Below are 57,671 nucleotides of genomic sequence, written 5' to 3' on the forward strand. Positions count from 1 at the left end.
ATGAAGTACACCGCCGACTTGCCCCAGCCGGTGCGCTGCACGACCAGCGCCCTGCGCCGCCGTACGACGAGCGCTTCGATCGCGGTCCACTGATCCTCCCGCAGCGCGGCGCCCGCCCCGGCCAGCTCGCGCAGCAGCTGTTCGGCGTGCTCGCGCAGGTCGGGGGCCGTGAGGTCGATCGGAGACGCGTCGGTGGCCGTGGTCATGCGGTCCATCGTGCCCGACGCCACCGACAGGCGGCGTCGGGGCGCCGGTGCGGCGATCGGTCAGCCGCGCGCGGCGCCTTCCGGCCACACATACTCGCCGTGGCGGGTGCGCATCCTCGACGTGAGGCCGCGACGACGGCCGTGATCAGGCGGATCGCGCGGTAGCGGCCGCCAACTCGGCCAGCCGGGCACGGACCAGATCCGGACGTTCCTCGAGAATGAAGTGGCCGCAGCCCCGCACCGGTTCCAGGCGGTAGTCGTCGGCACGCGCGGTCTCCTCGGCGGCGAGCGAAGGATGGACCGCCGCGTCCTCGACTCCGAACAGGGTGCGGATCGGAATCTTCGCTCGACGTCGTTCGCCGTGTCCGGCCGAGCGCGGAACTTCGCGCAGCAGGAAAGTGCGGTAGGTGTCGGTCGCCGTGCGGGCACAGACGGGGTCGCGGAAACGGTCCGCGTAGACGCGAATCGCCTCGGGTCCGAACTTCTCGCGATCGCGTACGGCGCCGGCGAAGACGAGGTCCAGGAAGCGGGTGCGCTGGTGCAGGTAGGTGCCGAACGCCGCGACGGCGGGTTGATAGAGCAGGAACCGCCACGCGTGCGGGAGGAAAGTGCGCGGTGTCTGCCACGGGTGGGCGATGTTGAGCGCCAGCAGCGCGTCGAATCGCTCCGGCTCGCGCAGCACGAGCAGGTGGGCGATGTAACCGCCCCAGTCGTGGCCGACCAGCAGCACGCGCTTCAGGCCGAGCGCGTCCAGCAATGCGAGCAGGTCGGAGGCGACTTCGTCCTTGGCCCACCGGTGCGGCGCGGGACCGGACCAGCCGTAGCCGGGTAGGTCGGGCGCGATGATCCGCAGTCCGTCCGGCGGGTCGGCGAGCAGGTGACGATAGGCGTAATGATGCTCGGGCCAGCCGTGCAAGGCCAACACGGGGCGGCCATCCGTCGGCCCCGCCTCGGTGACGTGGAAACGCACCCCGCGAGCGGTGACATAGGAACGCCGCACGCCGGGGATCTCCGGCGGGCCGGCCGCCGCGTCCGCAGGAGCGGGTGAGAAGAACGAGGGCCGCCAGGGCATATCCGATGGTATCCAGTACGCCGCCGAGACATCCAGAGCGAAACAGCTCCCGGCGATGGACAATGAAGCCCTGAATCCCCGGTAGGGGGACCGGGGAGGAGGCAGCGGTGTCGAGCCACATTCAGCCGCCCGCGGGGTGGGCTCCGCCGGGCGCCGAGTTCCGGACCAGCAACAATGTCTCGCGCACTGTGACGGGCACGCTCGTCGGCCTGTCGGTGACGCCGATCGGGATCGGCCTGGCCGCTCATGGCGGGCTCGGCACCCGGCAGTGGGTGATCCTCGGGGACGAGGGCGACCGCTGGAGCTCGAACGCCCAAATGATCGGTGGTGCGTTGCTGTTGTTCCTGGTGGCGCTGCTGGCTTCGTACTCACCCGTCGGCACTGTGATAGCGGGCCTGGTGTGGGGTCTGCTGCCGGGCGCGGTGCAGTTGTTCTTCCCTCACGACCTCTGGCGTCTGATCGAGCAGACGCCGGGGCTGTCGGAGGAATGGCGCCTGGCCCTCTACAACTGGGTGCTGAACGGATGGGGGCTGGTACTCGGCCTGTTGCTCATCGGAGCCGGGCTCGCCGCCACCTTGCGGCGGCGCTGACCGCGGCCGCACGCCGGGCGAGTCGGTCCGCCCGGCGCGCCGCCGACGTTCAGCCCTTGACGCAGAGCACCTGGTGCAGCGTCGCGACCACGTCGACCAGGTCCCGTTGTGCCTCGATGACCTCATCGATGTCCTTGTACGCGGCCGGGATCTCGTCCACCACGCCCGCGTCCTTGCGCGACTCGACGCCCTCGGTCTGGGCGATGAGGTCGGCCACGGTGAACTGCCTCTTGGCCGCGTTGCGGCTCATCCGCCGTCCCGCGCCGTGCGAGGCGGACTGGAAAGAAGCCGGGTTCCCCTTGCCGCGTACGACATACGAGCGGGTGCCCATCGAGCCGGGGATCAGCGCGAGATCGCCTTCCCCCGCGCGCACGGCCCCCTTGCGGGTGACCAGCATGGGCACGCCGTCGATGATCTCCTCCGCCACATAATTGTGGTGACAGTTTCCGGTAAGGATGTTTCCCTCGAGAGCGAAGGAGTGTGTCTCTTCCACAACAGCGCAGAAGACCTCTGCTACCTCCGTAGTGGGCCTCACCGAGCGAACTGTCCATCCGCGTCGCTCGACAGCGCTCCTATTAGCAGCCCACCGCGAGCGGTGCTTCGCATGGATAAAGAACTCAGGCGTGACGTCACTGCGCGAGATGCCCATTACGAACCCGTCGGACTCGCACCGGCCGAACCCTTCGCGAGTCTTCCTCCGTATCGGGAGGGTCCAGATGCCGAGTACATCGCAGGCAGTCTTGAAGAATTCGAGATGCTCGCGATTCGCGGACCAGATGGCCGGGCGGCCGGTCTTACCGACCTCTCCGTCTGCCGCGAAGTAGCCCGCGAGCCAGCCGTACAGATCGGAACGTGATCCGTCGAGTGGCGGATACTCGCGCTTCCACTCGCGCGGAAGTCCGCCTAACCGCTTGTACGCTTTTACGTTGTAGCCCTGCTTTCGAAGTTGCGCGACCTCGTTCAACTTCACGTAGGTCTTCCGCGATGGGTCGTCCGAGTACAGGTAATAGTAGGTTCGTACGCGCTCGAGGTTGTCGTAGTAGGGCAGTAGTGCCATGTCTTTCGACCCATAGAAGATGGCATTAGCCAGCGCGTCACCAGCGATGCTGCCATCGCCGAACACGAAGCCGCGGGCGATGCCTTCCCGAGACGGTTGGAGGTCATCCGGGCGCTTCGGGAAGACGTAGGCCAGGCGATCTCCGACGCGGAGTCCCGAAGTGATTGCCTCGGTGCGGTTATGTGCGACCTTCGGTCGAAGAAGCCAGCGATGCTCAGCTGTCGCGCGAATGGTGCGCTCTTGTCCGTAGCGCCCAACGACCAGCTCCCAGAGTGGTTGATGACCGAAGGACATGATGGGCGCCTTCACCCACTCGCCGCCCTCCGTGAGCAAGGTATGCATGCCACCCGCGAGCTCCGAGATAGGGCGGCAACCTTGTTCCGTCATCACCGAGGTCTCCCCGGCGAAGCAGCTTATCGGCTGCTCGAAACGCACTCCGCGATCGGCGAATTCGGCGGCGACCGCACGGCAGACCAGGGCGAGCATCACCGCGCGGTTGCGCGCCGCGTACTCCTGCGCCCAGGTGAGGTCGCGCCGGTACGCCCGCATCTCCGGCGTGCCGGAGACGAAGACCGCCAGGTCGCGGTCGGGCAGATCGACGTTGTGCGGCAGCGTGCGCGCGATCGAGATGTACCGCTCGGCGAGTTCCTTGCCGATGTTGCGGCTGCCGGAGTGCAACAGGATCCACACCCGGTCGTCCTGGTCCAGGCAGACCTCGATGAAGTGGTTGCCGCCGCCGAGCGTGCCCATCTGCTTGTGCGCCTTCGACTCTCGTGCCTGAACCCGGCTGTCCAGCGCGCCGAACGAACCCCAGAACCGGTCCCAGCCCGCGCGCAGCGCCGCAGTGCTCGCGCCGAGGCCCGCGACCTGGCCGCCGAGCCGGGTGACGTCGACGGCGTCGTGATGCGCCTGGAAGCCGACCGGCACCGCCGCCTCGATGCGCGACCGCAGCGAACGCAGGTTGTCGGGCAGATCCGCCGCGGTGAGATCGGTGCGCACGCTCTCCATGCCGCACCCGATGTCCACGCCGACCGCGGCGGGGGCCACCGCGTCCTTCATCGCGATCACCGAGCCGACCGTGGCCCCCTTGCCGAGGTGCACGTCCGGCATCACGCGGACGCCGTGGACCCATTTCAGCGCGGCGATGTTGCGCAGCTGCTGGAGCGCGGCCTGCTCGACCTCGTGCTCGTCGGCCCACATCAGCGTCTGCGCCTTGGTGCCGCGCAGCTCGACGGGAAACATGGTGTCGATCCTTCCGTTGGTTATGCCATCAACGGTAGGTACCGAGGACACCCGGCGCACCCGAATATTCGACCGCCCGGAATGGTGGCGGTCAGCCGGCCGCCTGCTCGAACCGTGCGCGATAGACGCGCTCGGCGTTCCCGTGGGCGATGGCGCTGACCAGGGCTTCGGCGTCGGCGGTGGTGATCGCGTCGTCGGCGAGCCACTCGTCGACGAGCTTGCCGAGACCGCGCCGCCAGAGCAGGGCGCCCAGGTAGTGCAGCTCTGGGAGCCCGTAGCCGTCGGAGGAGTAACACAGCGCCCGGAACGGAGCCAGCTCCAGCGTCTCGGCCAGCACGGCCCCGGCCCGCTGTCCCACATAAGGGATGGTCAGGCCCAGATCCAGATGGACGTGCTCGAAGACGTGCGCGAGGTAAGCGGCATGGCGGTGGAAGGGCCAGCAGTGCAGCAGCATCACCGACAGCCCGGTGCCCGCGGTCCGGCGCAGGAAGTCGGTGAGCAGCAGCGGGTCGCCGTGCCGCAGGCGCAGGTCCGGGTCACCGAATCCGGTGTGGAATTGCAGCGGAAGACCTAGTTCGGCGCCGATGCGCGCGCCGAGGCCGACCAGCCAGCCGAGGACGTCCGGATCGGTGAGCCGGTGCTCGGGCGCGAAACTGGTCGGCGGGTGATCCCGCGGCGGGAAGTCCAGACCGCACCGGTAGGCCACGATCGTCTTCAACCCGACGGCGCCGACCGCCCGAGCGCGCAGCTCCTCCTCGATCCGCTCGTACACCCCGGACACCGCGCCGACCTGCGCGACGACTTGCTCGGCCACTTGCTCCAGCCGCACCACCTCGCGCACCTCCCCGCCGGCCAGCTCGATGAAATCCGCTGTTCCACCACCGATTCCGGTGTCCAGAAACCATCGGGTCACCCCGGTGGCGCGCAGCAGCCGGGCGGACACCTCGCGCGCGCCGAGCCGGGCGCGATGACGCAGGTAGACGTCCGGGCCGACGTGGGCGGGCAGATCGAGCGCGGGGGCACACCAGCGGCGCACGGCGAGCCCGATCGCGGAATCGAAACTGCCGTGCGCGCCTTCCCCGAGCAAGCGCTCGAAACCGGGCCGATCCAGGTTCTCGGTGTACACCCCGTGGCAGTGGTGGTCGGTGAGCCGGACACCGTCGGTGAGCATGTCAGAACCGCCAGCGCGTCAGGGCGACCAGCTCTTCGGCGCTCGCGGCGGCGTACCGCTCGGCCTCCGCGCGGCGCACGGTGAGCAGCGCGTCGTGTAATTCGACGCCCATGGCGTCGGCGAGCACCGTGGACGCGGCGAGGTGATCGGCGGCTTCGGACGGGGTGGTCGGCAGGCGGCGCACATTCGATACCATGCGTGCCTCGGCGTCGAAAGCCGCTGGATCACCGGTGATTTCGACCGGAAGGCGCAACTGTTCGGCGACACCGGCGAGCCCGGCGGCGATCACCGACCCGACGATCAGGTACGGATTGCCGGTCGCGTCGAAACATTTGATCTCGGCGTTGGCCGCCCACGCCTCGGTGCCGCGCACCCCGGTGACGAACCGTAGCGCGGCCTCTCTGGTCTCGTGGCCCCAGCACTGCCAGACTCCCGCCCAGCGCGACGGCTCCGACCGCAGGAAGCTCGCCGGATTGCCCGCGCCGACCGCGACCAGCGCGGGCAGTTCGCGCAGCACTCCCGCCAGGAACGCCTCGCCGGTCCGCCGCATGCCGTGCGGGCCGTCGCCGCCCGCGAACAGCGGTCCGTCCTCGTCGGTCACCGACAGGTGCAGGTGCGCTCCGGAACCGGCGCCGCCCGGTTCGATGCACGGGGCGAGCAGCGCCCGCAGGCCATGCCGCGCGCTCACCTGCCGGATCGTGTGCCGGACCAGCACGGCCTCGTCGGCGGCGGTGACCGGCTCGGACGGTTCGACCGACAACTCCAGTTGCGCGAGCGCGTATTCGGGATGGAACTGGGCGACGGTGACGCCTTGGCGCTCGAGCGCGGCGACCAGGTCGGCGGCGTAGTCGGCCACCTGCCCGAGCCGCACCAGTCCGTAGGCGGGGCCGTGGATCGCGGGTGTGAAGTCGTCGGTGTCGTCGGCGCGGCCCACCGCCCATTCGGTCTCGAACGCCATGGACAACCGCAGTCCGGCGGCCTGCGCCGCAGCCGTCTGGCGTGCCGCGAAGTGGCGCTGGCAAGCGGCGAAGCGGGTGCCGTCCTGGGTGTATTTGTCCGTGGGCGCCCACGCCCAGCCGGGTTGGCAGGCCAGTTCGGTGAGCATGCTCAGATCGGGGACGAGTCGCAGGTCGCCGTCGGGCCCGCCGAGATAGCGCCCGATCGCCATCAGGTCGTCGAAGGCGAAGGTCTCGAAGCACGGCGACACTCCGACGCCGTACCGGGACGCTCGGTCCAGCCGCTGGCTGGGGACGGTTTTCACGCGCGTGATGCCCGCGTTGTCCACGAAGCTCAGCGCGACCATGGCCGCGTCCAGCCGCTCGATCGGCGCGGTGTCGCCCTCGGCGGGGATGCGATCCGGCGTGGTGGCCATGCCCATCACGATATCGGCTCGGGCGCAGCGGGAGCCGCCGCGGCGCGAGTCGTCACTCCGCGGCGAGGGCTGCGGTGATCTCCTCGCGGGCCGGGATCGAACTGCTCGCGCCCAACCGGGTCGTAGCCAGCGCCCCGGCTGCGCAAGCCCAGGTCAGCGCCCATTCCGGCCCCCGATGCCAGGCTGCGGCCAGCGCACCGGTGAAGGCGTCGCCCGCGCCGGTGGTGTCGACGACATCGACCCGCGGGCTGGGCTGGGACAGGCGGGCGCCGTCCGGTCCGCGATAGTCCGCGCCCGCCGCCCCGCGGGTGACGACCACGTGCGCGACGGTGTCCAGGTCCGCGCCCAGTTGCTCGGCCTCGCCGGAATTCACCACGGCGACATCGATATTCGTCCAAAGATCGGCGGGCAGCGGACGGGCGGGCGAGGGGTTCACCAGCACGGTGGTGTCGTGCGCGCGGGCGTGGCGGGCCGCGGCGGCGATCGTTTCGACCGGAATCTCCAGCTGGCACAACAAGATATCGGCGGCCGCGATCGCCGCCAGGTCGTCCTCGGTCAGCTCGGTCATCCGCGTGTTGGCGCCTCCGACGACGATGATGCTGTTCTCGCCGTCGTCGTCCACCACGATCGTGGCGATGCCGCTCGGCCCGGCGACCGTGCGCAGCCGGTCGGTGAACACCGCGGCGTTCGTGAGCGCCGCGCGCAGTTCGCCGGCGAAGACGTCGTCGCCGACCGCCCCGAGGAAGCTGACCTCGCCGCCCGCCCGCCGCGCAGCGATCGCCTGATTCGCGCCTTTCCCGCCGGGCACCATGGCGAAGCCGTTGCCGAGGACCGTCTCACCGGGGACCGGTCTGCGTGCGGTCGTAGTGATCAGGTCCATGTTGACGCTGCCGAGCACCACGATCGCGGGAGCGTCCGATTCGACCGTCATATCGCCGGACGGTAGTCGCCCGGCCCGGGTCGCGCACGTGACCGCGCCCGCGTCGCAGCGGATGGGATCGGCGGTGTACCCGGTGCGTAGGCTGTACCCATGACGGTAGGAACGACCACCCAGCCTGATGTTCGCGAGGTGGTGCACGAGGCCGCGCGCAAGGCCAGGGTCGCGTCGCGAGCCCTCGCCCAGCTGACGACGGCGCGGAAGAACGACGCCCTGCACGCCGCCGCCGACGCGCTGCTGGCCGCCGCCGATCGGGTGCTGGCCGCCAATGCCGAGGACATCGCCGCGGCGCGGGCCGCGGGCACCGAGGAGTCACTGCTGGACCGGCTGCGGCTGACCGAGCCCCGCATCGACGGCATCGCCTCCGGGTTGCGTCAGGTGGCGGGACTGCCCGATCCGGTGGGTGTGGTGGTGCGCGGCTCGACGCTGCCGAACGGCTTGGAGATCCGGCAGGTGCGAGTGCCGCTCGGCGTGGTCGGCATGGTGTACGAGGCCAGGCCGAACGTCACCGTCGACGCGTTCGGGCTCGCGCTCAAGTCCGGTAACGCCGCCCTGCTGCGCGGCTCCTCCTCGGCGGCCCGCTCCAACGCCGCGCTCGTCGCGGTGCTGCGCGAATCGCTTGCCGCGCAAGACATCCCGGCCGACGCCGTGCAGTTGCTGCCGAGCGAGGACCGTTCCAGCGTCACGCATCTGATCCAGGCCCGCGGCCTGGTCGACGTGGTCATTCCGCGCGGCGGCGCCGGGTTGATCAACGCCGTCGTGCGTGACGCGCAGGTGCCGACCATCGAGACCGGTACCGGCAACTGCCACGTCTACGTGCACGCCGCCGCCGACCTGGACATGGCCGAGCGGATCCTGATCAACGCCAAGACCCGCCGTCCCAGCGTGTGCAACGCCGCCGAGACCGTGCTGATCGACGCCGGGATCGCGGACACGGCGCTGCCCCGGCTCACCGAAGCGCTGGAGCGTTCCGGCGTCACCATCCACGGCGACCTGCCCGGCCAGGTTCCGGCCACCGAGGCCGACTGGGGCGAGGAATACCTCACCCTTGACATCGCGCTCAAAGTGGTCGACGGCCTGGACGCGGCGGTGGAGCACATCAACACCTGGGGCACCGGCCACACCGAGGCCATCGTCACCGGCGACCTCGCCGCGGCCCGCGAATTCACCAGCCGGGTCGACGCCGCCGCCGTGATGGTGAACGCCTCCACCGCGTTCACCGACGGCGAGCAGTTCGGCTTCGGCGCCGAGATCGGCATCTCCACCCAGAAGTTGCACGCTCGCGGCCCGATGGCGCTGCCGGAGCTGACCTCCACGAAGTGGATCGTCTGGGGCGAAGGACAGATCCGGCCCGTCTGACCCGCGTGCGCGGCGGCTACGGCCGATGCCGAGTCGGCATCGGCGACGCGCTGCCGTAGCGTGGGGGACGGTTCGGAAGGAAGGTGCCGGGTGGTGTCGGAGAGCGCAGTACAGGAGCCGATCTTCACGTCGGTGGACGACGTGATCGAACGGTTGGCCAGCACGGGCTACCTGGCGGACAAGGCCACCGCCACCTCGGTGTTTCTCGCCGATCGGTTGGGCAAGCCGTTGCTGATCGAAGGACCGGCGGGTGTCGGCAAGACCGAGCTGGCGCGCGCGGTCGCGCAGACCTCGGGCGCCGAGCTGGTGCGATTGCAGTGCTACGAGGGCGTCGACGAGGCCCGCGCGCTGTACGAGTGGAACCACGCCAAGCAGATCCTGCGCATCCAGGCCTCCAGCGAGAACGACTGGGAAGAGACGAAGGCCGACGTCTTCACCGAGGAGTTCCTGCTCTCGCGCCCGCTGCTGACCGCGATCCGGCGCACCGATCCCACGGTGCTGCTGATCGACGAGACCGACAAGGCCGACGTCGAGATCGAGGGCCTGCTGCTCGAGGTGCTCAGCGACTTCGCGGTGACGGTACCGGAACTGGGCACGATCACCGCCAGCCGCAAACCGTTCGTGGTGCTCACCTCGAACGCCACCCGCGAGCTGTCCGAGGCGCTCAAGCGTCGCTGCCTGTACCTGCATCTGGATTTCCCGGACGAGGAGCTGGAGCGGCGCATCCTGGCCAGCCGGGTGCCCGAACTGTCGGCGGCCGTCGCCGCGCAGCTGGTGCGGATCGTGCACGTGCTGCGCGGCATGCAGTTGAAGAAGCTGCCCTCGGTCGCGGAATCGATCGACTGGGGTCGCACGCTGCTGGCGCTCGGCCTGCGGGACCTGGACGACACCACCGTCCGAGCGACGCTCGGTGTGGTCCTCAAACACCAGAGCGACCACCAGCGCGCGCTGGCCGAACTGAAGCTGGCCTGAGCCATGGCGACCGGGCCGGTCCCCGCCGATGTCGCGGCACTGAGCGCGCCACACGGTATTCCGGGACATCTGGTCGGCTTCGTGGAGGCGCTACGGGCGCGCGGGATACCGGTCGGACCGTCGGAGACGGTGGACGCGGGCCGCGTGGTGACCGTGCTCGACCTGATGGACCGTGAGGTCCTGCGGGAGGGGCTGGCGTGCGCGTTGTTGCGGCGCACCACCCACCGCGCGACCTTCGACGGGCTGTTCGACCTGTGGTTCCCCGTCGCCGTCGGGCAACGCGCCGCGAGCCAGGACGAGCTGGAGATCCCGCACACGCCCTCGGGAGACGTGGACATCCCGGCGCTGCGCGAACTGCTCGCGGAGTTGCTGGCGCAGGAGTCGGCGACCCAGCAACTGGAGGCGCTGGCCGCGCAGTTGGTCGAGCAACTCGGCCAGTACCAGTCCGCCCGCGGTCCGTCTTTCTCGTCGTACCAGGCGCTGAAAGAGGTGCAGCCACAGACGTTGCTGGCGAAGATCCTCGCGGGCATGGCCCTCGGGCCGAACACGAGCGAGTTCGACTCCGAGATCGCCCGCCGCGCAGCCCGGCAGCGCATCGCGGGCTTCCGCGCGACCGTCGAGGCCGAGACCAGGCGGCGCGTCGCCGAACGGATCGGACGCGAACGCGTGGCGAGCTACGGAGTCGCCCGGCAAGCCGAGGAGGTCGACTTCCTGCGCGCCTCCGAGGCCGAACTCTCCGAACTCAAGCGCAGTACCCAGCGGTTGGCCCGCATCCTGGCTTCGCGTCTGGCCGCGCGTCGCAGGCACGCCCACCGCGGAGCCATCGACCTTCGCCGCACTCTGCGCGCGTCCATGTCCACGGGCGGCGTGCCCATCGACCTGGTCAACCGCAAGCCGCGACCGGGCCGCCCCGAACTGGTTCTGCTGTGCGATGTGTCGGGCTCGGTGGCCGGCTTCAGCAACTTCACGCTGCTGCTGGTGAGCGCGCTGCGCGAACAGTTCTCCCGGGTGCGCATCTTCGCGTTCGTCGACCAGATCGACGAGGTGACCCGGTTCTTCGATCCGCACACCCAGCTGGACCGGTCGATGACCCGGATCTTCGGTGAGGCGAACGTCGTCGGCCTGGACGGGCACTCCGACTACGGCAACGCGCTGGCCGGATTCGCCAGGGACTTCCCGGACGCCGTCACCAGCCGCAGCTCGCTGCTGATCCTCGGCGACGCCCGCACGAACTACCGTGACCCGGAGCTGAACACCCTGCGGTCGCTGGTCGAGGTGGCCAAGCACGCGCACTGGCTCAATCCCGAACCGCGCAACCAGTGGGGTTCCGGCGATTCCGCGGCGGACAAGTACCGCGACGTGATCGAGATGCACGAATGTCGTTCGGCCAAACAACTCACCGCGGTGGTTTCGCGGCTGCTACCGGTGTAGGAGACGGCATGGACGATGCCGCGCTGCTGAGCTACTGCCTGGCCAAGCCGGGCGCCTGGCAGGACGAACCGTGGGAGGGCGACGTCGTCGCCAAGGTCGGCGACAAGATCTTCGCCTTCCTCGGCGCGACATCGGTCGGCCTCAAATGCGGGCGGACCCGTGAGGAGGCCGACGAACTGGTCCGGGTGTACCCGGGGGACGTGGCGGCGTCGGCCTACATCGGGCGGTACGGCTGGAACGTCATCCAGTTCGGCGGCGCGGTCTCGGATAACGAACTCTACGAGCTGGTCGATCTCTCCTACGAGGCCGTCGTGCGCAAACTGCCGAAGAGCAAGCGCCCGACCGCCTGAAAGGGTTCGTTAAGGGGATCTTTGGCTTGCGCCGACAAGATCGGCGGCCATGGGGAACAGAACGCCGGACGATCCGGCGGCGGTGCACAACAACTATTCGTTTCAGGTCGATTTGCGCGGGATAGTCGATCTGCTCTCTCATCACCTCTATTCGAGTCCGCGGGTCTATCTGCGCGAGCTGTTGCAGAACGCCGTCGACGCGGTCACCGCACGTGTTCGGCTCGATCCGCTGGCTCCCACCGGAATTCGGCTCTCCGTGGACGAGTCCGGGCTGCGGATCAGCGATCCCGGTGTCGGCCTGACCGACGCCGACGTGCACCGGTTCCTCGCCACCATCGGCCGCTCGTCCAAACGCGACGACATCGAAGGCGCGCGACGGGAGTTCCTCGGACAGTTCGGAATCGGGTTGCTGGCCTGTTTCACGGTCGCCGAGACGATCCGGGTCGTCACCCGATCGGCCGCCGACCCGACCGCCTCGCCGGTCGAGTGGCTGGCCCGCGCCGACGGCACCTACTCGGTGCGCTCACTCGATCGAGGCGAGTACGCGCAACCGGGCACGACGGTGTGGCTCACCCCGCGCGGCGGAGCCGGGGAGTGGTTCCGGCCGCAGCGGGTGACCGACCTGGCACGCGAATTCGGGTCGCTGCTGCCCTACGAGGTGACGGTGGAGTCGGACGATGCTGTGACGACGGTCACCGAAGGCGTTCCGGTCTGGCGCCGCGCGTATCCGTCGGCGGAGCGGCGCAGGGCCGCCCTGCTCGACTACGGTCACCGGACGCTGGGCTTCGTCCCGCTCGACGCCATCGAGCTCGATGCCGGTGCGGCAGGCGTCAGCGGTGTGGCCTATGTCCTGTCCCAGCCGGGCAACCCGTCCGACAGCAGTGCGCATCGGGTGTACCTGAAGGGCATGCTCCTGGGCGACGCGGTGCGCGGCGTGCTGCCGGATTGGGCGTTCTTCGTGCGCTGCGTGCTCGACACCGACACGCTGCGCCCCACCGCGTCGCGGGAGGGCCTCTACGAGGACGAGCGGCTCGCCGTCGTGCGCGAGGTGCTCGGAGACCGGATCCGGGACTGGCTCACCGAGATCGCCGCCGAACAGCCGCAGCGGCTGGCCGCGTTCCTGTCCGTGCACGCACTCGGCGTGAAGGCGATGGCGAGCCATTCCGTCGAACTGCTGCGCATCATGCTGCCCCATCTGCACTTCGAGACCACCGACGGGCGCGTGCCGCTCACCGAGTTCGCCCGCCACCACCGCACCGTCCGGGTGACGGCGACGGTCGAGGAGTTCCGTCAGGTGGCGGCCACCGCCGCCGCGCAGGGCATCGGCCTCGTCAACGGCGGCTACGCCTACGACCGGGAGTTGATCGTGCGGTTGCCGCGGTTGCTGCCCGGCGTCGAAGTGGTCGACCTGGACGTAGACGCGATCGCCGCGGCGCTCGACCCGGTCGACCCAGGCGACGAACTGGCGCTGGCCCCGGTGCTCGAACTGGCGCGATCCGTGCTCGACCCGCTGTCGTGCGACGTCATCGTGCGCGCCTTCCATCCGGTCACGGTGCCCGCGCTCTATCTCGACGGCCGCGCCGCACGCAACGAACGCGCCAGAGCGCAGACGGCCGGGGACGCCGACGACCTGTGGACCGAGATCCTCGGCGCCCTGGCGGACGCGACACCGCGCGCTCGGCTGGTGCTCAACCACCACAGCCCGATCGTGCGCAGGCTGTCCCGCATCGACGATCCCGGCTTCCGAAAGACGGCGGTGGAATCGCTCTACGGGCAGGCCCTGTTGATGACCCACCGTCCGCTGAGCGCGGCCGACACGGCGCTGCTCAATCGCGCCTTCGGCGAATTCCTCGGCTGGGCCACCCAACGTGCCGCCGACCGCGGTGAAGAGACGGAGTGAGCATGGACGCCGCCGAGATCGGCGCGGCGCTGGTGCAGGTCTACGCGCTACCGCACGGCCGGACGCGCACCGAGCGACTGGAGACCCTGGCCGCGGCCGCGCGAACCGGATCGGATCGCGCGCTGGAAGGCAGGGTGCTGCTGGAGCTCGCGCAGTCGTACACCTACGCGGGCGAACGCGATCTGGTGCCCGTCGCCTACGGCAGGTTGCTGCGGATCTACGACGACCACCCCGCCGAGCTGGGCTCGATGACGCACTCGGTGCACTGGTATCTGAAATGGGTGACCTGGGGCATGGTCGGCAACCCCGCGCTGCCGCTGTCCACGATCGATCGCTGGTTCGACGAACTGGACAGCCGCTACCGGCAGCGCGGCTACAGTCCGCGCCCGGTGCTGGCCCTGCGCTCCGAACTCGCCCGCGAGATCGGTGACACCGCGGCCGCCGCCGCGTGGCTGGAGCAGGCGATGGCCGCACCGCGCGACAGCATGTCCGACTGCGATGCCTGCGAGCGCGGCGAATGGGGCGTGACGAGCGTGTCTCTCGGTGACGACGAGGGCGGACTCGCGCACTGGAAGCCCGTGCTCGACGGCGAACGGACCTGCGCCGAGGAGCCGCACCGCGTTCTGGCGCAGGCACTGCTCCCGCTGGTGCGCACCGGCCGCGTCGCGGCGGCACGCGGCGCGCACCTGACCGGGTATCCGCTGGTCCGGCACACCGAGGACCTGCGTCCGTCGGTGGCGTCGCATATGGAATTCTGCGCGCTGACCGGCAACGAGGCACGCGGGCTGGAAATTCTCACCGAGCACGCGAACTGGCTGGCCGATTCCGGAGCCGACGCGGGCGCGCGCCTGGCCTTCGCCACCGGCGTGTGCGTGCTGCTGCGCAGGCTGGTGGCGCTGCGGCTGGGTGATCTTCCGCTGGCGGAGGGGACGGTGGAATCGGTGCGCGCCCGGTTGGAGGTCGAGATCGGCGCGTTGTGTGCTCGCTACGACGCCCGCAACGGCAACAGCTCGGTCAGCCTGCGCACCGCCGCCCGGCTCGCGGCCGAACCGCTACTGGACCGGTTGCCGCTCGGTTTGCGCAGCACACTGCCGCGCGCCGCGAGCGCGCCGGACAGCGTGCGGGCGGCCGACGACTTCTCCGGCGACCGAGCGACGGAGGTCCGCAGGCTGGCCGAACTCGGTGCCGCCCGGCTCGCCGATACGCCCGAGGAGGCGGAAGCCCACCTGCGGGAAGCGCTGGCGCTCGGTACGCAGGTGCTGGCCGGGGAGGAGGCCGCCCGGCTGGGCGCGCAGCTGGTCATCGCCATCGCGAGCCAGCCGGACCGCGAACTCGATCTGGCCGATGCCGCGGTGCGCGCCGCGGCACGCTGGGAAGGGCTGTCCGAACCGGATGTACTGCATCACACCGTGGTCGCCGCACGCGCGTTCCATCGCGCGGAGCGCCACGGCGAGGCCGTCGCCCTGTTCGAACACGCGCTGCTCAGCGGCGCGATTCCGTATCCGTCCGGCGAACTGGCGGTGGTGCGCGCGCAGTTCGGCCGATCGCTGAACGCACTGAACCGCCACCGCGAGGCCGCGCGGCAGTTCCTGGAGGCGGCACGACTCCTCGAACGCGACCCGGAGCGGACGAAGCTGCACGCCGAGCTGGCGTGGTCGGCCGCCACCGCGCTCGAGTACTGCGGGCAGGACGACGAGGCGGTGGCCGCCTACCAGCGCGCCGCACAGCTGTGGGCCGGGCTGGGCGCGGTGGCGGAGCGGGCGCGTTGCCTGCGGGCGGCGGCCTGGCTGCGCGTGTGCGGCGAAGCCGATCCCGAATCCGGGCTCACCTCGATGCGGACGCTGATCGCCGAGCTGGCCCCGCTGGCGGGCCGGTCGGCCGAGGCGGCGGATGAACTCGCGCGCACCCGCGAGCAGCTGGCCCGGATGCGCGAGATGGGAGACGCCACCGCCTGAGGCGCCGCCGGGCCCGTGTGGCGGGGCATAGTGCGGGCGGGTGTCCCCAGTTCGCCGCCCGCCCCCGCTTACCGGCCCCGTGCGGGCCGTGGGCGACCCGTTAAGCTCGGCAGTCATGCACGAGACAGGTCGGCGCGGCCGCAAGCTCGGGGTGATGGGCGGCACGTTCGACCCCATCCACCACGGGCATCTGGTCGCCGCCAGCGAGGTCGCGCACCGGTTCGACCTGGACGAAGTGATCTTCGTCCCGACCGGGCAGCCCTGGCAGAAATCGCACAAGCAGGTCAGCCCGGCCGAGGATCGGTACCTGATGACCGTCATCGCGACCGCGTCCAACCCACGGTTCTCGGTGAGCCGTGCGGACATCGAGCGCGGCAAGGTCACCTATACCGTCGACACCCTGCGGGAGATGCGATCGGCCCATCCCGGCGCCGAGCTGTACTTCATCACCGGTGCGGACGCGCTGGCCAGCATCCTCACATGGCAGGATTGGGCAGAACTGTTCGAACTGGCGAAGTTCGTCGGGGTGAGCCGTCCGGGGTACGAGCTGAACATCGATCATCTTGAGGAGCATCTGCGGGATCTCCCGCCGGATGCGGTGACCATGGTCGAGGTCCCCGCGCTGGCGATCTCGTCGAGCGAATGCCGTCGCCGCGCCGCCGAGAATCGGCCGGTGTGGTACCTCGTCCCCGACGGCGTGGTGCAGTACATATCGAAGCGGCACCTGTATGTGCCCGGAGCAGCGGAAGGTAGCTGAGCGTGAGCGAGCGCAGCGAAGGTGCGGGCATGAGCGAGCGAACGATCCCCACGGCCGCGAGTGCCGTCCCGCCGAGCGCCCGGGGGGTGCAGGCATGACCGCGTCGACCGAGTCGGTGGAGATCGCGCAGGTCGCCGCGCTGGCCGCCGACGAGAAGCTGGCGTCCGACGTGGTGGTGCTCGATGTGTCGGAGCAGCTGGTTATCACCGACTGCTTCGTGATCGCGTCCGCGCCCAACGAGCGTCAGGTCAACGCCATCGTCGACAACGTGGAGGAGAAGCTCCGCGCGGCCGGGCACAAGCCGGTCCGGCGCGAGGGCACCCGCGAAGGCCGCTGGGCGCTGCTGGACTACGTCGACGTCGTCGTGCACATCCAGCACAACGACGAGCGCAATTTCTATGCGCTGGAACGCCTGTGGAAGGACTGCCCCGTGGTGCCGGTCGCCGGTCTCACCGGGGCCGCGCCGGATTCGCGCGCCGCGGCGACGGAGGACGAGGCGCGATCGTGAGCAGACATGCCGGCGTGCGCACCCTCATCCTGTTGCGCCACGGGCAGACCGAATGGAACGCCACCGACCGCATGCAAGGCCAGATCGACACCGATCTCACCGAACTCGGTCGCAGACAGGCCAAAGAGGCGGCACGCGAACTGGTTTCGCGCAACGCCATCGCTATCCACGCTTCGGATCTGCGCCGTGCCTTCGACACCGCGACGGCTCTGGCCGAACACACCGGGCTCACCGTCGTGCCCGACGTCAGGTTGCGGGAGACCAATCTCGGCGACTGGGAGGGATTGACCCACCTGGAGGTCGACGCCGACTATCCGGGCGCGCGCATGGCGTGGCGGCTGGACGCGCGCTACACCCCGCCCAACGGCGAGAGCAAACTCGAGGTCGGGGCGCGGTCGCTGCCGGTGGTGCAGGAGTTGCTGGTCGAGCGGCAGGACTGGCCGGGCCGGACTATCATCCTGGTGGCGCACGGCGGGCTGATCGCCGCCCTCACGGCTGCGCTGCTCGACCTGCCGCCGCAGAACTGGCCGATCCTCGGAGGACTGGCCAATACCAGCTGGGTGCAGCTCAGCAGTCACGGCCCGAGCATCGAACAGCCCGGCTGGCGTCTGGATGTGTGGAACGCAGCGGCGAAGGTAGCACCGGATGTCCTCTGAAGAGCCGATCAGATCGGTCCCGGACGAACTGTTCCGTAAGGTCTCGGCGAAGGCCGAACGGCAGTTGCCCGACGCGTTGTTCGGCGGTCCGCCACCGGCTTCCCGCGAATCCGCGGCTACATCCGACGAAGCTTCCGGCGCGGCAGGCGATTCCGGCGGCGGGTCCGAGTCCGGAGAGGAATCCGACTCGGAGGACGACGGATCCGGTGACATCGTCACCAGCGCCGAGCCGCAGGTACACGTCGGCGGCGGCGGCGCGTCGCCCGTCGGTGCCGCGAACGACGCTCCGGAACGGATTGCCGAGTCGGCGGAAACGCTCGGCGAATCGGTCTCCTCGACGGGGGACGGGTCCACTGCAACGTTCGGCGAACCGGTTGCCCCGGCGGCGGACGGTTCCGCAGCCTCTGCGATCGCGGAATCGGTTGGCACACGGGCGGATGGATTCGCCGGAGCACTCGGCAAATCGGTCGCGGTGACGGACGGGGCCGCGGCCGACACAATCGCCGGATCGGATGCCACGGTGGCGGCTGGGTTCGCAGCGGTGCTCGACGAACCGGTTGTCTCGGCGGGTAATGGGTCCGCTGCGGCGCTCGGCGAACCTGTTGCTCCGGCAAGAGAGGAGTCCGCGGCCGACGCGATCTCCGCATCGCCCGCGCCGACAGACGCCGTGATCGAGTCCGCGACGCCCGGATCCGCTGTGCCAGGAGAACCTGAACTCGCCGCGCCCGAGTTCGCCGCTGTCGCTCCGGAATCCGCGGGCGCCGACGAACCCGCCGAAACGCGCGAAGCCGGGCGCCCGGTGCTGCTGGTGATCGCCGACTCCCTGTCCTACTTCGGGCCCAAGGGCGGACTGCCTGCAGACCATCCGCGTATCTGGCCGAACCTCGTTGCGGCCGAACTGGATTGGGACGTCGAATTGGTCGCCCGGATCGGCTGGACCTGCCGCGACGCCTATTGGGCCCTGATCGGCGATCCTCGGGTGTGGGCGGCGGTGCCGCGCGCCGGTGCGGTGGTCTTCGCCGTCGGCGGCATGGACACGCTGCCCTCGCCATTGCCCACCGCGCTGCGCGAACTGATCCGCTATGTGCGCCCGCCCGCGCTGCGCCGCGTCGTCCGCGCCACTTACAACTGGCTGCAGCCCAAGCTGTCGAAACTCGGCAGGCCCGTGGCGCTTCCGCCGAAGGTGAGTGTCGACTATCTGGAGCAGTGCCGCACGGCGCTGGCGCAGTTGCGCCCTGACGTGCCGGTCGTCGCGGTGCTGCCCTCGGTGCACAACTGCGAGGCCTACGGCCGCGTGCACTCCGGGCGGCCACGGGCGGTGGAGGCGCTGCGCTCTTGGTCGAACCGGACTTCGGTGCCGCTGGTCGACCTGGGGGAAGCGGTGCGCGACAACGTCTTCTCCGGCGAGGCGAATCCGGACGGCATCCACTGGGGCTGGGACGGTCACACGGCGGTGGCCAACGCGATGGTCAAGACCCTGCAGGAGGTTCGGTAGTCCGTGGCAGTCGTGGTCGTCACCGATTCGTCCGCCAGCCTCCCTGCCGAACATGTCGACGAGCTGGATATCGCCGTCGTCCCGCTGCACGTCCTGGTCGGTGACCGGGCGATGCGGGAAGGCGTCGATCCGGTCGAGATCGACTATGCCTCCGACACCGTGACCACTTCGGCCGCCTCGCCCGGCGAGCTGCGGGAGGTGTACGAGCGGGCCTTGGAGCGCAGCGGCGGTGACGGCGTTGTCGCGGTGCACCTTTCCCGGCGGCTGTCGGGCACATGGGAGGCCGGTCGGCAGGCCGTGCGCGACATGGACGCCGCCGACCGCGTCCGGCTGGTCGACTCGCTCGGAGCCGGGTTGGCCACCGGGCTGCCCGTGCTGGCCGCCGCCCGGCGTGCCGAGTCGGGAGCGCCGCTGGACGTGGTGTACGACGCGGCGGTGGCGGCCGCCGCGCGGGCCCGCACGTTCATCCTGGTCAATCGCACCGAGCAATTGCGGCGCGGCGGCAGACTGTCGTCGGCGGCGACGTTCTTCGCCAGCGAGCTGGTCACCAAGCCGCTGCTGCAGATCGTCGAGGGACGGCTGGAGCTGCGGGAGAAGGTCCGGACGCGCTCCAAGGCGTACGCGAAACTCGTCGCCGCGGCAGTCGACGCGGCGGGCGAGGACGGCGCCGCGGTGGCCGTGCAGCATCTGGGCGCCGAGGACGCCGCACAGACCATCGCGGGCCAGTTGCGGGAACTCGTTCCCGGCCTGGAAGAACTCATCGTCGCCGAGTTCGGGCCCGCGCTGGCAGTGCATCTCGGGTTGGGGGCGCTCGGCGTGCTCGTCGTCCCCGGCGGATGTCGCTGAGCGTGTGCGGGTCTTCGGGCGGACAACGATCTCGGTGATCCGAATGCGAGCGCGTCGCCCGGCGTACGGCTAGCGTCGGAGCATGAGTTCCGCGAAGCCGCCGGTCCGTCCTCCGCTCACCGTGACCGCCGTGGACTGGGACCATCCGGACGCGGTGACGTTGCGCGCGGAGATGGCGGCCGAGGTCGGGCCGCGCTACGCGCATCTGGCCAGGCAACTGCCCACGAACCCGAACGCGGTGGATTCCGCCACTGTGCACAGCACTTTCGTGGCGTACTCCGATGGTCCGGTGGGTCACGCCGCGCTGCGGTGGAACGGGGAGGAACTCGAGGTCAAGCGGATGTTCGTCCGCCCCGCGCATCGCGGCTCGGGCGCGGCGGCGCTATTGCTCACCGCCGCCGAGGATGCCGCCCGCGCCGCTGGACGCCCCCGACTGATCCTGCAAACCGGTCACCTGCAACCGGAGGCCGTCCGCTTCTACGAACGCAGCGGTTACCACCGAGTTCCGATCTTCTCGCCGTACGAAGTGCTTCCCCTGTCGAACTGCTTCGCCAAGGATCTGGGCTGAGGCGGACCAGAGCCACGGCGGGTTCCGGCATAGCCGCCACTGTTCCCCGGCGAGTTGTGCACAGGGCCGCGGTTGTCAACATGTTCGTCGAATCCGCTGGTCGGACCGGTCTTTTCGGCGTCTGCCCGCACTACCGTCGCGGCCATGTCACGACAGGACGAACGCGAGCGGGTACGGCGGCGATTGGGTGAGCTGACCGCCCGGGTCGGCGCGAGCATGACGGCCGGTGTCGGCACCGGGAAGGCCGGGCCCGATGCGGAGCACGGACCGTCTGGATGGGAGACGACGCGGTCTGCGCGTAGCGTGCCCGTGGGGGAAACGGGGCAGCCGGATCGTCCGAGCCGCACCGCCATGGCCGCGGCGGCCGTCCCATACCGGCGTCGATCGAGCACGGTCGCACGCCCATCGACTGCGGATGAAAATGCCGCGCGTCCAGTGGGTCTCGGGTGGCAGACGGGCCGGACGCCGCCTGCCGTCCGCCCCGGTCCCTCAGCTGGGGAGACGCGACCCGCACCCGATGCCGGGAAGGTGGTGGATGCCCGCCCCGCCGAATCCGAGGATGACGAAGGCGACCGCCGGTCGGCACCCGTGAGAAACCACTCCGATGGTGCCGCGCAAACCGGTGGGGCCCGGCCCGCGAGCCGTCCTGCTGCCGCGGGGAAATGGGATCTCGTGCGGCTGCCCGGCCATCCCGCGCCCGACCGGGAGTCCGAAGACGATGTCGGCCGAGTTCGGTCGCCCGGCTGGCTGGAGGAGCCGGTGCCCGGCGCGAATCGGCTGCACCGCCTCGTGCCCGAACGGTTCCGGGGTCTGCGGCTCGATCCGGGGCGTTACGGGGTCCGTACGCTCGCGCTTGTCGGCCTTGCCGCGATGGTCGTCGCCGGGGTGGTCGTGTTCCGCGAACGCCCGATCGCTCATACGGTGCCGCCGTTGCCGATCGGACAGAGCGTCGCCTTGGCGACATCCAGTGCTGCCACCACGAGCGCGGCCGGAGCGCCACCGCGAGCAGTCGATCCCGGCCCGCCGACGACGGAATTGGTCGTCAGCGTGGTCGGCCTGGTCCACCGCAGCGGTTTGGTTCGTCTCCCCGACGGTTCGCGTGTCGCCGACGCGCTCGCCGCGGCGGGCGGCCCGAGTGAAGGCGCGGACACCACCGGCCTGAATCTGGCGCAGCGGCTGTCGGATGGCGATCAAGTGCAGGTCGGTCCGGCCGCGCCGAGTTCGGGCGCGTCGCAGCAGGGCAGCGGCACGATCGGCGCAGGCGGGCGCCCATCCACCGGGTCCGCCGCCGCGCCGAGCCGTCCGTCGAGCCCGGCGGGCCGGATCGACCTCAACACTGCCTCCGAAGCCGAACTCGATGCTCTCCCCGGTGTGGGGCCGGTCACCGCACGCGCGATCATCAACTGGCGTACCACCAATGGTCGCTTCAGCACGATCGAGCAACTCGGTGAAGTCGACGGCATCGGCCCCGCCCGCTTGGCGCGGCTGCGTGATCTGGTGCGGGTATGAACGCCGCCGGGTTGCTCGAACTGGTTCGCCGGAAGCTGGGTGCCGATACGGAATCGTCCATGGCCCGCCCGCGCGCCGGAGCCGTTCGAGGTTCGGGGGAGGGCGTCGCGTCGGAGGAGCCCGGCGTCGTTCAGGCACTCGACGCTCGCCTGCTGCCCGCCGCTTTGTGCTGCTGGGGTGCGACCATCGTGGCGGTGGCGGCAGGGTGGCGGGCCGGGATCGCGCTGGCGATCGCGTTGACGGTCTCGGCCATCGGGTTGTGGGTGTTGCTGTTGTGGGTGACCGCGCACCGCGGCGAACGCCGACGAGCGGTGGCGGTGGTTGCGCTCGCCGCCGTGGTGCTCGGCGCGGGGTTCGCGGCCGCGGCGGCATGGCGGGAACATCGCGTGGCGACCCATCCGCTGCGGGCTTCGTCCGGGCAGTCGGTGCGTGTGGTGGTCATTCCGACAGACGATCCGAAACCGCTGCGCGCCAAGGTCTCCGGCGCGGACCGTCAATGGGTGGTACGGGCGGATCTGCGCGAGTACCGACGCGGCGGGGTGACGGTACGTGCCGGTGGCGCGGTGGTCGTCCTGGCTTCCGGTGCGGAGTGGGGTGACTTGTCGCCGGGCGGGCCGGTCGAGTTCCGGGCCAGGGTGGAGATGCCGCGCCGATCCGACCTCACCGTCGTCACGCTGCACGCGCAGGGCGCGCCCACTGCCGCCGGACCGCTGCCGTGGTGGCAGCGCGCCGCCGATACGGTGCGCGCCGACTTCGCGGCCTCGGCGACGCGAGCCCTGCCGGCCGACGCCGCAGGGCTGCTGCCAGCGCTGGTCGTCGGCGATACCTCGGCGTTGCCCGAACAGGTGCGCGAGGATTTCAAGATCGCTGGGCTGCAACACCTGACAGTGGTCAGCGGCGCGAATTTCACCATCTTGCTCTCGGTGGTGTTGCTCGTCGTACGCCTGCTGACGCTCGGCCCGCGCGGTGCTACGGCCGTCGCCGCCGTGGCGCTGCTGATGTTCATCGTCGTCACTAGGCCGGACCCGAGCGTGCTGCGCGCCGGTGCGATGGGCGCGATCACCCTGCTCGCCGTGCTCACCGGCCGTCGTAAACAGGCGCTGCCCGCGTTGTGCGCCGCGATCATCGCGTTGCTAGCCCTTTGGCCAGGGCTCGCCGTCGACGCGGGGTTCGCGTTGTCGGTCGTCGCGACGGGTGGCCTGATCCTGTTGGCGCCGAGCTGGGCCGACTGGTTGCGCGCCAGGGGATGGTGGCGGGTGCCCGCCGAGACAGTGGCCGTGTCCGCCGGGGCGTTCGTGGTCACGACGCCGATCATGATCGCGCTCACCGGACAGCTCAGCCTGGTCGCCGTCCTCGCGAACGTGCTGGTCGCGCCGGTCGTCGCGCCGATCACCGTCGCGGGGGCTGCCGGTGCCGCACTGTCGAGCCTGTGGTCGCCGCCGGCCGACTTGGCGCTGCGCTGCGCGGCACCGCCGCTGTGGTGGCTGTTGTGGGTGGCCCGCCACGCGGCCGCGCTGCCCGGCGCGTCCGTCGCGGTCCCGGGTGGCCTGGCGGGAGGACTGGTCGCGAGTGCCGTCGTGGTGGGCGTGATCGCGGCATTGCGTGTTCGCCCGGTGCGGCGGATCGCCGCCGCGGTCGTGGTCGGCGTCGCGGTGGTCCTGGTCCCGGTGCGGCTCTGGCACCCCGGCTGGCCGCCGACCGGCTGGGTCCTCGCGGCGTGCGACGTCGGCCAAGGTGATGGCCTCGCGTTGTCGGTCGGTCCCGGCGCCGCCGTGGTCATCGATGTCGGGCCGGATCCGCGTCCGATCCGGACCTGCCTGGATCGTTTGCGCGTCTCGCGCATCCCGCTGCTGATCCTCACCCATCCGCACGCGGATCACATCGACGGGCTCGCAGGCGCGCTGCACGGCCGCGCGGTCGACGCGATCGCCGTCGGCGTCCACGAGCTCGACGTGCTCGCGCCACCCGCACACGATCGGTCGACGCCCGAAGCGGGGCTCGGATGCGCTTCCGTGCCCGCCACCGCACCGGCCGCGGAGGTGTACCGGCTCAGCGGGTTCGCGAAAGGTCATGCCCGGAACGACCGAATCGTTTCGTTCGGCCGACGAGATGCGCGAAGCCGGTTGCCGGGCAGCCCCGATCGCGCCGCTCCCGTGCTGGGACACGCGCAAATCGATTGTCGGCCAGTCGGATACGGGGTGCGGAGCCAGGCGCGTCCATCGGGTGACGCGCATGCCGCTGCCTCCGGTCTCACGCAGGTCGCGGCCATCGCCAGGAGCGCGGGAGTGCCGCTGCTGGAATTGTCGGCCGGACATGTTCTGAGTTTCGGGTCGATCGAACTGGAGGTGCTCGCACCGGCAAGGAACGGTCCGCGACCGGTCCGGGGCGCGGAAACCGACGGCGCCAACGACCGTTCGGTGGTCGTCACCGCCCGCACGCCCGCGGGCAGGATTCTGCTCACCGGGGACATCGAGGCCACCGCGCAGCGGGCTCTGATGCACGCCGGAATTCCCATCCAGGCGGAGATCCTCAAACTTCCGCACCACGGATCACGCACCACCACAAAGGAATTCCTCGACGCGGTGCGTCCGCGTCTGGTGCTGGTGAGCGTCGGCGCGGACAACGCCTTCGGGCATCCCGCCCCCACCGTCCTCGCGGACTTGTCGGCCCTCGGCGCGACGGTGGTACGCACGGACCTGGACGGCGACATCGTGGTCTCGGCCGGAGGCGGCCACTTGCGTATGACGAGTTCGCGATGACCGGCGGATCACGCGTGCCGCGACTGCCCCTGGCCGGGGTGGGGTGTCGGTCGTTGACCGTAGGATCGGGCTGTGGACGAGCGCGGCGAATGGAGCAAGGCGGCAGAGCCATCGAGCACGACGCCCTCCGGCGACGAGGAGGCGCCGTCGTGAGCGAGCGGCCTGCGCCCGTGCATTTGGTGCTCGGGGAAGAGGAACTGCTGATCGAGCGGGCGCTGGGCGCGCTCACCGCGCAGGTGAGGGCGTTGGCTCCGGACCCGGACGCGGTGCCGGTCGATCGCCTGCGCGCGGGGGACGCGAGTACCGCGGAGCTGGCCGAACTGCTGAGCCCCTCGTTGTTCGCCGAGGACCGGGTGATCATCCTCGAGGCGGCGGCCGAGGCGGGTAAGGACGCGGTCGCGGTGATCACCGAGGCATCGCAGAGCCCGCCCGAGGGTGTGTTGCTGGTCGTTGTGCACTCCGGTGGCGGACGGGCCAAGGCGCTCGCGCCCGCGCTCCAGAAAGCCGGTGCCGTCACCCACGACTGTGCCAAATTGACCAAGGCCGCCGAGCGCGTCGAGTTCGTGCGCGGTGAGTTCCGCAACGCCGGAGTGCGGGTGTCGGGCGAGGTCGTCCAAGTGGTGCTGGAAGCGGTGGGCTCGGACCTGCGTGAGCTGGCCGCGGCGTGCGGGCAGCTGGCCGCGGACACCGGAGGGAAGATCGATGTCGCGGCCGTGCGCCGCTACTACTCGGGCAAGGCCGAGGTCTCCGGGTTCGACGTGGCCGAACTCGCGGTGGCCGGGGATCGCCCCGGTGCGATGGAGGCGCTGCGCTGGGCGAACGACCGCGGCGTTCCGCATGTCCTGCTCGCCGACGCGCTCGCCGACTCGGTGCACACCATCGCGCGCGTCGGTTCGGCCGGGCGCGGTGACCCGTTCAAGCTGGCCCAGCAGCTCGGTATGCCGCCGTGGAAGGTGAAGAAAGCGCAAGCCCAGGCCCGCAACTGGACCCCCGCGACCATCGGCTCCGCCCTCCAGGTGGTCGCGACTCTCAACGCCGACGTGAAAGGCGGCGCCGCCGACGCGGGCTACGCGCTGGAACACGCCCTTACCCGAATCCTCGATCTGCACGGCGCGAGCTGATCCGGGTCCGGTCGACCCGTTCCAACGCGTTCGCCGGAGCACACGCTTCAGAGCGTTCAGCCTCGGTCCTGGTTCCCGCTGGGGCAACGCCATGCGGGGCTGGTCACCACCCAACTCGGCAGGTACCCATGCACGGCGGACGGCAGCTCGCCGGAGACCGGCCGCGCCGCCGATCAGGTGCGACCCGATGCGGCGGTGCGGGTCTCGCTTCGCACCGCCGCATCGGATCGACGCTCAGACGCGCCCTTCGATCTTCAGGTCGCCGAAGGTGACGCTCTGGGTCATGGGGCGGTTGAGGAATTCGTGCGGGAATCCGAGATCCACCGCACTGGCCTGTTCCAGCCTGGCGAGCTGGGTGGCGTCGAACTCCACGTCGAGGGCGCCGAGGTTGTCCTCCAGTTGCGCCGCCGTGCGCGCGCCGATGATCGGCGAGGTGACTCCGGGCTCGCGCAGCGTCCAGGCCAGCGCGACCTGCGAGGGTGTCTTGCCGATCTCGTCCGCGACCTGCTTCACGACGTCGGCGATGGCGAGGCCGCGTTCGGTGAGCGAGCCGTTGGCGGCGGCCACGTTCTTGCGGCTGCCTTCGGGCGAACCGTCCGCCTGGTGGTCGAGGTCGGCGCGGCTGTACTTGCCGGTGAGCACACCGCTGGCCAGCGGTGACCACGGAATCACACCGAGGCCCAGTTCGCGCGCCATCGGGATGAGGTCGCGCTCGACGGTCCGCTCGATCAGGCTGTATTCGATCTGCAGCGCGATCAGCGGCGACCAGCCGCGCAGGTCCGCGATGGTCTGCATCCGGGCGATCTGCCAGGCGGGCGCGTCGGAGATGCCGACGTAGAGCACTTTGCCCGAGCGCACCAGATCGTCCATACCGCGCAGGATCTCCTCGACGGGGGTCAGGAAATCCCAGGCGTGCAAGTAGAGCAGGTCGATGTAGTCGGTGTTCAGCCTGCGCAGGCTGGCCTCCACCGAGCCGACCATGCTCTTGCGGTGGTTGCCACCGGAATTCGGGTCACCCGGACGGCGCAGCATGGTGTATTTGGTGGCCAGCACCAAGCTTTCGCGGTTGTCCGCGGTGAATTCGCCGAGCAGTTGCTCGGAGGTGCCGTTGGTGTACTGGTTGGCCGTATCGATGAAGTTGCCGCCGCGCTCGACATAGGTGTCGAAGATCTTGCGGGCTTCGTCCCGGTCCGCGCCCCAGCCCCAATCGGCGCCGAAGGTCATGGTTCCCAGGGACAGGGGTGACACCCGAAGGCCCGAGCGGCCGAGCAGCCGGTAGGTGTCGAGGGTGCGAGCTCCGGACATGTCCAGCTCCTTGTATTTTCGCGATGTCTCGTTGCCGGAAGCCAGTCTTCAGCGCCGCGCGAGGACCAGTAAGGGAAGCTTCATCCTGGGAAAGCCAGTCCTAGGCAGCCGTAGGATCGACGGTGATGAGCACCGTGCACCCCACACAGCGCCGCGACCTCACCTCCGGTGGCGGCAGCCCGCGTAATCACGCCGGACCCGGGAGCGGCGCGGAGTCGGCCCAGCGCCGCGATCCCAGGCCTGGCAGCGGCAGCCCGCGTAATCACGCCGGACCCGGGAGCGGCGCTGATTCGACCCAGCGCCGCGACCTCGGGTCCAGCGGCGGGAGTTCGCGCACGCGCGCGGGGTCCGGCAGCGGCGCGGATCGAGTGCAGGAGATGGCCGCCTTCTTGCGGGCTCGCCGGGAGCGGCTGACGCCGGAGGATCTCGGCTTGCCGCAGCGCAAGCAGGCGCGCCGGACGCCGGGGCTGCGCCGGGAAGAGGTGGCCGAACTGGCAGGCGTGAGCACCGACTACATCGTGCGGCTGGAGCAGGGGCGGGGCCTGCGGCCGTCGGTGGACGTGCTGAACGCGCTGGCGCGGGCCCTGTGCTTGAACGACGACGAGCGCGCCTACCTGTTCGATCTGGCGCGACAGCGGCAGCCGGACAGCGGCAAGCCGAGCACGGTGCCCGCGCCCGCACTGGCCATGCTGGTGCGCGATCTGTCCCCGCTGCCCGCGATGCTGGTCAACCACCGCTACGACATCCTGGCCTGGAATCGGGAGATGGCGGCGTTGATCACGGACTTCGGCGCGCTGCCGGAGCGGCAGCGCAACTCCATGTGGTTGTGCCTGCTCGACCCGGGCATGCGAGATTTCTATGTCGAGCGGGAGCGCATCATCCGGGAGGGCATCGCGGATCTGCGCGCGGCATGGGCCGCGCATCCGGAGGACCGGGCGCTGGCCGACCTGATCGCCGAGTTCACCGCCCACAGCGCGGAGTTCGAGCAGGCATGGGCCCGCCACGACGTCCGCGTGCAGGGACGGGGGAACAAGCCGCTGCGGCATCCGGTGGTGGGTCCGCTGGTCGTCAGCTACGAGGTGCTCATACCCGTGCAGGATCCCGACCAGCGGATCGTCATCTACCGCGCCGCCGACGCGGACTCCCAGACGGCGCTCGACCGGCTCACCGCCGACCTGGATACGCGGTGACCGGGGCTATTCCGTGGAGGTCAGAATCAGCTCGCCGTCGTCGTCCGCGTCTTCGTAGCGGCCTTCCCACTCCTCGTAGGCGGGCACGTCCTCGTCCCGCGTGACGATCCACTCCAACGAGTAACCGCCGTCGTCGTCGGGAACCAGCACATTCTCGATCTTCAGTCCGAATCCGAGCACCTCGGCCGCGCGGATCACGTCCGGCAGGTCCTCGGCGCGAACGACCGTCTGATTGGCATACACGGTTACCATGCGCGGAATGGTAGCTGGAACCTCCGACACAGCGCGGGCCGAATCTAGAAACAGCAGCTGAAACGGCGTGGGAGCCAGATTGCTGTCCGGGCACGACAAAAGCCGCCGTGGTCATCGAGGCCACGACGGCTGCGTCACACCACGAGTGCGGTACCGGCGCGCGGTACCGGGTGAATCAGAGCTTGTTGTAAGCCAGCGACAGGGCCGACTTCTTGTTGGCGGCCTGGTTGGCGTGGATGACGCCCTTCGAGGCGGCCTTGTCCAGCTTCCGGCTGGCGAACTGAAGGCGCGCGGCGGCGGCTTCCTTGTCACCGGCGGCAGCCGCCTCGCGGAAGCTGCGGATGGCGGTGCGCAGCGCGGACTTGACCGACTGGTTGCGCTTGCGCGCTTCCTCGTTGGTGCGGATCCGCTTCAGCTGGGACTTGATGTTGGCCACGCCGGTTCCTCGTGTTCCTGTCTGGTAGGTCTGTCCTGGGAAAGTTCGTCGAGCGCGCGACATACCCGAATGGAACGGGTAACGCAGCGCCGAAGGTCGAGGTTACCAGTCACCGTTCGGCACGCGAAATCCGACACCGGACCCGCCCCGGTCGATACCGGACACGGCACCGCGCTGGCTTCCCTGGCGACCGGCGAGTTCCACCCGCGAATCCGGCTGCGGGGATCGGCACGACGGTCTCCGGGCGAGAGTACGCCCGCGTCGAGGCATGGACCGGCGCGTGGTCGGGCTCACGGCCCGGCCGGCGGACGCAGGCGCCGAGCAGCGCGTGTCCGTCGGGGTGGGCCGTCGCTACGCGATACGCCGCCGCTGAAGGGCCTCTTGTCGGGCGGCAGTTCGACCGGCCCCGAAGTCGTTGTAGAGATCACACGACTCGCGTAGCGTCCTCCTAGCAACCGTTGCTTTCGAGCGGCTGGCGTTGCCGAAGCGGTACCACGACTCGTCCGAGTACATGTCTGGAACGCGGAAGGTGGACAGATGTCTCCAACGGCCCAGGAAGTAGTCGAAGAGGCTGTCGAGAACAAACCGGTTCCCGAGAGCAAGAAATGGGGCGCGGAGGCGCTCGGCACCTTCGTCCTGGTGATCGGCGGTGTCGGCACCGCGGTGCTGGCGGGGGAGAAGGTCGGTCCGCTGGGCATCGCGCTCGCTTTCGGCCTGTCGCTGATGTTTCTCGTCTATTCGATCGGGCCGATTTCGGGCTGCCACGTGAACCCGGCGGTGACCGTGGGGCATCTGCTGCTCGGCCGGATCAGCGGCGTGTCCGCGGCGGGGTACGTGATCTCGCAGCTGATCGGCGGGCTCCTCGCCGGTCTCGTTTTGTTCGCGCTGGCCAAGAACCTGCCGTCGTACGACCGGTCGGTCGACGGCCTCGCCGCGAACGGGTGGGGCAAGCACAGTCCCTCGGCGATTCGGGGGCCGCTGGGCGAGGTGGTGGTGCAGAACGGGTTCGGCATCGCCGCCACGATCATCGTCGAGGTGATGCTCACGGCGCTGCTGGTCTTCGTCGTGCTGTCCTCCACCGATCAGCTCTCCGACGTGCCGCTGGCCGGCCTGTCCATCGGCGCCACGCTGGCGGTGATCAACCTGGTGGCGATTCCGGTGGACTACGCCTCGGTGAACCCGGCACGCAGCCTCGCCGTGGCGCCCTACCAGGACGGCGCGATGGGGCAGGTCTGGGCGTTCATCGTGTTCCCGCTGATCGGCGGCGCACTCGGCGCGCTGCTGTACGGCCTGCTGTTCGGCCGTTCCCGCGAAATGATCTCCTGACGAAGGCGTTCGGCCCCGGTCACTCGGCCGGGGTCGATCACTGTGGCTGGGCGGTCAGCTCGCGGTGCGCTCCTGCGGTGCGGTGCACACCAAAGTGACCAGCGCCGGGATCGGGAAGAGCAGCAGGAAGAGGTTGGGCACCCACCACAACGGACTGAAATCGCCGCGCAGTGTCCAGAACGCGATGGCTTGCAGCCCCGCCACGCTGGTCAGGGTCAGCGAAACGGTCATCAGGGTGCGCCAACCGGGCGAGCGGCACAGGCTCGCCAAGCCGGTGGCGCTCGCGGCGAGGTCGAGTACGACGAACGAGTAGTTCCAGTCGCTGAGGATCGGGTCGGTGTAATCCTTGTACGCCCATTCGGGCGGAATCACCTGGGCGAACGCGATCGCCCAGTAGAGCAGGAAACCGACGTCGGTGATCAGCATGGCGATCTTGGTCGGTCCGAGCACGCGTGCCATGGTCCGCCTCAGTGCCAGGCGTATTCGGCGCAGAGCCGGTGGGCGACCAGATCGAAGGTCTTGCGGGGCAGGATCGCGCCCTCGCGGCGGATGCCCGCCTCCGGCACGTCGAGCACCCGATCGAGCCGCACCCAGCTAGGGCGGTTGTCGTGGTCCCAGGACCCGCTGCCGATGCCGATCCAGTTGCGGTCGTAGGCGCGTTCCGGGTTCGACGACAGCATCAGCCCCAGCAGCGTGCGACGGTCCCGGCCCACCACCAGCACCGGCCGGTCCTTGCCGTTGCTCGGGTCTTCTTCGAACGGCACCCAGGTCCAGACGATCTCTCCGGGATCGGCACGGCCGTCCAGTTGCGGCGAGTAGACGATCTGCCGCGCCCGCTCGGCGGTCGGGACCGGCGTCGACGCGGCGGGCCGCACCGTGACGCCCACGGCCGTGCGCCGCTGGGCCAGCGACCCCACCAGCCGGTCGACCAGCCGGGGACCCTGCTGCTTGACCATCTTGGGCCCCTGTTGCTTAGCGATGAGACCGATCTGCTTGCCGAGGGTGTTCCAACTTCGGGCCATCTCAGGAGGATAACGGCGCACCCGCCGCATATCACCCGCGTGGGATGCGTTGTGTCGCGGGGGCCATTCGTCTGCGAGCGAGCTATGGACGCGGATGTGCCCGCCGATCCGGGACCGACCGGACATGTCCGGCTCCCTGCCCGTCGGCAAGGTACGCCGAGACCGAGCGCGATGAACGCAGCGGAGGACGGCGCGGCGCGCCCGACGGTGGCGACGGTGCGGGCGGTGACATCTTCGAAGCGTGGCCTCAGCGCATTCTTCGCGCAATGCGCAGGCAGACAGTAATCGCTGACCATGAGCGGTCGCGCGGGGCGCAGCGTCGCACCGCGACCATCGCGGCGCACTTCATGTCCGACTGCCCGAAGCGTCTGCGACATATCCACTGGCTCATCCCCAGCCGTCACCGGCTCAGCCGCGTCCGTCCATTCGCCCCGGGTAAAGGAAGGACCCGCAGCTCGATCACACTCTCGACCCGCCAGGGTGCGAGTCTTACGAGCACCGTTCGCGGCCCGGCTCGTGTCCGAGTGGGCGAAGCGCATGCGACGTAGTCGCGAGTCTCGCCCGCTCGGGCGCGAGCCATGAGGGGGCCGCGAACACGCAGCGCCGAAGGCGCTGCAAAAACCGACACAGCACCATGGGACGATAGACGGCAGTTTGCCGATACCCATGAGGAGTGGAGTGCCCGCCAGCTTCGCCGACACGACGTTCACCGATCCCGCCCGGATCCGGAACTTCTGCATCATCGCGCACATCGACCACGGCAAGTCGACGCTGGCCGACCGGATGCTGCAACTGACCGGTGTGGTCGAAGAGCGGCAGATGCGTGCGCAGTATCTGGACCGGATGGATATCGAGCGCGAGCGCGGCATCACCATCAAGGCCCAGAACGTGCGGCTGCCCTGGACGCCCCGGACGGGGGAGCACGCGGGCACCGATTTCGTGCTGCACCTCATCGACACACCCGGCCACGTCGACTTCACCTACGAGGTGTCGCGCGCCCTGGAGGCGTGCGAGGGCGCGATCCTGCTGGTCGACGCCGCGCAGGGCATCGAGGCGCAGACGCTGGCCAACCTGTACCTGGCGCTGGAGAAGGATCTGACGATCATCCCGGTGCTGAACAAGATCGACCTGCCCGCCGCGGACCCGGAGCGCTACGCCGCCGAGCTGGCGCACATCGTCGGCTGCGATCCGTCGGACGTGCTGCGCGTCTCCGGCAAGACGGGCGAGGGCGTGGCCGATCTGCTCGACCAGGTGATCGCCCAGGTGCCGCCGCCGGTCGGCGAGGCGGACGCGCCCGCCCGCGCGATGATCTTCGACTCGGTCTACGACACCTACCGCGGCGTGGTCACCTACGTCCGTGTGGTGGACGGCAAGCTGACTCCGCGCGAGAAGATCAAGATGATGTCCACCGGCGCGACCCACGAGCTGCTGGAGATCGGCATCGTCTCGCCCGAGCCGAAACCGACCCAGGGGCTCGGCGTCGGCGAGGTCGGCTACCTGATCACCGGCGTGAAGGACGTGCGCCAATCCAAGGTCGGCGACACGGTGACCGGTGCGCGCGGCGGCGCGACCGAACCGCTCACCGGCTATCGCGAGCCGCGCCCGATGGTGTACTCCGGCCTGTATCCGGTGGACGGCTCCGACTACCCGGACCTGCGCGACGCGTTGGAGAAGTTGCAGCTCAACGACGCCGCCCTGACCTACACGCCGGAGACCTCGGTCGCGCTCGGGTTCGGCTTCCGCTGCGGCTTCCTCGGCCTGCTGCACATGGAGATCACGCGCGAACGCCTGCAGCGCGAGTTCGACCTCGACCTCATCTCGACGGCCCCGAACGTGGTGTACCGGGTGGAGATGGAGGACGGCGTCGAGCACGTCGTCACCAATCCCTCGTACTGGCCCGAAGGCAAGGTTCGCAATGTCTACGAGCCGGTGGTGAAGTGCACCATCATCGCGCCGAGCGAGTTCATCGGCTCGATCATGGAGCTGTGCCAGTCCCGCCGCGGCGAGCTCGGCGGCATGGACTACCTGTCCGAGACCCGCGTCGAGCTGCGCTACACCATGCCGATGGCGGAGATCATCTTCGACTTCTTCGATTCGCTGAAGTCACGCACCCGCGGTTACGCGAGCCTCGACTACGAGGAGGCGGGCGAGCAGGAATCGCAGCTGGTGAAGGTGGACATCCTGTTGCAGGGCGAGGCGGTGGACGCGTTCAGCGCGATCGTGCACCGCGACGCCGCCCAGGCCTACGGCCACAAGATGACCACCAAGCTGCGCGAGCTGATCCCCCGCCAGCAGTTCGAGGTGCCCATCCAGGCCGCGATCGGGTCGAAGATCATCGCCCGCGAGAACATTCGCGCCATCCGCAAGGACGTGCTGGCCAAGTGCTACGGCGGTGACATCAGCCGCAAGCGCAAGCTGCTGGAGAAGCAGAAGGAAGGCAAGAAGCGGATGAAGACGATCGGCCGCGTCGACGTCCCGCAGGAAGCCTTCGTGGCCGCGCTGTCCTCGGACGCCGCTTCGGACAAGCCGAAGGACAAGAAGTAGGCGGCTAGCCCGCCGCGCGCAGCCGTACGCGCAGGCGGGCGCCGCCCATCGGGCTCTCGTCGAGTTCGGCGGTGCCGGAATGCAATTCGGCTTGCTGACGGACCAGGGCCAGGCCGAGGCCCGAGCCGGGGGAACCGGGGCCCTTGACGAAGCGGTCGAAGGCGTCGCCGCGCAACGCCTCGGGGATGCCGCGACCGTCGTCGTCCACATAGATCTCCACGATGTCCTCCGGGCCGGATCGTGCGCTGACGGTGACGGTTCCGGCCTTGCCGTGTTGCACGGCATTGGCGACGGCATTCGTGACGATGAGCATGACGCCGCCCGGTAGACCGGTCACCGTGATCGGTGGGCATTCGGCGAGTTCGACCCGCACCCCGGGATGCCCGCGCCGCGCGTCGTGCACCGCGCGGTCGAGGGTGTCGCAGAGGTCGAACGGCTCGAAGACGTCCGGTTCGGTGAGTTCGCCGACCGCGAGGCGTTCCAGATCGGTCAGCGTGTTCTCGATCTGCCGCTCGGCGAAGAGGATCTCGGACAGGATCACGCCGCGCTGCTGTTCCGGAATCTCTTTGGTGGCAAGTACTTGCAGGTCGGTGCGCAACGCGGTGAGCGGCGTGCGCAACTCGTGCGCGCAGACCGCGGCGAAGTCGCGTGCGCCGGTCAGCGCCCGTTGGGTGGCGCGGTGGGCGGCTTCCAGCCGGGCGAGCATGCGGGTGATCGCGTCGGAAAGTTCCTCGGCTTCCCGCGCGCCGCGGCCGGACAGCGGCGGCAGTTTCTCCAACGTGTCGATGCGGTGGGTGGCGTCGGCGAGACGACGCAACGGGCGTGCGGCGAACCCGGCCAGGAACCAGCCGAGCAGGGCGGCCAGCAACGCGCCCGCCGCGCCGATGCCGAGCCCGATGCGCTGGCTGCGATGTATAGCCGCCTCCACGACGTCGCGGTCGGGATCGAGCGCGACCAGCACGCCGGGCAGCCCGTCGACCCGGGCGATCGCCGCGTCGGCGGGCGCCACGGGTCCGCGCGCGTCGGCGGACCCCTGCTCGGGAGACAGCGTGGCCGCGGACGGCGGAACAGGTTGCGCGGGCGCGGCTTCACGCGGCGCGGCGACCCGCACCGCCATCGACGAGACGGTCTCGTCCAGCTGACGTTCACCGGTGGCGCCGAGCAGGGTGGCGAAAGTGATCGTCAAGGTGAGCGCGACCAGTGCCGCGACCACCCCCGACACGACCGCTACCCGGGTGCGCAGCGACGGCGATCCGCTCATGGTTCCTCCCGGAGGACGAAGCCGACGCCGCGCACGGTGTGGAGTACCCGGGGCACGCCGTCCGCCTCCAGCTTGCGCCGCAGGTAGGAGACGAAGACGTCGACGACATTGGTGTCGGTGGGGAAGTCGTAACCCCACACTGCGGACAGGATCTGCTCGCGGTCGAGCACGATCCCGATGTGCTCGGCGAGCAGGGCGAGCACCTCGAATTCACGTTTCGTCAACTCCACCGGCCTGCCCCCGGCCAGCACGCGGCGTCCGGCGGGGTCGATCCGCACCTGCCCGACCGTGCGCGCCTGGTCGGGGCGGTCCAGCGGTTTACGCCTGCGTCGCAGCAGCGCGTTCAACCGCGCGACCAGCTCGCCGAGATCGAACGGCTTGGTGAGGTAGTCGTCGGCTCCGCGTTCCAGGCAGGCGATCCGGTCGCTGACCGCGGTGCGCGCGCTGAGCACACAGATCGGGATGTCGTCGCCCATCGCCCGCAGCGCGGTGACCACGCCGACACCGTCGAGTTCGGGCATGTTGACGTCGAGCACCATCGCGTCGGGCGTGGTGGCGCGGACCATGCTCAGGGCCTCGGCGCCGTCGGTCGCGGTGACGACCTCGAAATCGGAGAGCTCCAGTCCCCGCCGCAGCGACGCGAGGACGCGAACCTCGTCGTCCACGACCAAGATTCGATGTCCGGCCATGAGGTCAATCTAATCCCACAGTCTGAGATCGTGGTGTCGGCTGCGCCCGCGGTGCGCGATGCGCGGGACCGGAAAGTGAGGCATTGGCCACGGCGCAAACTTGTAACGGACGTGTCGGACGGTGTGCAGACGTGGATCGTCGCGATGCGGCCGAGTGGAAGTCGATATGGGCCGATAGTCGTCCGGTAGATACGTTCGCGTCCCGGCCAACTCGGCATCCATGCCGCCGAACGGCTGATTCGTCGAATTCCTCGATGGAGAGCAAATCCTCGGCACTCCGTCGGCAACTCTCAGAGTTCCTTTAGTTCTTGCCGCCGCGCACTCGCCACGTTTCGATCAGGCCTGGTGACGGTGTCTATTCGAGACTGTGTGCGGTCGGGGAGGCCGTCGGAAATGGGGCTTCCGATCCGGCAAATCGGATGGCAGGGTTGTGTTGCCCGCCACAGTCGCATTCTCTCCAGTCCTGGAGAATGTGACAGGGGAGTATTCCCGAAATACTGTTGGGTGATCTTCACTCTCGGTCGGACCGGCGTGGTGAGGATGCTGAACAACCGAGAGTGGAGCTTTTATGACGCGTGATCTGCCCTTCGACGGCGACACCGAAGAGGCCGACCGCGCGGGCGACACCGCCTACCGTGTGGCCACCGGCGTCGCACGGGTCGCGCGGGCGGGCGCCTATGTCACCGGCGGCGCGCTGGTGGCCGCCAACGGCGGCGGCGTCCCCGCACAGCCCGGCGAATCCCGTCTCGACAGCTGGCACACCGGCTGGGCGCACAGCACCGATCCCGATCCCGACCAGCCGAGCCCGGTGATCACGTTCCCTGACCCGGTCGTCGAGCCCGCGCCGTTCTCGCATGGCTCGAATGTCCCGGTGGCGCACGGAAACTTGGTGCCAGGACCGGGCAATCCCGCGCCCGGGTTCGCCCTCCCCGGCACCGGCGCGGGCCCCGCCGGGTCGCTGCCCACGCTCCCCGGCGAGTACAGCGGCACCGACGCCGGCATGCCACTGCCGACGCTGGCCGGCGAGTCCGGCGCGCAGCAGGGGATGCAGCTGCCGACGCTGCCCGGCGAGTCGGGCGGCCACGGGACGCAGCTGCCCGGACACTCCGGCGGCGGCGTCCCCGGACTCGGCGGGATCCCCGGCATGGACGGGGATGCCGGGAGCGGACTGTCCATCCCGGGGACCGACGGTCACGTGTCCAACGGTTTCTCGCTGCCCGGCGTCCGGTCCGACGCCGCGAACGATCTCGACGCGCCCGGCGGGCACGGGTTCGGCCTGCCCGGCCACGGACTCGGCCAAGCCGGGCACGGCTTCGGCCTGCCCGGCGCGAACGGCTTCACCGCGCCCGGCTCCACCGTCTTCGACCTGCCCGGCAACAGCGGCGCCGGTGCGGCGCACGCGGCGGGCGATCCGTTCGACGGCGTCGGTCAGGGCGGCGATCTCGGGATGTTCGTCGGCACCCAGTGGTCGGTCGACTTCGGGGTCGGCCCGAACGGGATCTACTTCACCTCCGAGATGAAGGTCGACGGCGCCGTCGGGCACGTCGGCGATCAGCTCGACGAATTCACCGACTATCTGGCCGACGGCATCCATCTGCCGGACGGCACCGCCAGCGCGGCCGCCCAGCCGAACGCGCTGAGCCAAGGCCCTTCCGGACTGCTCGGTGGGCTCACGTCATCGGGCGCGTCCGCCACGCAGTCGTCGGCGGCCTCCGGCGTCGCGCAGTCCGCGTCGGCGGCCGGTGCGCCGACGGCATCGAGCGTCGCGCAGCCGCTGGCGGCCTCGGCGTCCGTCGCCCCCGTGAGTGCGGTCGCGCCGGTGGCCCCTGCCGCCACGGCGCCCGCGCCCGCACCGGCGGCGGTCGCCGCGGCACCGGTGGTCGCGGCCACCCCGCTGCAGACCACGATCCAGCCCGACGCCGCCTCGACCCCGATCGCGAATGTGTTCGCCGCTCCGGAGGGCCCGTCCGTGCTGACCGCTCCCGCGGCGGCCGTCCCCGCGCTGTTCGACGCGGTACGGCCTGCGCCCGTGGTGAAGCCGGCACCCGGGACCGACCCGCATCCGTCCCACCCGACCCAGTCGCCCGCGTCGACCGTCACCGCGCCGACGACGATCGTCAAGACCACGCCGACGCCGAGCGTTCCCGGCGACGTGACCGTCCCGTCCGCGCCGAAGACGCCGGATCACGACGTCACGAAGCTCCCGGGCGCCACCACGGTGCCGCACGGGGGCGTCACCACCGCTCCGGACGTGCCGACCACCAAGGTCCCTGGCGCGACGGTCACCCAGACCCCGGCGCCGACGCATGCGCCGACCACCCCGGGTGACGACGCGACCTCGCCGGGTGGCGTCACGGGTCGCCCGAGCACCGGTGGCACCTCCAACAGCACCTACCCGACCAACGACGTGCCGACCCACGAACTGCCCACCGGCGACGTACCGACGGTGAGCAGGCCTTCGCAGCCGACGTACGAGGCGCCGGACCAGCCCACCTACAGCGCCCCCGCACAGGCGCCCACCGTCGAGCCGCACGCCCCGTCCGCGCCGACCTACACCGCCCCCGTACCCACCCAGGCGCCGATCAAGCCGCAGGTGATCGACCCGAAGCCGCACGGCATCTCGGCGCCGCTGGCGCTCGACCACCCGGCCGACACCGTCTACCCGGTCGCTGACTACACCTACGACCACTCCGCACTGGCGCTGTCCTCGGGTGGCAGCCTCTCGGGTGCGCTGCTGCCGGAGTCGGGCATAGTGGAAACGCACCATTACGTGTCCGATGTGTCGGACATCTCCCTGATCTAGCAGGGGCGTAGCGGGTTCCGACGACTGCGGAGTGGTCGCAGGGGGCACCTGAACGAAAGTCATCGAGAGTAAGGAGGAGGGTTGTCTGCCGCTGCCGGGCTGAAGGCTGCGACCGTGAAACATCCGGACGCGATGGCCCCGCTCATTCGGATACTCGACGAGCTGCGGGAGACGGCCCGATCCGCGGGACGCGACGACCTCGGCAGCCGACTGAGCATGGTTCGTGCCAGGGTGAGCGATCCCCGGGTACGGCTCGTGGTCGTCGGTCGTCCGAAGAACGGCATGAGCACGCTGGTCAACAGCTTGGTCGGTGCCTCGGTCAGCGCGACGAACAGCGATCTGAGCGTCCCGGTGATCGTCGAGTACGGGCCGGAGCCGACCGCGACGCTGGTGCGGCAGACCGAGCACGGCCGCACCGAACGTCAGTCGGTCGACCCGCTCGATCCCGGTCCCGCGCTGGCCACCCAGGGCGTCGTCCGTGCCGAGTTCACTCAGCCCAGCCCGCTGCTCGCCGACGGTGTCGTGGTGATGGACGCGCCGGGCGCGCTGGGCGACAACCGCACCACCTGGTCGATGATCGCCGCGGCCGACGCCGTGCTCTACGTCGGCGACGCGGGCACCGAGCTGACCGTGGAGCAGATCGCCGAGTTGCAGCGCATCCAGCAGATCTGCCCGACCGTGATCTGCGTGCTGAACAAGATCGACGTGTTCCCGCACTGGTCGCGCACCCAGCAGCGCAACCGGGAACTGCTGGACTCGGCGGGACTCGGCTTCGCGGTGGCCCCGGTCTCCGCGGAACTGCACCGGCAGGCCGGGTTGACCGGTGACTACCAGCGCGACATCGAATCCGGCGTGCCGCAGCTGATCGATCATCTGCGCGACTACGTGGTCGCCCGTGCGGACGCGGTGGCGCTGGAAGCCGCGGTCGGGGACATCCGCCTGGTCTGCGATCACCTCGCGCTGACCCTGCGCACCGAAGCCGAGGCGCTGCGCGACCCGCGACGCCGCGCTGAGATCACCGACCAGCTCGCCCGCGCGCGCGACGAGGCCGATCAGCTGCGGCAGCGCACCGCGAACTGGCAGGTCACGCTGGTCGACGGCGCGACCGAGCTGATGGCCGACATCGAGCACGACCTGCGCCACCGGCTGCGCAGCCTGATCCGCGACGCCGAGGCCGAGATCGCCCAGACCGATCCGGCGCGCCGCTGGAAGGATTTCGCCGCCGATCTGGACGCGCGCATCTGCGAGGCGGTCGAGGAGAACTTCGCCGTGGCGCACTACCGCTCGATGGAGCTGTCCGAGCAGGTGGCCGCCAAGTTCCCGGCCGACAACCGGACCCCGCCGCTGCCGGACCTGCGCTTGTCCAACCCCGGTGAGGTGCTCGAGGCGGTGCAGCCGCTGGAGCCTCTCGAGAGCGCGAAAGCCAGGCTGACGCAACAGGCGCTGTCCACGCTGCGAGGATCCTATGGCGGCATTCTGATGGTCGGCCTGGTCACGAGCATTCTGAAGATGTCGTTGGTGAACTGGTACTCAATCGGCGCAGGTGTGCTGCTCGGCATCAACGCGCTGTGGGACGAACGCAAGAATCTCAAGCAGCGCCGCCGGGCCGAGGCCAAGGTAGCGGTGGCCCGCCTGATGGACGACGTGATCTTCCAGGTCGGCAAGGAGTCGCGTAACCGCTTGCGCGCCGTGCAGCGAGTGCTGCGCGACCACTTCACCGACATCGCGACCGAGGTTTCGCGCGCCGCGGACGACGCGCTGCGCTCGGCCGAGGAGAACTACGGGAAGTACGGCGACCGCAGGCCGGAGCGGATCGCCGACCTCGAGGCGCGGCTCGGCAAACTGCACGCGCTGCGCGAGGAGGCCGACGGACTGGTTCCCGCGTAGACCGTTCCCGGCGTGGGTCAGACCGGATGGCCCTGCGGGGTGTTCGCGGGCTGGAAGCGGCCCGCGTGCCGGGAGCTCTCGGCGCGGATGACGTGGGTCACGGCGTTGATCAGCGCGAGGTGGGTGAACGCCTGGGGGAAGTTACCGAGGTGGCGGCCACTGCGCGGATCGATCTCCTCGGCGTACAACCGCAGGGGGCTGGCGAAGCCGAGCAGTCGTTCGCACAGGTGCCGCGCCCGCTGGATCTCCCCGATCTCGACCAGCGCGGAGACCAGCCAGAACGAGCAGATGGTGAACGCTCCTTCCGTGCCGCTCAGGCCGTCGTCGGTCGTTTCGGTCCGGTACCGCAGCACCAAGCCGTTCTCGGTGAGCCGGTCGGCGATGGCCAGCACGGTCGCGCGCACGCGGTCGTCCTCGGGCGGCAGGAAGCGGGTGAGCACCACCAGCAGCAGCGAGGCGTCCAGCGTGTCGCCGCCGTAGACCTGGGTGAACACGCCTTCTGAGGTGACGCCGTTGGCCAGGACGTCGGCCTTGATCTCCTCCGCGATCGCGTACCACTCTTCGGCGTGCTCGTACTGGCCGTGCAACTCGGCGAGCTTCGCGCCGCGGTCCAGCGCCACCCAGCACATCACCTTGGACGAGGTGAAGTGCTGCGGCTCACCGCGCACCTCCCAGATGCCCCGATCGGGCTCCTTCCAGTGCTCGATGGCGGCGTGCACTTGGCGGACCAGTAGCGGCCACAGCGTCTCCGGCACCTGCTGGCGCGACTTCACGTGCAGGTACACCGCGTCGAGCATGGTGCCCCAGATGTCGTGCTGATCCTGGCTGTAGGCATTGTTGCCGATGCGCACCGGACGGGACTGGTCGTAGCCGCCCAAGTGATCGAGGATGATCTCGTCGAGCTGCCGCTCGCCCCCGATGCCGTAGAGCACCTGCAGCGGGACGGGCTCGCCGTCCTCGCCGGTCGTCGCGTCGTTGAGAAAGGCGAAGAAGTCGTCGGCCTCCCGGTCCAGGCCCAGCGTGTACAGGCCCCACAGCGCGAAGCTGGCATCCCGCACCCAGCTGTAGCGGTAATCCCAATTGCGTTCTCCGCCAGGGGTTTCCGGCAGCGAGGTGGTGGCGGCGGCCATCAGGGCGCCGGTCGGAGCGTAGGTGAGGCCTTTGAGGGTGAGCGCGCTGCGCTGCAAGTAGTTGCGCCACGGGTGATCGGGGAACTTGCCGAGCGTGATCCACTGGCGCCAGCATTCGGTGGTCTGCCACATCTTCTCGGCGGCCTCGCCGAAGGTGCGCGGCGCGGGCAGTTCCGACCAGGTGAGCGCGACGAAGACCTCGTCGCCCTCTTTCATCCTGGTGCGGGCGCGCGCCTCGCGCCCCTCGAGTCCGAGACGCAGATCGGTGGTGAGCACCAGGCTCGGCCCGGCGCTGGGCTCGTCGCCGCGCACCGCGGTCGCCTCCTCGTACACCTTGCCGGTGTACTCCCACCGTGCGCTCGCCCGGTGGTAGTCGAACGCGGGCTCGCAGCTCACCTCCAGCTCCACGGTGCCGTTCACGCATTTCACCGTGCGCAGCAGCAGATGCTCGGCATCCCAGTCCATCGGGGTGCGCCGGTGGGTCTTGCTGCGCTGATCGTTGTTGTGCCAGGGGCCGAGCACCAGTGCGTCGCGCACGATCAGCCAGCCGGTGCCGGTCTGCCAGGTGGTCTCCAGGATCATCCCGCCGGGCAGGTAGCGGCGGGCGGCGGGCACGTTGACCCCGTACGGCCCGACCCGGAAGTGCCCCGCGCTGCGGTCGAGGAGCGCCCCGAAGATGCTCGGCGAATCCGGCCGCGGAACACACATCCATTCCACCGCGCCGTTGCTGGCGACCAGGCAACTCGTCTCGCAGTCGGACAGGAAGGCGTAGTCATCGATCGGCGGGTACGCGCCGTGGCGGTGGGTTTCGGCCAAGTTCGTCGGCAGGCCGTCGGAGTCGTTGAGGGTGAGGTCATCGGAGGACGCCATACTCCATCTTCGGGCCGATGTACGCCCGTCGTCCACTGCGCGATTTCTCCGTCCGCCGATGTGGCCGACGGCCTCGTGGAACCGGCCGGCGTACCGACTAGGCTGGAGCCGTGCATCGCATCGCAGGTTGGTGGGACGGCTTCGAGCTGTGGGTGGCGGGACTGCCGTTCATCCCGCAGTTCCTCGTGGTGCTCGTGGGCATGGTCCCGATCAGCTTCGCCATCGCCTACGGGCTCGATCGCGTGCTGCGCGCTGTGCTGCGCGTGCTGGATCGCCGCTACGGCGCCCATTCCGCCCCGCCCCGCCCCGCCCCGGCCGCTGCGGCGGCGGTGCTCGAACCCGGGCAGGCCGCCGCCGATCGCACTCCCGTGCAGAGCGGGGCGCGCTGATGCCTCGTTCGCGGGTTCAGCTCGCCCTCATCGCGCTGCTCGTGCTGATCGTCGTCGCCTGGTTGATCACCCGCTGACGGTCAGTTCCCGCCGCCGCGCCAGTCGCCGAACCGCTTGCCGAGCTTCGCGACGGTGTCGCCTACCTCGTGGGCGACCGTGCTCGCCGCCGCGCCGACATCCCGGCCCAGCGTGCGCACGGTACGGATGAGCGGATCGTCGGACTGGTCGAAGTTCGTGCGGTAGGTGCGGGCGGCGGCCTTCATCTCGTCGGTGATCCGGGTGGCGCGATCCTGGTCACGGCGCGGATAGTCGCCCGAGAGCACGCGGTCGTAGTCGCCGCTCTGGATCCAGCGGCGCAGTTCGGCCGCGCGCAGCACGGAGAACGGGTGGCTCTGTAACTCCAGGTTGAGCAGCTTCAGCACGCCGTCGCGCAGATCGCCGGACCGCTCGTAGTCGTCGGCCTGGGACAGGAACGCCCCGTGGTTCATCTCCTTCACCAAGGCGCCCCCGGCCGTCTTCATGTGCACGCGTACCGAAGCGTCGACATCCTGGCCGCACAGCAGCCCGGCCCGGTCGCCGGACAGCTCGGACTTGCGGCTCCACTCCATCAGGGCCGCGACGATGCCGCGCAGAGCCCACCCACCGACCGGCAACCAGCCGACGCTCGCCGAGACCCGCAGCAGGTGCATGAGCATCGTGCGGTACACCGCGTGGCCGGACAGCGCGTGCCCGAGTTCGTGGCCCACTACGAAACGCAGCTCCTCGGTGTCCATCAGTTCGAGCAACCCGGTGGTCAGCACAATGAACGGCCGGTCCATGCCGATGGTGAAGGCATTCACCTGTGGGCTCTGCAACACGAACAGCTCGGGCGTCGTGGGGGCGTCCAGGATTCGCACACAGTCCTCGCGCAGGTGGTGCAGGGTGCGGAATTGCCGCTCGTCCACCCGTACCGCGGTGGCCAGATACAGCAGTCGGTGCTGGCGTTCTTGCAGCAAACCCGACAATGTGCGCAGCACCACGTCGAACCCCGGCAGTGACCGCAGGGTAACCAGGGCGGTGCGGTCGGCCGGGTGCTCCCACGTGCGGGTGCTGATGCCGGGGAATGTCGTGCGGACGCGATCCGGACTGGTGGTCATAAGGTGAAACCCCCTCTTCCTGGGCTCTTCGATTCGAACTCCGCCTTGCGCTCTGCTACAGTCTGCCCGTGTCTTCGAGCGCAGTCCCGCAGGTCCGCCATGAATTGGCGTTGATTGCTGTCGGTGACCTCGCGGTCGCGGACGTCTACTGTCGCTGATCGCGACCGGGCACATCCGCGTCTCGTTTGTCAGCAGACTGGCGCGCTTCTTGCAGATGTGCTTTCGCTTCCCGACGGCCCGTTGTGGGCCGGTAGTCGCGCCGCTGCCGTATCGCTCGATCGGCGGGTCTGCTGAATCGATAAGTTTGTCGCCGCCACCGATGTGTTACCGGAGAACTGGCGGTCCGCACGAAAGGTCCACCCCGATGGCTCGCAAATCCTGGCTTTCGCCGCGCCGACGCTACAGCGCCGTTGCCCTAGCCGCCCTAGCGGCGGTCGCGCTGACCGCGTGCGGCGGCGGAGCCAGCGACACGGTCGGGGCGGGCGCTTCCGACGGCAGCGGCGGCACCCTGAACCTCTACGCCTACGCCGTGCCGAAGCCCGGCTTCGACAAGGTGATCCCCGAGTTCAACAAGACCGAGCAGGGCAAGAACGTCCAGATCCAGCAGTCCTACGGCGCCTCCGGCGACCAGTCCCGCAAGGTGAAGGACGGCGCCGAGGCCGACGTCGTGAACTTCTCGGTCGAGCCGGACATCACTCGCCTCGTCGACGCGGGCCTGGTGGACGCGAGCTGGAACGCCGACGCCACCAAGGGCATCCCGTTCGGCTCGGTGGTCGCGATCGTCGTGCGCAAGGGCAACCCGAAGGGCATCAAGGACTGGGACGACCTGCTGAAGCCGGGCGTCGAGGTGGTCACCCCGAACCCGTTCAGCTCCGGTTCGGCCAAGTGGAACCTGCTCGCGCCGTACGCGGCCAAGAGCGACGGCGGCAAGAACCCGCAGGCGGGCCTGGACTACCTGAGCAAGCTGGTCTCCAAGGAGCACGTGAAGGTGCAGCCGAAGTCCGGCCGCGAGGCGACCGAGACGTTCCTGCAGGGCACCGGTGACGTTCTGCTGAGTTACGAGAACGAGGCGATCTTCTCCGAGCGCAACGGCGATCAGATCGAGCACTTCGTCCCGCCGGTCACGTTCAAGATCGAGAACCCGGTCGCGGTGCTGAAGAACAGCAAGAACCAGCAGAAGGCCGTCGCCTTCCGCGACTTCCTGTTCACCACCGCGGGCCAGAAGGCCTGGGCCGCCGCCGGTTTCCGCCCGGTCGACCCGAAGGTCGCCGCCGACTACGCCAAGGACTTCCCGACCCCGCAGAAGCTGTGGACGATCGCCGACCTCGGCGGCTGGAAGACCGTGGACAAGGAACTGTTCACCCCGAACACGGGTTCGGTAGCGGTGATCTATGACAACGCCACCAAGTGACCGGGTGACCCCCGTTACACGGGATACTGGACGATCGTGACTACGAGCAGTAACGCCGGGACCGCGCAGGCAGCTGGTCCCGGCGTCTCCGAACCCGTGCGTCCCGATCGCCGCTGGAACTGGTCGTGGCTGCGCGTGACCGGCTCGGTGGGTCCGCTCGGCATCGCCACCGCGGTGCTGTGGCTGAGCATCATCGTGCTGCTGCCACTGGCGGCGCTCACCGTGACCAGCTTCGAGGACGGGTGGTCCGGTTTCTGGGACGCCGTCACCGCGCCCGCCGCGCTGGACTCGCTGCGCATCACCGTGCTGGTCTCGGTGGTGGTGGCGGTGGTCAACGTGGTCATGGGCACGCTGATCGCCTGGGTGCTGGTCCGCGACCGGTTTCCCGGCAAGGGTGTGGTCAACGCGCTGATCGACCTGCCGTTCGCGCTGCCGACTATCGTCGCCAGTATCGTGCTGCTCTCGCTGTACGGTCCGCAGAGTCCGATCGACATCCACCTGAACGCCACCCAGCCGGGCCTGGTGGTCGCGCTGGCGTTCGTCACGCTGCCGTTCGTGGTGCGTTCGGTGCAGCCGGTGCTGATCGAGGCCGACCGCGAGGTGGAACAGGCGGCGCTCTCGCTGGGCGCGAACAACTGGACCACCTTCCGCAGGATCGTGCTGCCCGCGCTGGCTCCCGCCATCATCAGCGGCGGCGGACTGGCCTTCGCCCGCGCGATCGGCGAGTACGGTTCGGTGGTGCTGATCGGCGGCGCGATCCCGCGCAAGACCGAGATGGCCTCCCAGTACATCCAGAAGCAGATCGAGATCGATCGGCCGGTGAACGCGGCGGCCGTGTCGGTCGCGCTGCTGGCCATCTCGTTCGCGACGCTGCTGGTTCTGCGGCTGCTCGCCGAACGCAGCGCGCGCAAGGAGCAGGCGAGCCGATGACAAACAATCGCGCAGCGCTCCCCGTGTCGCCGGGGCGCGGGCATTCCCCTGGGACGGAGCAGGGTCGATGAAACTGCATCCGCTGACCCGCATCTCGTTGCGGACGGTGGCGCTCGGCTACTTGTTCGTACTGCTGGTGCTGCCGCTGATCATCATCCTGTGGCGCACGTTCGAGCGGGGGATCGGCGCGTTCGTCGACTCGATCACCACGCCCGCGGCGATCTCGGCGTTCCAGCTCTCCCTCCTGATCGTCGCGATCACCGTCCCGGTGAACGTGGTCTTCGGCATCGTGACGGCGCTCGCGCTGGTGCGTGGAAAGTTCCCGGGCCGCAACCTGGTTCAGGGCATCGTGGACCTGCCGTTCGCGGTCTCGCCCGTGGTGGTCGGCGTCTCGCTGATCCTGCTCTGGGGCGCGGGCGGCTGGTTCGGCGGTCTGGAAGACCTGGGCTTCAAGGTCATCTTCAACCTACCGGGCATGGTGATCGCCACCATCTTCGTGACGCTGCCGTTCGTGGTGCGCGAGGTCGAGCCGGTGCTGCACGAGATCGGCGACGACCAGGAGCAGGCCGCGGCCACCCTGGGCGCGTCCAAGTGGCAGACCTTCTGGCGGATCACGCTTCCCGCGATCCGGTGGGGCCTGACCTACGGCGTGGTGCTCACCGTGGCCCGCGCGCTCGGCGAGTTCGGCGCCGTGATCATGGTGTCCTCCGCGCTGCCTGGCAAGTCGCAGACGCTGACGTTGCTCGTGCACGGCCGGTACATCAACGACCACAACACCTTCGGCGCGTACTCCGCCGCCACCTTGCTGATGGGCATCGCCCTCGTCACCCTTCTGCTGATGACCCTCCTCGAACGTAAGCGGGGCACAAAGTGATCACCGTGACCAACGCGAACAAGAACTACGGCACGTTCGCCGCCCTCGACGATGTCAGTCTGGACATCCCCTCGGGCGAACTCACCGCGCTGCTCGGCCCGTCGGGTTCGGGCAAGTCGACGCTGCTGCGCTCGATCGCCGGGCTGGAGTCGCTGGACACCGGCGTGGTCAGCATCGCGGGGCGCGACGTCACCCGGGTGCCGCCGCAGAAGCGCGACATCGGCTTCGTGTTCCAGCACTACGCGGCGTTCAAGCACATGACCGTGCGCGACAACGTGGCGTTCGGCCTGAAGATCCGCAAGCGCCCGAAGCACGAGATCAGCAAGCGCGTCGACGAATTGCTCGGCATCGTGGGACTGGACGGCTTCCAGCACCGCTACCCGGCCCAGCTGTCGGGTGGCCAGCGCCAGCGTATGGCGCTGGCCCGCGCGCTCGCCGTCGATCCGCAGGTGCTGCTGCTGGACGAGCCGTTCGGCGCGCTGGACGCCAAGGTCCGCGCCGACCTGCGGACCTGGCTGCGCAGGCTGCACGAGGAGGTCCACGTGACCACCGTGCTGGTCACCCACGACCAGGAGGAGGCGCTCGACGTCGCCGACCGGATCGCGGTGATGAACAAGGGCCGCATCGAGCAGATCGGCACTCCGGAGGACGTGTACGACCGGCCGGCCAACGAGTTCGTCATGTCGTTCCTCGGCGCGGTGGCCCGGCTCAACGGACATCTGGTGCGGCCACACGACATTCGCGTCGGCCGGGATCCCGGCATGGCGCTCGCCGAGCACGAGGGCACCGCCGATTCCGCGGGCGTCACCAGGGCGACGGTCGAGCGCGTGGTGCACCTCGGCTTCGAGGTGCGCGTGGAACTGCGCAACGCAGCGACCGGCGACCTGTTCGCCGCGCAGGTCACCCGCGGTGACGCCGAGGCGCTGCGACTGTCGGACGGCGAGACGGTGTACGTCCGCGCCACTCGGATCCCGGAACTGCCCGCGCACTAAGGGTTTTCGCGAACCGGTCGCATACTCGTCGACATAGGGAGTGTGGCGCTGAGAAGTTGCCACACTCTCTCCCGTTGCCGTGTCTACTGCTATCCGGCTGCGCTGCGGAACGGTTGCCGACGGGGAAGCGAGGTGTGCGCCAGGCGGCGGTCGTAGCGGCGTCGGGCCGGACCCGGCATGCGATGCGAATATCGACGACTGTCGCCGGGTCCGGCGCCCCGTCCATTCGGCGAATTGTCGGCACGGATCCGTCAAGGGGAGTCTCCCCATGTGGAGCGCGGTCGCTCGGCGCCGTGCGCGTAAGAACCCGGATTCCGGCAAACATCCACCGGGCATGATCTATCCCCGCGTGTCGCAAGGAAATCCGACTGGACGGCATGTGTAGTGCTGGTTGGCCTGGTGAGGGCGTCGTAGCCCGTGGATTCGGATGCGGCGAGGCACAGGCGGCTTGCGGACAATCGGTTGTCCGGACTTGGCACGAAGATCGCGGAGTGGTTGCCTAAACGGCGTTCGAAGCAAATCGGCACGGCGATCGGGTGGATTGCGATGGCGGTTGGTCTCGGGTTGAGCATCGGTACGGTGAACACGGTTTCCGTTCTCGCGGAGGAAGGTTCGGCCAAGGCTCCGCCGGGGCGACGCAAAACGCAGCGGGCGCAGACCATCACGCGCCGCACCACGCTGACCTTCGACAGCACCGGCGTGGCCAGGGTGGGCATGATTCCACGGCACGGCCGCGCGGTCACCGAATTCGCCGATCTCACGCAGCGTTCCAGCACGTGGGCGCGGGTGGGCAACCGCGCGCTCGCCCCGGCGGACCTCGTCGCGACGGTGGCGAAGTGCCTGACCGACGAGGCGCGGCAGGACCATCCCGGCTGCGGAAGCGGGCTCGGCATCGCGGTGGCCTATCCGGCCCGCTATGCCGACGAGCAGGTGGACGCGTTGCGCGCGGCGCTGGACGGCGTGGAACTGAAGCAGGCGGCGCTGGTGGCCGAACCCGTCGCGGCGGCGGCCTGGCTGGAGGCCGACCGTGGTCCGCTCATGCCGGGTCTCGCCCTCGTCTACGACCTCGGCGGTGCCGGGCTCGACGTCACGCTGGTCCGGGTGGGTGCGGGATGTCCGCGCAATCCGATCGTCGGGGTCTCGCTGCGTTCCACCGAGTTCGGCGGACGCGCGTTCGGGGCGTTGATCGCCGAGCAAGCCGGGCCGGGCCCGCACTCGTCTTCGGTCGCCGAGTCGGTCGCCGACACGATCGCGGGCGAACTGCGCGTCAAGCATGTCCGGGAGTCGCTGGAACTCGTCTACCGCTGCTTGCGGGTCGCGGACGTCACCATGGCCGACGTCGACCGCGTGCTGGTGGTCGGCGGGGCGGCGCGACCGGCGGAGGTGGCCGAGGTCTTGGCGGCGGAATTGGCCAGGCCGGTGATCGTCGCCGCCGATCCCGGGCGGACCACCGCCGACGGCGCCGCGATCCTCGGACGGAGGGCGGCGGCCGCGGCCGAGGCGGCGGCCGAGCTGCGCCGGGTCAGGCGCAGGCGCGTCCGTCGTCGTGCCGCCACGCGGGCCCTGATGCTGTCGCGCCGGACCAGGCGCAGGCTGGGCCGGGTGGTCGTCGTCACGAGTATGTCGGCCGTATTCGGTTTCGGGACTTCGATCCTGGCGGTCGGTGACGGGGTGCTGGTGAGTTAGGCCCCGGCACGGACCGCGATGAACAGGGGCCGTCCGGCGGTGCGCGTGATGAGGGCGCGCATCGCCGGACGGCCCTAGCAACTGCTGGGTTGACGTAACTCTCCGTTGGTGTAACTATGGGATACAGTTAAACGGTTCCATCGAGGAGAGGCAGTGACGACGATGTCCGCAGCCGTGACACCAGCCGTCGATCCCGATCTTGAAAAGGCGCAGGAGTACGCCGCGAAGCTGCTGCTGCTCTCCGAGGGATCGGTCAACAAGCACTTCGATCCCTTCGAAGACATCGACTGGGACAACCCCGACTTCGCCGCCGACGCCGGCGAGGAGCGCTGGATTCTGCCCGTGTCCGCCGACACGGTGGCGCGCCACCCCTGGTATCAGGCGTTGTCGACCGAGCAGAAGATCGCGGTCGGCAAGTACCGGCAGGCGAACATCGCCAAGGTCGGCCTGCAGTTCGAGTCGATCCTGATCAGCGGCATGGTCATCCACAACTTCGGCCTGCCCAACGGCTCGCCGGAGTTCCGGTACTGCTCCCACGAGATGATCGAGGAGCACAACCACACCCTGATGTTCCAGGAGATGGTCAACCGGATCGGCCTGGACGTGCCCGGCATGGGCCCGCTGGTCAGCAAGTTCAAGTACCTGGGCGCGCCCGTGGCGGCCTGGTTCCCGAATCTGTTCTTCATGGCCGTGCTGGCCGGTGAGGAGCCGATCGACCACATCCAGAAGCAGATCTTGCGCTCGGGCGAAGAGGTGCACCCGATCATGCGCGGCGTGATGGCCATTCACGTCGCCGAAGAGGCGCGGCACATCTCCTTCGCGCACGAGTTCCTGAAGAACCATGTGCCGGAAGCGAAGCCGGCGCAGAAGTTCATCCTCTCGCTGGCCATGCCGATCGTCATGCGGATTCTCGGCCGCTCGATCGTCACGCCGCCGCGGTCGTTCTTCACCGAGTTCGACATCCCGGAGAAGGTCCGCAAGGAGCTGTTCTATGGCTCGCCGGAGGCCAAGCAGGTCTTCAGCGATTACTTCTGTGACGTGCGCGCCCTGGCCAAGGACATCGGATTGATGAACCCGGTCGCCAAGGCGGTCTGGAAGGCGCTCGGCATCGACGGTCCCAGCACTCGGTACCGATCGGAACCGCTGCGCGCCGCGAACAAGGTCGCCTGAGTCGCATGCCGTACGTCGTCACCCAATCCTGTTGCAGCGACGCGTCCTGCGTGTACGCCTGCCCGGTCAACTGCATCCATCCCACGCCCGACGAACCGGACTTCCGGACGGCGGAGATGCTGTACGTCGACCCGCAGGCGTGCGTGGACTGCGGCGCCTGCGCCACCGCGTGCCCGGTCGACGCCATCGTGTCATCGAAGAAGCTGACCGCTGAGCAGAAGCCGTTCATCGAGATCAACGCCGATTTCTACCGGCAGGCGCGACCGCGCCCCCTGCTGGCGCGACCGGTGCCCGCGGCACGGATCCACACCGAGCGCACGCCGCTGCGGGTGGCGATCGTTGGGTCGGGTCCTTCGGCGATGTACGCCGCCGACGAACTGCTGACCCAGCCCGAGGTGTCGGTGACGGTGTTCGACCGGTTGCCGGTGCCCTACGGGCTGGCCAGGCACGGCGTCGCACCGGACCACGAGAAGACCCGCAAGGTCGGCGAGCTGTTCGACGTCATCGCGGCCCAGCCGGGGTTCCGTTCGTACTTGAACGTGGACGTGGGCGCGCACGTTTCGCATGCCGAGCTGCTCGAGCACTTCCACGCCGTGATCTACGCCGTCGGCGCGTCGTCGGATCGCAAGCTCGGCATCCCGGGTGAGGGCCTGGCGGGCAATGTCTCGGCCACCGACTTCGTCGCCTGGTACAACGGTCATCCCGACTACGCCGACCGTGCCTTCGACCTGTCCGGCCGGCGTGCCGTGATCGTCGGCAACGGCAATGTCGCGCTCGACGTCGCGCGCGTCCTCACCAGCGACCCGGCGACGCTGACCGGCACCGACATCGCGCCCTACGCATTGCGGGCGTTGCGCGAGAGCAAGGTCGAGGAGGTGGTCGTGCTCGGGCGGCGCGGTCCGCTCGAATCCGCTTTCACAGTGCCGGAGTTCGTCGGCTTGCTCGGATGCGACGTGGACATCGTGATCGAGGGTGAGCTGCCCGAGCTCGGCGCGGAACTGCCGTTCCATGTCGAACAGAAGCTGCGGCTGCTGCACAGTGTGCGCACCCGGCCGGTGGGGCAACGCAAGCGCATCGTGTTCCGCTATCTGGCCGCGCCCACGGAGATCCTCGGCACCGATCGGGTGACCGGTCTCGCAATCGGCCGCACCGAGCTGGTCACCGATCCGGACGGCCGCATCAGTGCCGTCGAGACCGGGCAGACCGATCGGCTCGACGCGGGCCTGGTGCTCACCTCGGTCGGCTACCGCGGCGTGGCGGTGCCGGGCCTGCCGTTCGACGAGCAGGCCGCGGTGATCCCGCACCAGGACGGCCGGGTGCTGGAGCGCCCGGGCGGCGCCGTGGTCACCGGCACCTACGTGACCGGCTGGATCAAGCGCGGGCCCACCGGCTTCATCGGGACCAACAAGTCCTGCGCGCAGGAGACGGTGCGGCAGTTGGCCGCCGACTTCAACGCGGGCCGCCTGACCGAACCCGCCGGCGGCGCGGCGGAACTCGATCGGCTGGTGCGGCTGCGGCAGCCCGCGGTGCGGGCCGGGGGAGCGGTGGAAGCTCGCCCAGGCCGGGTCCGCCGCTTGCTGGCGCGCGCCTGACGAACCCCGCCTCGGGATACCCCGGCCGCGCCGGTATCCCGAGGCGGTCCCACGTCCAGAGGTCACCGTGCGGTGAAGCCGCCGTCGATGGCGAGTGCCGCACCCGTGACGAAACTGGCTTCGCCGCTGAGCAAATAGGCGCAGAACGAGGCGATCTCCTCCGGCGTCGCGATGCGGCCGAGCGGGTGCAGCGCCGCGATGGCAGCCACTCCTTCGGGCGTCGCGCCCATCGAATTACGGAACGCCGGGGTGTCGACCGCCCCGGAGACCAGTGCGTTCGCCCGCACTCCCTGATCGGCGGCTTCGAGCGCCGCCGCTCGCGTCAAGCCGACCACTCCGTGTTTGGCGGCGACGTACGGCGCCACCGAGCCCATGCCCACCACACCCAGATTCGACGCGTTGTTCAGGATCGCGCCGCCGCCGGAGGCCGCCAGCGCGGGAACCTGATGCCGCAGGCCGTAGAACACGCTGGTGAGATTGAGCTCGAGATCGGCGCGCCAATCCGCCTCGTCGATCTCCGCGACCGGGCCGAAGGCGTGCACCGCGCCCGCGTTGTTGAACGCGGCGTCCAGGCGGCCGAATTCGGATACCGCGGCGTCGGTCAACCGAGCCACGTCCTGTTCCACCGTGACGTCGGTCGGCACGAACAGCGCGCGCCCGCCGGCCGCGCGGATGTCGGCGGCCACCTGCTCACCCGCGTCCTTGCCGCGTGCGCCGAGCACGACCGCGGCGCCTTCGCCCGCGACCCGCAGCGCGACGGCCTTGCCCACGCCCGAGGTCGCGCCGGTGACCAAGACGACCTGCTCCGCGAACCGTGTTGCCATCGTTCGATTTCCTCTCCACTCTCGCGATCGCACCTCCGTGGTGTGACCCGATGTCGAGTCAAGCCGGACGCGAACGAGGGTGCTGGCGGTAATTGGACATCTAATTGATGTGTCAATTGAATGCCGTCCCGTGGCGGCGTGCCGAGATGCACGGATTTGGCAAGGATTTGGTTACCTACCGGTGAGTGTCCGTCGAGCGGTGTGCTTTCGGTGGGGCAAACCGGCGATCGGTCGGATTTTCTCCTCATATCGAGGTCGCTGTGTGGTAGCGGAAACGCTGTGGGCTCAGTCTGATTCGTGATGTCGAGCGGGCTGGACGCGGGCGTCCACTCGTATCTACCTGGCAATTCGGACGATTATTGCTATCGGTCGAACATTCCGTATCAATTGCGCATCCACGCCGACGCGAAACAGCTAACCTGTGGTGGCTGTTTGGAAGACGACCGCGGCCACAGGGGAACGCCATGTGATGGACGTGGTCACGGTGCGTTGACGGGATAGCGAATGACTACAGGTCTGGGTTTCAGCATCGGTGCAGTGAATTCCGTGACGGCTTCGGTCAGCGCGGATCGGCCACGACCGGCGGTGCGGTCTCGCCGCACCGCGGTGACCTTCGACAGCGCGGGTGGACTGCGCCTCGGCGGGATTCCGCAATTCAGCATGGCGGTCACGGATTTCGCCGATCTGAGCCGTGATCCGGAGGCCGTGATCGTCGGCGGCCGCATCTGGTCGCCGGCCAATCTCGTGGCCGCGGTGGTCAACGAGCTCAGGGCGGTCGAGCCGAACGCGTCCGAGGCGGGCGTCGTGACCACCTACCCGGCGGTGTATTCCGACAAGCAGGTCGCGTTGTTGCGCCAGGCGCTGGACCTATCCGGGGCGAGCGACGTGCTGCTGGTGCCCGAGCCCGTCGCGGCGGCGGAATGGCTGGAACACGAGCACGGCCCGCTGGATACCGATTTCGTCTTGATCTACGACCTCGGCGGCACCAGCCTCGATGTGAGCATCGTGCGCGTGGGGCCCGACTGGGACAACCATCCGATGATCGGGAAGCCGACGCGCTCCCACGATTTCGGCGGCAGGCCGCTGGGGTCGATGATCGCGCGGTACGCCCCGGACGTCTCGCGCGCCGGACTGTCGATGACATCGATCGTCGACATCGACGGACTGCGTACCGCGCATGTGCAGGACTCGCTCCAATTGGTCCGCGACTGTGTGCGGGAAGCGGGCATCACGCTCTCCGATATCGGGCGTGTGCTGCTGGTGGGAGGGGCGTCGCGGCCTGCGGAGGTAGCGCGCACGCTCGCCGAACTCGGCCGGCCCGTGCTGATTTCGGCCGATCCGGGGCACACGATCGCCGCGGGCGCCGCGCTGATGGCCGCGCGCACCATGGCGCTCGGTGCGTCGGACCGCCGCGCCGCCGCGCCTCGCGTGGCGGTGTTCTCCAGTGCCGCGGTGGTCTCCGCGGTGGCCATGTCGGCCGTGACCGTCTTCGGCGGATCCATGGTTCCCGAGCTGGCGCCGATGCTCGAGCATCTTCCCCAAATCAGTTTCCCGACCGATAGTCTGCTGGTCGACGTCGGAAGCGAGCACCTCGCCGACGCCTGGTCCCGGATGGCCGTGCCCGCCGCATCGAACTCGGGCCGGGCGCTGCCCTCGCTGCTATCGCAGCCGACTTCCGCGTATACCCGATTCATCACACCTGTTCCGCGCAGCACCGGTTACGGTCCGTCGGTGGCCGAGTCCAGGATCGGATCGCACCGGGATCCGCGAAACTGCTGCGCCCCTGGGGGCCTGCGCTACCGGGGATATGGCGATCCCGCCTATTTCGTGAATCCATTGCCGTTCGCTCCGGTGGTTCGTCCCGTGCCCGGAGACATCGTGCAGCCGCCCGTTCCCGGACCGGCTCCTGGTCTGCCGCTGCCGGGGCAGGCCCCCGGGTCTGATCTGCCCGGACAGCCGCCCGCGCCGGGGCAGGTGTCCGCTCCCTGGTCGGGCACGCCGGGCTCCGCCGGTCCGGTATCGCAGAACGGCTCGAAGCCTGCGGAGCCCGGTGGGACGGCACCAGGGAGTTCTGCGGGCGGTCCGTCGACCGGAAGGTCGGACTCACCGGGCGGCGGTACGGCAACGGGCGAGCACGGCGAACCCTCCGCATCGAATTCGTCCTCTTCCGGGACAGCGAGCCCCGGGAGTTCCTCGTCCGTGGGGACCGACGGAACATCCACCTCGTCCGGCGGGAGCGCGTCGAGCGGTGGCTCGACGAACGATTCCACCGCGCACGAATCCTCCGACGACTCGCCGGGCGGGTCGACCGGTGGATCGTCGTGGGGAGGGTCGTCCGGGCACTCCACGACGCACGGATCGTCTTCGGCTGGGCCTGCCGGTAACTCGTCGTCGGACGGGTCGGCCGGTAATCCGTCGAACCATGGCTCGTCCTCCGGCGGCTCGGCTGACACTTCGTCGGCCCACGGCTCGGGGGCGTCGGCCGGTAATTCATCGAGCGGGCGGCCGGGCGGCGCATCGTCGGCGGGCGGCCACTCCGGTGGGAACCCCTCGGGCGCTTCGTCGTTCGGCGGCTCGCCGGGCCGATCCGGCTCGATCGGTGGGTCGGCAGGCGGGTCGTCCAGAGGAGGCGCCGGAGGTGCGGGCGGTGTCGGCGGCGGAGGGCGCGGTCGATAGCGGCCCAGCCCGGGACGGCGAATTGCCCAGTGGCGGTGCGGGTCTGGTCGCGCCGGATTCGACGGCGGGTGCGGCGGCCGCGAGGCACAATGGGTTGATGGCATCCGGGGGTCCCCAGCTGATCGCGCTGGACGTAGACGGGACGCTGCTGGATACGGGAACACCGATCAGTGCGCGGGTGGTCGCGGCGGTGCGCGCGGCCGTGGCGGCGGGTGCGCATGTCGTGATCACCACGGGACGCACGCTGCTGACCACACGTCCGGTGCTCACCGAACTCGGTCTGCGCGACGGACATGCCCTCTGCTCGAACGGCGCCGTGCAGATCGACGTGGCCAGGGGCGAACCGGTGGCGATCCAGGCGTTCGACCCGGCGCCCGCGATCACCGCGCTGCGCGCGCTGTTTCCCGCGATGATCTTCGCCGTGGAGAAGGTCGGCATCGGCACCTGGGCCACCGGAGCGAGCCCCGGCGAATTCTCGCTCGGCGAGTACCTGCTCGTCGACCATCACGCGTTGAGCAGCGAACCGACCCCGCGACTGAACGGCTGGCTGCCGGACGGTTCGCTGGAGGAGATGTTGCTGGCGCTGCGCTCCTTGCGCGTGCCCGGCGCGAGTTGGGTGCACGGCGAGTTCGGCCCGTGGCTCACCGTCTGCCGTCAGGGCGTGTCGAAGGGTTGGGCGCTGGAACAGCTCCGCATCGCCCTCGGTGTCCCGGACGAAGCGACGCTGGCCATCGGCGACGGCTACAACGATCGGGAAATGCTGCGCTGGGCGGCGCACTCGGTCGCGATGGCGAACGCGCCCACGGACGTTCGCGATCTCGCGGACGAAGTGACCGGCCATGTCCTCGAGGACGGCGTCGCCACCGTCCTGGAGCGCTGGTTCCGTCCCTGATCTTCCGATCGGGTCCGTTTCGAGCGAGAATCGCCCGGAGTGCGCGGCGTGGTGTCCGTCGAGAGGATACGGGCAGCACGCCGCCGTACTGCTGCATTACGCGGGACCGGTCTCGGCGAGTACCTCGAGGTAGTGCGGGTTGGACATGAGGCCGAGGACGTTGCCGAACGGGTCCACAACGGCGGCAGTGACGAAGCCCTCGCCGTTGCCGCGCGGGGTGATGGGATCGTAGACGGTCGCGCCGAGTTCCAGCAGCCGGTCGAACGTTGCCCGCACGTCGTCGACGTGCCAGTTCACGATCGCGCCGCCGGGGGCGTTGCGCGCTCCGGCGGGCGCGTAGGCGCGGTTCACGATGCCGAATTCGTGCTGGTAGTCGCCGATGCGGAACTCGTAGTAGCCGTTGGGCACCTGGTAGTAGGGCTCGGCGCCGAAGAACCGCGCGTACCAGTCCTTGGCGGCCTCGAGGTCGTCGGCGTAGAAAGTGCTCGTCGCCATTCCGCGCAGCATGGTGGTCTCCTTCGAATCGTTCTCATCCGTACTCGTAGATCCAT

The 57,671-nt window shown here is 69.6% G+C and carries 49 protein-coding genes and 2 pseudogenes (1 of these 51 cut by a window edge); 33 read left to right on the top strand and 18 right to left on the bottom strand.

Annotated elements, in window-relative coordinates:
* Positions 1 to 206, bottom strand: partial view of a RecQ family ATP-dependent DNA helicase gene (locus tag ACL03I_RS19735; RefSeq protein WP_412806644.1) — the beginning only. It extends 1,909 nt beyond the left edge of the window; 206 of the gene's 2,115 nt are visible here — the first part of the coding sequence; the start codon lies at positions 204 to 206; its stop codon lies off the left edge, out of view.
* Positions 207 to 351: 145 nt separating this feature from the next.
* Positions 352 to 1,278 (bottom strand): alpha/beta fold hydrolase, encoded by a 927-nt coding sequence (locus ACL03I_RS19740; protein WP_355072327.1) that lies wholly within the window; start codon positions 1,276 to 1,278, stop codon positions 352 to 354.
* A 107-nt stretch (positions 1,279 to 1,385) separates the two neighbouring features.
* Between ACL03I_RS19740 and ACL03I_RS19745 the strand changes: the two genes are divergently transcribed.
* A complete protein-coding gene (locus ACL03I_RS19745) occupies positions 1,386 to 1,868 on the top strand; it encodes a hypothetical protein (protein ID WP_412806645.1) in 483 nt (160 codons plus the stop codon).
* Between the two features lie 49 nt (positions 1,869 to 1,917).
* On the opposite strand, the gene ACL03I_RS39560 is transcribed toward ACL03I_RS19745, so the two are convergent.
* The 5 genes and pseudogenes from ACL03I_RS39560 to ACL03I_RS19770 form a co-directional block, all read right to left on the bottom strand.
* Positions 1,918 to 3,312: an RtcB family protein gene (locus ACL03I_RS39560; protein WP_459561386.1), complete on the bottom strand. Its 1,395-nt coding sequence runs from the start codon at positions 3,310 to 3,312 to the stop codon at positions 1,918 to 1,920.
* Positions 3,298 to 4,167: pseudogene (locus ACL03I_RS19755) on the bottom strand (RtcB family protein); the annotation flags it as partial. The gene ACL03I_RS39560 and the pseudogene ACL03I_RS19755, both read right to left, overlap by 15 nt.
* A 91-nt stretch (positions 4,168 to 4,258) precedes the next feature.
* Positions 4,259 to 5,338 (bottom strand): amidohydrolase family protein, encoded by a 1,080-nt coding sequence (locus tag ACL03I_RS19760; RefSeq protein ID WP_379254657.1) that lies wholly within the window; start codon positions 5,336 to 5,338, stop codon positions 4,259 to 4,261.
* Between the two features lies 1 nt (position 5,339).
* Positions 5,340 to 6,710, bottom strand: coding sequence for a type I glutamate--ammonia ligase (locus tag ACL03I_RS19765; RefSeq protein WP_412806646.1), 1,371 nt, complete (start codon positions 6,708 to 6,710; stop codon positions 5,340 to 5,342).
* Between the two features lie 52 nt (positions 6,711 to 6,762).
* Positions 6,763 to 7,641, bottom strand: a complete 879-nt coding sequence (locus ACL03I_RS19770; protein WP_412806647.1) for a ribokinase — start codon at positions 7,639 to 7,641, stop codon at positions 6,763 to 6,765.
* A gap of 99 nt (positions 7,642 to 7,740) precedes the next feature.
* On the opposite strand from ACL03I_RS19770, the gene ACL03I_RS19775 reads away from it, so the two are divergent.
* The 15 genes from ACL03I_RS19775 to holA all read left to right on the top strand — a co-directional run bounded on the left by ACL03I_RS19775 (position 7,741) and on the right by holA (position 25,833).
* Positions 7,741 to 9,006, top strand: a complete 1,266-nt coding sequence (locus ACL03I_RS19775) for a glutamate-5-semialdehyde dehydrogenase (RefSeq protein WP_412806648.1) — start codon at positions 7,741 to 7,743, stop codon at positions 9,004 to 9,006.
* Positions 9,007 to 9,096: 90 nt separating this feature from the next.
* On the top strand, positions 9,097 to 9,978 hold the full coding sequence (locus tag ACL03I_RS19780) for an AAA family ATPase (protein WP_355072339.1): 882 nt from the start codon (positions 9,097 to 9,099) through the stop codon (positions 9,976 to 9,978).
* Between the two features lie 3 nt (positions 9,979 to 9,981).
* On the top strand, positions 9,982 to 11,409 hold the full coding sequence (locus ACL03I_RS19785; RefSeq protein ID WP_355072341.1) for a vWA domain-containing protein: 1,428 nt from the start codon (positions 9,982 to 9,984) through the stop codon (positions 11,407 to 11,409).
* An 8-nt stretch (positions 11,410 to 11,417) separates the two neighbouring features.
* A complete protein-coding gene (locus tag ACL03I_RS19790) occupies positions 11,418 to 11,759 on the top strand; it encodes an MmcQ/YjbR family DNA-binding protein (RefSeq protein WP_355072343.1) in 342 nt (113 codons plus the stop codon).
* Positions 11,760 to 11,808: 49 nt separating this feature from the next.
* A complete protein-coding gene (locus ACL03I_RS19795; RefSeq protein WP_412806649.1) occupies positions 11,809 to 13,659 on the top strand; it encodes an HSP90 family protein in 1,851 nt (616 codons plus the stop codon).
* Positions 13,660 to 13,661: 2 nt separating this feature from the next.
* Entirely contained in the window at positions 13,662 to 15,614 is a 1,953-nt protein-coding gene (locus tag ACL03I_RS19800; RefSeq protein ID WP_412806650.1) for a hypothetical protein, read from the top strand.
* A 115-nt stretch (positions 15,615 to 15,729) separates the two neighbouring features.
* A complete protein-coding gene (gene nadD / locus ACL03I_RS19805) occupies positions 15,730 to 16,371 on the top strand; it encodes a nicotinate-nucleotide adenylyltransferase (RefSeq protein WP_355072347.1) in 642 nt (213 codons plus the stop codon).
* A gap of 94 nt (positions 16,372 to 16,465) precedes the next feature.
* Positions 16,466 to 16,879 (top strand): ribosome silencing factor, encoded by a 414-nt coding sequence (rsfS, locus tag ACL03I_RS19810; protein WP_355072349.1) that lies wholly within the window; start codon positions 16,466 to 16,468, stop codon positions 16,877 to 16,879.
* A 71-nt stretch (positions 16,880 to 16,950) separates the two neighbouring features.
* Positions 16,951 to 17,535: a histidine phosphatase family protein gene (locus ACL03I_RS19815; protein ID WP_379254761.1), complete on the top strand. Its 585-nt coding sequence runs from the start codon at positions 16,951 to 16,953 to the stop codon at positions 17,533 to 17,535.
* A 799-nt stretch (positions 17,536 to 18,334) separates the two neighbouring features.
* Positions 18,335 to 19,030 (top strand): diglucosylglycerate octanoyltransferase, encoded by a 696-nt coding sequence (octT, locus tag ACL03I_RS19820; RefSeq protein ID WP_412806678.1) that lies wholly within the window; start codon positions 18,335 to 18,337, stop codon positions 19,028 to 19,030.
* Between the two features lie 3 nt (positions 19,031 to 19,033).
* Entirely contained in the window at positions 19,034 to 19,876 is an 843-nt protein-coding gene (locus ACL03I_RS19825; RefSeq protein ID WP_355072350.1) for a DegV family protein, read from the top strand.
* Positions 19,877 to 19,958: 82 nt separating this feature from the next.
* Positions 19,959 to 20,444, top strand: a complete 486-nt coding sequence (locus ACL03I_RS19830) for a GNAT family N-acetyltransferase (RefSeq protein ID WP_355072352.1) — start codon at positions 19,959 to 19,961, stop codon at positions 20,442 to 20,444.
* 588 nt (positions 20,445 to 21,032) lie between these two features.
* Positions 21,033 to 21,953 carry a helix-hairpin-helix domain-containing protein gene (locus ACL03I_RS19835; protein WP_412806651.1) on the top strand — a complete coding sequence of 307 codons (921 nt, stop codon included), beginning with the start codon at positions 21,033 to 21,035 and terminating at the stop codon, positions 21,951 to 21,953.
* Positions 21,950 to 24,712, top strand: a complete 2,763-nt coding sequence (locus ACL03I_RS19840) for a ComEC/Rec2 family competence protein (RefSeq protein ID WP_412806652.1) — start codon at positions 21,950 to 21,952, stop codon at positions 24,710 to 24,712. The genes ACL03I_RS19835 and ACL03I_RS19840 overlap by 4 nt, the downstream gene beginning before the upstream one ends.
* A 149-nt stretch (positions 24,713 to 24,861) precedes the next feature.
* Positions 24,862 to 25,833, top strand: coding sequence for a DNA polymerase III subunit delta (gene holA, locus ACL03I_RS19845; RefSeq protein ID WP_355072358.1), 972 nt, complete (start codon positions 24,862 to 24,864; stop codon positions 25,831 to 25,833).
* A gap of 234 nt (positions 25,834 to 26,067) precedes the next feature.
* Here holA and ACL03I_RS19850 read toward each other — a convergent pair whose 3' ends face one another.
* A complete protein-coding gene (locus tag ACL03I_RS19850) occupies positions 26,068 to 27,138 on the bottom strand; it encodes an aldo/keto reductase (RefSeq protein WP_356966433.1) in 1,071 nt (356 codons plus the stop codon).
* A gap of 125 nt (positions 27,139 to 27,263) precedes the next feature.
* Between ACL03I_RS19850 and ACL03I_RS19855 the strand changes: the two genes are divergently transcribed.
* A complete protein-coding gene (locus ACL03I_RS19855) occupies positions 27,264 to 28,328 on the top strand; it encodes an MmyB family transcriptional regulator (RefSeq protein WP_355072361.1) in 1,065 nt (354 codons plus the stop codon).
* Positions 28,329 to 28,334: 6 nt separating this feature from the next.
* On the opposite strand, the gene ACL03I_RS19860 is transcribed toward ACL03I_RS19855, so the two are convergent.
* Positions 28,335 to 28,580 carry a hypothetical protein gene (locus tag ACL03I_RS19860; RefSeq protein ID WP_355072363.1) on the bottom strand — a complete coding sequence of 82 codons (246 nt, stop codon included), beginning with the start codon at positions 28,578 to 28,580 and terminating at the stop codon, positions 28,335 to 28,337.
* Between the two features lie 175 nt (positions 28,581 to 28,755).
* Entirely contained in the window at positions 28,756 to 29,016 is a 261-nt protein-coding gene (gene rpsT, locus ACL03I_RS19865) for a 30S ribosomal protein S20 (RefSeq protein WP_355072365.1), read from the bottom strand.
* 212 nt (positions 29,017 to 29,228) lie between these two features.
* On the opposite strand from rpsT, the pseudogene ACL03I_RS19870 reads away from it, so the two are divergent.
* Positions 29,229 to 29,457: pseudogene (locus tag ACL03I_RS19870) on the top strand (transglutaminase family protein); the annotation flags it as partial.
* A gap of 96 nt (positions 29,458 to 29,553) precedes the next feature.
* Complete coding sequence (locus tag ACL03I_RS19875) at positions 29,554 to 30,342, top strand: aquaporin (RefSeq protein WP_355072367.1); 789 nt, start codon at positions 29,554 to 29,556, stop codon at positions 30,340 to 30,342.
* A gap of 54 nt (positions 30,343 to 30,396) precedes the next feature.
* On the opposite strand, the gene ACL03I_RS19880 is transcribed toward ACL03I_RS19875, so the two are convergent.
* Both ACL03I_RS19880 and ACL03I_RS19885 read right to left on the bottom strand, forming a co-directional pair.
* Positions 30,397 to 30,801 (bottom strand): DUF5360 family protein, encoded by a 405-nt coding sequence (locus ACL03I_RS19880; RefSeq protein ID WP_355072368.1) that lies wholly within the window; start codon positions 30,799 to 30,801, stop codon positions 30,397 to 30,399.
* Positions 30,802 to 30,809: 8 nt separating this feature from the next.
* A complete protein-coding gene (locus ACL03I_RS19885) occupies positions 30,810 to 31,364 on the bottom strand; it encodes a type II toxin-antitoxin system PemK/MazF family toxin (RefSeq protein ID WP_355072370.1) in 555 nt (184 codons plus the stop codon).
* A 666-nt stretch (positions 31,365 to 32,030) separates the two neighbouring features.
* On the opposite strand from ACL03I_RS19885, the gene lepA reads away from it, so the two are divergent.
* On the top strand, positions 32,031 to 33,908 hold the full coding sequence (gene lepA, locus ACL03I_RS19890) for a translation elongation factor 4 (RefSeq protein WP_355072372.1): 1,878 nt from the start codon (positions 32,031 to 32,033) through the stop codon (positions 33,906 to 33,908).
* A 4-nt stretch (positions 33,909 to 33,912) separates the two neighbouring features.
* On the opposite strand, the gene ACL03I_RS19895 is transcribed toward lepA, so the two are convergent.
* Together ACL03I_RS19895 and ACL03I_RS19900 are read right to left on the bottom strand one after the other, a co-directional pair.
* A complete protein-coding gene (locus ACL03I_RS19895; RefSeq protein ID WP_355072374.1) occupies positions 33,913 to 35,169 on the bottom strand; it encodes a sensor histidine kinase in 1,257 nt (418 codons plus the stop codon).
* Complete coding sequence (locus tag ACL03I_RS19900; protein WP_355072375.1) at positions 35,166 to 35,858, bottom strand: response regulator transcription factor; 693 nt, start codon at positions 35,856 to 35,858, stop codon at positions 35,166 to 35,168. The genes ACL03I_RS19895 and ACL03I_RS19900 overlap by 4 nt, the downstream gene beginning before the upstream one ends.
* Before the next feature lie 568 nt (positions 35,859 to 36,426).
* Between ACL03I_RS19900 and ACL03I_RS19905 the strand changes: the two genes are divergently transcribed.
* Entirely contained in the window at positions 36,427 to 38,661 is a 2,235-nt protein-coding gene (locus ACL03I_RS19905) for a hypothetical protein (RefSeq protein WP_356966423.1), read from the top strand.
* A 114-nt stretch (positions 38,662 to 38,775) separates the two neighbouring features.
* Complete coding sequence (locus ACL03I_RS19910) at positions 38,776 to 40,548, top strand: dynamin family protein (protein ID WP_459561385.1); 1,773 nt, start codon at positions 38,776 to 38,778, stop codon at positions 40,546 to 40,548.
* Between the two features lie 17 nt (positions 40,549 to 40,565).
* On the opposite strand, the gene ACL03I_RS19915 is transcribed toward ACL03I_RS19910, so the two are convergent.
* Positions 40,566 to 42,548, bottom strand: coding sequence for a glycoside hydrolase family 15 protein (locus ACL03I_RS19915; protein WP_355072380.1), 1,983 nt, complete (start codon positions 42,546 to 42,548; stop codon positions 40,566 to 40,568).
* 110 nt (positions 42,549 to 42,658) lie between these two features.
* Here ACL03I_RS19915 and ACL03I_RS19920 point away from each other — a divergent pair, with 110 nt between their 5' ends.
* Positions 42,659 to 42,937: a hypothetical protein gene (locus ACL03I_RS19920; protein WP_412806653.1), complete on the top strand. Its 279-nt coding sequence runs from the start codon at positions 42,659 to 42,661 to the stop codon at positions 42,935 to 42,937.
* An 80-nt stretch (positions 42,938 to 43,017) separates the two neighbouring features.
* Here ACL03I_RS19920 and ACL03I_RS19925 read toward each other — a convergent pair whose 3' ends face one another.
* Complete coding sequence (locus tag ACL03I_RS19925; protein WP_356966415.1) at positions 43,018 to 44,073, bottom strand: M48 family metallopeptidase; 1,056 nt, start codon at positions 44,071 to 44,073, stop codon at positions 43,018 to 43,020.
* A gap of 68 nt (positions 44,074 to 44,141) precedes the next feature.
* Here ACL03I_RS19925 and ACL03I_RS19930 point away from each other — a divergent pair, with 68 nt between their 5' ends.
* The 8 genes from ACL03I_RS19930 (at position 44,142) to ACL03I_RS19965 (ending at position 52,728) form a co-directional block, all read left to right on the top strand.
* Positions 44,142 to 44,231: an Ms4533A family Cys-rich leader peptide gene (locus ACL03I_RS19930; RefSeq protein ID WP_321210233.1), complete on the top strand. Its 90-nt coding sequence runs from the start codon at positions 44,142 to 44,144 to the stop codon at positions 44,229 to 44,231.
* Between the two features lie 206 nt (positions 44,232 to 44,437).
* Positions 44,438 to 45,484 (top strand): sulfate ABC transporter substrate-binding protein, encoded by a 1,047-nt coding sequence (locus tag ACL03I_RS19935; RefSeq protein WP_355072386.1) that lies wholly within the window; start codon positions 44,438 to 44,440, stop codon positions 45,482 to 45,484.
* 96 nt (positions 45,485 to 45,580) lie between these two features.
* The gene (gene cysT, locus ACL03I_RS19940) at positions 45,581 to 46,414 is read left to right on the top strand and encodes a sulfate ABC transporter permease subunit CysT (protein WP_379254765.1); all 834 of its coding nucleotides are present in this window, start codon (positions 45,581 to 45,583) and stop codon (positions 46,412 to 46,414) included.
* A 67-nt stretch (positions 46,415 to 46,481) separates the two neighbouring features.
* Positions 46,482 to 47,288 (top strand): sulfate ABC transporter permease subunit CysW, encoded by an 807-nt coding sequence (gene cysW, locus ACL03I_RS19945; RefSeq protein WP_355072388.1) that lies wholly within the window; start codon positions 46,482 to 46,484, stop codon positions 47,286 to 47,288.
* Entirely contained in the window at positions 47,285 to 48,280 is a 996-nt protein-coding gene (locus tag ACL03I_RS19950) for a sulfate/molybdate ABC transporter ATP-binding protein (protein ID WP_355072390.1), read from the top strand. Before cysW ends, ACL03I_RS19950 begins: the two co-directional genes overlap by 4 nt.
* Before the next feature lie 579 nt (positions 48,281 to 48,859).
* Positions 48,860 to 49,966, top strand: coding sequence for an Hsp70 family protein (locus ACL03I_RS19955; RefSeq protein WP_412806654.1), 1,107 nt, complete (start codon positions 48,860 to 48,862; stop codon positions 49,964 to 49,966).
* A gap of 153 nt (positions 49,967 to 50,119) precedes the next feature.
* The gene (locus tag ACL03I_RS19960) at positions 50,120 to 51,136 is read left to right on the top strand and encodes an AurF N-oxygenase family protein (protein WP_412806655.1); all 1,017 of its coding nucleotides are present in this window, start codon (positions 50,120 to 50,122) and stop codon (positions 51,134 to 51,136) included.
* 5 nt (positions 51,137 to 51,141) lie between these two features.
* A complete protein-coding gene (locus tag ACL03I_RS19965; protein WP_412806656.1) occupies positions 51,142 to 52,728 on the top strand; it encodes an FAD-dependent oxidoreductase in 1,587 nt (528 codons plus the stop codon).
* A 62-nt stretch (positions 52,729 to 52,790) separates the two neighbouring features.
* Here the strand turns inward: ACL03I_RS19965 and ACL03I_RS19970 are convergent, their stop codons facing one another.
* Positions 52,791 to 53,552, bottom strand: coding sequence for an SDR family NAD(P)-dependent oxidoreductase (locus ACL03I_RS19970; protein WP_412806657.1), 762 nt, complete (start codon positions 53,550 to 53,552; stop codon positions 52,791 to 52,793).
* Positions 53,553 to 54,089: 537 nt separating this feature from the next.
* Between ACL03I_RS19970 and ACL03I_RS19975 the strand changes: the two genes are divergently transcribed.
* Entirely contained in the window at positions 54,090 to 56,228 is a 2,139-nt protein-coding gene (locus tag ACL03I_RS19975) for an Hsp70 family protein (RefSeq protein WP_412806658.1), read from the top strand.
* 97 nt (positions 56,229 to 56,325) lie between these two features.
* On the top strand, positions 56,326 to 57,120 hold the full coding sequence (locus ACL03I_RS19980) for an HAD family hydrolase (RefSeq protein WP_355072400.1): 795 nt from the start codon (positions 56,326 to 56,328) through the stop codon (positions 57,118 to 57,120).
* A gap of 96 nt (positions 57,121 to 57,216) precedes the next feature.
* Here ACL03I_RS19980 and ACL03I_RS19985 read toward each other — a convergent pair whose 3' ends face one another.
* Positions 57,217 to 57,627, bottom strand: coding sequence for a VOC family protein (locus ACL03I_RS19985; RefSeq protein ID WP_412806659.1), 411 nt, complete (start codon positions 57,625 to 57,627; stop codon positions 57,217 to 57,219).
* Positions 57,628 to 57,671 lie beyond the last annotated feature (44 nt).

Origin of the sequence: Nocardia sichangensis (assembly GCF_047200615.1) — a bacterium.
Classification (GTDB): Bacteria; Actinomycetota; Actinomycetes; order Mycobacteriales; family Mycobacteriaceae; genus Nocardia; species Nocardia sichangensis.

Coding starts and splice junctions, on each gene's coding strand:
- ACL03I_RS19875 (WP_355072367.1), top strand. CDS start 29,554: ATGTCTCCAACGGCCCAGGAAGTAGTCGAAGAGGCTGTCGAGAACAAA.
- ACL03I_RS19860 (WP_355072363.1), bottom strand. CDS start 28,580: ATGGTAACCGTGTATGCCAATCAGACGGTCGTTCGCGCCGAGGACCTG.
- ACL03I_RS19885 (WP_355072370.1), bottom strand. CDS start 31,364: ATGGCCCGAAGTTGGAACACCCTCGGCAAGCAGATCGGTCTCATCGCT.
- ACL03I_RS19790 (WP_355072343.1), top strand. CDS start 11,418: ATGGACGATGCCGCGCTGCTGAGCTACTGCCTGGCCAAGCCGGGCGCC.
- ACL03I_RS19900 (WP_355072375.1), bottom strand. CDS start 35,858: ATGGCCGGACATCGAATCTTGGTCGTGGACGACGAGGTTCGCGTCCTC.
- ACL03I_RS19765 (WP_412806646.1), bottom strand. CDS start 6,710: ATGGCCACCACGCCGGATCGCATCCCCGCCGAGGGCGACACCGCGCCG.
- ACL03I_RS19895 (WP_355072374.1), bottom strand. CDS start 35,169: ATGAGCGGATCGCCGTCGCTGCGCACCCGGGTAGCGGTCGTGTCGGGG.
- rsfS (WP_355072349.1), top strand. CDS start 16,466: ATGACCGCGTCGACCGAGTCGGTGGAGATCGCGCAGGTCGCCGCGCTG.
- ACL03I_RS19985 (WP_412806659.1), bottom strand. CDS start 57,627: ATGCTGCGCGGAATGGCGACGAGCACTTTCTACGCCGACGACCTCGAG.
- ACL03I_RS19935 (WP_355072386.1), top strand. CDS start 44,438: ATGGCTCGCAAATCCTGGCTTTCGCCGCGCCGACGCTACAGCGCCGTT.
- ACL03I_RS19850 (WP_356966433.1), bottom strand. CDS start 27,138: ATGTCCGGAGCTCGCACCCTCGACACCTACCGGCTGCTCGGCCGCTCG.
- ACL03I_RS19785 (WP_355072341.1), top strand. CDS start 9,982: ATGGCGACCGGGCCGGTCCCCGCCGATGTCGCGGCACTGAGCGCGCCA.
- ACL03I_RS19880 (WP_355072368.1), bottom strand. CDS start 30,801: ATGGCACGCGTGCTCGGACCGACCAAGATCGCCATGCTGATCACCGAC.
- ACL03I_RS19830 (WP_355072352.1), top strand. CDS start 19,959: ATGAGTTCCGCGAAGCCGCCGGTCCGTCCTCCGCTCACCGTGACCGCC.
- ACL03I_RS19980 (WP_355072400.1), top strand. CDS start 56,326: ATGGCATCCGGGGGTCCCCAGCTGATCGCGCTGGACGTAGACGGGACG.
- ACL03I_RS19760 (WP_379254657.1), bottom strand. CDS start 5,338: ATGCTCACCGACGGTGTCCGGCTCACCGACCACCACTGCCACGGGGTG.
- ACL03I_RS19925 (WP_356966415.1), bottom strand. CDS start 44,073: ATGACCACCAGTCCGGATCGCGTCCGCACGACATTCCCCGGCATCAGC.
- cysW (WP_355072388.1), top strand. CDS start 46,482: ATGAAACTGCATCCGCTGACCCGCATCTCGTTGCGGACGGTGGCGCTC.
- nadD (WP_355072347.1), top strand. CDS start 15,730: ATGCACGAGACAGGTCGGCGCGGCCGCAAGCTCGGGGTGATGGGCGGC.
- ACL03I_RS19915 (WP_355072380.1), bottom strand. CDS start 42,548: ATGGCGTCCTCCGATGACCTCACCCTCAACGACTCCGACGGCCTGCCG.
- ACL03I_RS19970 (WP_412806657.1), bottom strand. CDS start 53,552: ATGGCAACACGGTTCGCGGAGCAGGTCGTCTTGGTCACCGGCGCGACC.
- ACL03I_RS19840 (WP_412806652.1), top strand. CDS start 21,950: ATGAACGCCGCCGGGTTGCTCGAACTGGTTCGCCGGAAGCTGGGTGCC.
- ACL03I_RS19855 (WP_355072361.1), top strand. CDS start 27,264: ATGAGCACCGTGCACCCCACACAGCGCCGCGACCTCACCTCCGGTGGC.
- ACL03I_RS19795 (WP_412806649.1), top strand. CDS start 11,809: ATGGGGAACAGAACGCCGGACGATCCGGCGGCGGTGCACAACAACTAT.
- ACL03I_RS19800 (WP_412806650.1), top strand. CDS start 13,662: ATGGACGCCGCCGAGATCGGCGCGGCGCTGGTGCAGGTCTACGCGCTA.
- ACL03I_RS19965 (WP_412806656.1), top strand. CDS start 51,142: ATGCCGTACGTCGTCACCCAATCCTGTTGCAGCGACGCGTCCTGCGTG.
- ACL03I_RS19815 (WP_379254761.1), top strand. CDS start 16,951: ATGCAAGGCCAGATCGACACCGATCTCACCGAACTCGGTCGCAGACAG.
- ACL03I_RS19770 (WP_412806647.1), bottom strand. CDS start 7,641: ATGACGGTCGAATCGGACGCTCCCGCGATCGTGGTGCTCGGCAGCGTC.
- ACL03I_RS19740 (WP_355072327.1), bottom strand. CDS start 1,278: ATGCCCTGGCGGCCCTCGTTCTTCTCACCCGCTCCTGCGGACGCGGCG.
- ACL03I_RS39560 (WP_459561386.1), bottom strand. CDS start 3,312: ATGACGGAACAAGGTTGCCGCCCTATCTCGGAGCTCGCGGGTGGCATG.
- ACL03I_RS19905 (WP_356966423.1), top strand. CDS start 36,427: ATGACGCGTGATCTGCCCTTCGACGGCGACACCGAAGAGGCCGACCGC.
- ACL03I_RS19775 (WP_412806648.1), top strand. CDS start 7,741: ATGACGGTAGGAACGACCACCCAGCCTGATGTTCGCGAGGTGGTGCAC.
- lepA (WP_355072372.1), top strand. CDS start 32,031: ATGAGGAGTGGAGTGCCCGCCAGCTTCGCCGACACGACGTTCACCGAT.